Origin of the sequence: Acidovorax sp. 59, from assembly GCF_002754175.1 — a bacterium.
Classification (GTDB): domain Bacteria; phylum Pseudomonadota; class Gammaproteobacteria; order Burkholderiales; family Burkholderiaceae_C; genus Acidovorax; species Acidovorax delafieldii.
The window spans coordinates 424365-481087 of the sequence record NZ_PEET01000001.1; the positions used below are offsets into that span (position 1 = coordinate 424365).

Here is a 56723-nt window from a genome sequence, read left to right on the forward strand (position 1 = left end):
TGCAGGCGCTGGATGCGAACGGTCATGCGCCACCCGCCGGTGGCGGGGTTGACGTAGGCAATGTTTTCCAGCACCTTGCCGTTGGCATCGCTGGTCACTACAGCCTTCACAGTGGCTTCGGCAGGCAGGGCCTTGAGGGCAGGGCCCTCGAAATCGACCACGTACTGCACCTGCTGGCGCAGTTCCTGGGCCGACAACTTGGTGTAGCCCATGCCGCGGCGCGATTGGGTGGCCCAGGCGCTGGGTGGGCGCTGCTGCTCATCGCCCTGCCAGCTCAGTTCATAGGCAAATTCCAGCGGCTGGCCGGGGGCGGGCATCTGGGCGGGCACCCAATACGCCACGACGTTGTCGTGGGTCTCGTCCGGGGTGTTCAGCTGCACCAGCTCCACGCGGCCGGCGCCCCAGTCATGCAGCGGGCGCACCCAGGCGCTCGGGCGGCGTTCGTAGCGGGCTTCCACATCCTCGTAGCTGCTCCACTGGCGATCGCGCTGCATCAGGCCAAAGCCCTTGGGGTTTTTGGTGGCGAACGAGGTGACCAGCGTCTGCCGGGGGTTCTGCAGCGGGCGCCACAGCCATTCGCCTTCGCCGGTGGCCACCATGAGTCCGTCGGAGTCATGCACTTCGGGGCGGAAGTCTTCCTTGCGTGGCTGGTTCTCGCCGAAGAAGAACATGCTGGTCAGCGGCGCAACGCCCAGCGTGGCGATGGATGGGTTGCCGGAGGCGGCACGCACAAAAATGCGGCTGCGCACCGTGGTGGTGGTCTGCGGGCCCGGCTGGATGTCAAAGCGGTAGGCGCCCGTGGCGCGTGGCGAGTCGAGCAGTGCGTACACCGTGACCTGGGTGGACAGCGGGTCGGGCCGCACCAGCCAGAACTCGGTGAAGCGGGGGAACTCCTCGCCCCGGCCGCCCACGGTGTCGATGGCCAGCCCGCGCGCCGACAGGCCGTACTGCTGGCCTTTGCCCAGAGCGCGGAAGTAGCTGGCGCCCTGAAAGACCACCAGCTCGTCCTTGTAGGCACTGGAGTTCAGGTGGTTGTGCAGACGAAAGCCTGCAAAGCCCAGGTCGCCCCAGGCCTCGGGCCGCAGCTGGTTCTTGCCGTAGTCAAAGTCCGCGCGGCTGTAGGGGATGTGGCGCACGCCCTGGGGCGTCACCTCGTTGATCAGCACAGGCTCCTTCTGGTAGAGCCCCAGATGGAAGAACATGGCCTCGTAAGGCAGCTTCTCGGCGCGCCACAGGGCGCGATCAGGGCGCCAGCGGATGTCGCGCACCTGGTCGTAGTTGAGCTTTGCGAGGTCGGCCGGGAGCCTGTCGCTCACGGGCCGGTAGGGTTGGCTGGCGCGTTCGCGGGCGAGGCGGGTCACGCTCTCGAAGTCAAAGCCCTGTGCGTGCGCGCCGCCGGCCAGCAGGGCGGTGGCCAGGGCTATTGCGGGCCCTGCGTGCCGTCCTATGTGGCGGAAAAAGGAGGGAAAAACTGCGTGCATGCCAGGCATAGGGCAAACCCTGTGCCAGCTGCAAAAAATGCTTTGAAATCAACGGGTTGGAGGGGACTCTGTGTGTAAGCGGTTGTGCGATTGCCCGTGGGAGCCGATCAGCCCCCGCTTTTTGTCGCTGGATGGCGACAAGGGGTGGGTGGTTGGATCAAAACACCCAGTAAATCAATGACTTATTCGTGTCGCTCATCCACGACATCGTCCGCATCGCCTGCATCCTGCTTGAACTGCCCCGGCGTCAGCGCGTGCTTTTGCAGCAGGCGGTAGAACTCGGTGCGGTTGCGTTGCGCCAGCCGCGCCGCATCGGCCACATTGCCATCGGTCATCTTGAGCAGGCCCACCAGGTACTCGCGCTCGAAACGCTGGCGGGCCTCCGCAAAGCTCAGCACCTGGGTGGACGGGGTGCGGAGTGCGCGCTGCACCAGCGTCAGGGGCACCAGGGGAGTGGTGGACAGGGCGCACACCTGCTCGACTACGTTGTAGAGCTGGCGCACGTTGCCCGGCCAGGCGGCGGTGGTCAGTGCCTTGAGCGCCTCTGGCGCAAAGCCAGACAGGCGCTTGTCGTATTTGCGGGACAGGCGGTCCAGAAAGTGATTGGCCAGCAGCGCGATGTCTTCGCGCCGCTCGGCCAGGGTGGGCAGCACCAGCGACACCACATTCAGCCGGTAATACAGGTCCTCGCGGAACTGCGCGCTGGCCATGGCGGCCTCCAGGTCCCGGTGCGTGGCCGAGATGATGCGCACGTCGATGGGCGTGGCCTGGCTGGCACCCACGGGGCGCACGGCGCGCTCCTGCAGCACCCGCAGCAGCTTGACCTGCAGGGCCGGGGGCATGTCGCCAATCTCATCCAGCAGCAGGGTGCCGCCGTCCGCAGCCTGGAACAGCCCCTTGTGGTTGCTCACCGCATCGGTGAAGGCGCCTTTGACGTGGCCGAACAGCTCGGACTCCAGCAGCGCCTCGGGGATGGCGCCGCAGTTGACGGCCACAAACGGGCGGGCTGCGCGCGGGCTCGCCCGGTGGATGGCGCGTGCCAGCAGCTCCTTGCCCGAGCCGCTGTCGCCGCGCAGCAGCACGCTGGCGTCGGACTGGGCGACCATGTACGCCTCGGACAACAGGTCCGTCATGCGGTGCGACCGGCTCACGATCTCGGCCCGCCAGTCCTCGTTAGCATGCGGCTGCGCCACGGCAGGGGCGCTGAGCGCCAGCGCCTGTGCGATCTTATCCAGCAGCTCCTTGCCGTCGTAGGGCTTGGTCAGGTAGGTGAACACCCCGCGCGACGTGGCCTCCACCGCATCGGGAATGGTGCCGTGTGCGGTCAGCAGGATCACGGGCAGAGAGGGGTGGCGGGCACGCACTTCGTCAAACAGGGCCAGGCCGTCGCGCCCTGGCAGGCGCACATCGCTGAGCACCAACTGCGGGCGCGCAATGTCCAGCTGCGCCAGCGCCGCTTCGGCAGAGCCCACGGCCACCACGTCGTGCCCGGCGGCTTTCAGGCGCAATGACAGCAGCCGCAGCATGTCGGCGTCGTCGTCCACCACCAGGATGCGGGCGGGTGGGGCGGCGCGGGTGGGGGCGGAAGAGGGCATGGCGGGTAGGTCGGTCAGGGGGCGGGCCGTGGCGCCGCGCCATTACTCGCTGCAGGCGCGGCGGGGGCGGAGGGTGGCGGTGCTGGGCGCGTGCTCAGGCTGCGCTCGATGGCGCGCACGGCCTCCAGGCGTTCGCTGAGCTGGTCATTGCGGCGTTGGCTGTCGCGCAGCTGCTGGGCCTGGCGGTCGAGCTGATCCTCCAGCCGGCGTTGTTGCAGCAGCCGTGCCTCCAGCAGCCGGGCCAGCGGGTGCAAGGGTTGCGCTGCGGCGCCGGTGTTGCCCAGCACGCGCTGCACCAGGCCCAGCGCACGGGCGGTGTCCACGGCCTGGCGCGTTTGTGCCAGGGCCGTGGCCAATAGCAACGGCGTGTCGGCCGTGGCGTCCTCCGCTTCGCTCAGTCGGGCAATTTCCCTGGCGAGTTCGGCCGGGGGCAGCTTGAGTACACGGTCTGTCTGGGTCAGGAGCAGGGCAATGGGGGCTTTGCTATCGGTCTCCGTATCGCGTGCTTCGGTGGCGCCGACTTCGATCGCCGGGGCTACAGGCACGGCAATGATCATGGCTACCGGAGGTGGCTTGGAGGGGGCAGGTGGGGGCGCGGTGGTGGCGCAGCCTGCCAGCACGGCGCCCAGGGCAAGCAGCGGCCATCGCAGCGCGTGGGAGGACAGAGGGGGAGTGCTAGGCGGCATGGGGAAGTTCGATGCGAAAGAAGGAGTGTGCGCCTTCGTCCACCAGGCGCACGCTGCCGCCATGGGCCTGCACATATTCCTGCACGATGGACAACCCGATGCCGGTGCCGCGCACGGCATCGTCCGGTTGGCGAACACCCCGGTAAAAGGGTTCAAACACGCGGTCGCGGTCCACCCGGTCCACGCCGGGCCCCTGGTCGAAGACGTCCAGGCGCACCTGGCCGGGAGGTTGCGAGAGCACCAGCCGCACCGTGCCCTGGGGAGGTGAAAAGCGGATGGCGTTAGACAGCAGATTGCTGACGGCGGAGGTGATCTTGTCGGCATCGACCAGCATGCGCACGGGCTGCCCCTCTACCCGCACGGTCAGGCCCTTGGCTTGCCACTGCAGCCGCTGTGTCTCGACCTGGGCCTCCAGCAGGGCCAGCAGATCGGTGTCGCGCCGCTGCAGTTGCCGTGCCTCGAAGGCGGCGGCGTTGAAGCGCAGCAGGGCCTCGATCTCACCTTGCAGCTGCAGCGTGTTGTGGTGCAGGATTTGCGCGACCTCGCGCTGGCCTGCGGTGAGCTCGCCCGTCACGCCATCCTGCAGCAGTGCCACGCCTTCGCGCAGCGCGGCCAGCGGCGTCTTGAGTTCGTGGGACACGTGGCGCAGGAAGCGTGCCTTGTCGGCATCCAGCTCCAGCAGCCGCAGCCGCAGCCACTCCAGTTGCTGCCCCAGCCGGCGCACGTCGTCCGGGCCGGAGATCTGCACCGGCTCGTCCAGCTGGTTTTCGCCCAGCTGCCGGATGGCGCCTTCGAGACGCTTGAACGGTCGCGCCAGCCAGATGCCCAGCGACAACGCCAGCACCAACGCCAGCACAATGGCGCCCACTACCTGGTGCGTCACGTTGCGGCGGCTGTTCTCCACCTGGTCCTGCAGCGCCTGGTTGCGCTGGGTGTTGATGTCCTGCACCGACTGCACCATGGTGCCGTGCAGGGTTTCCAGGGCCATGAATTCCTCGGCGACCAGGCGTTCATTGTCGAGCGCACGGTCTGGCGGTGCGTCCAGCAAGGTTTTGACGGCCTCCAGGTGGGTGCGCCACGCTTGCGTCTGCGCGGACGGCAACCCTGCGGCCTGCAGGTGGTCCACTACGGTGAGCGCATCGACCGCCATGTCGTCGAAGCTGCGGCGCAGCGGCGCATCACGCAGCACCAGGGACTGCCGCGCCGCACGTTCCAGGGCTTGCCCGCGTTGGTTCAGGCCTTGTGCGGCCGTGGCCAGTGCAGTGGCCTCGGCCACGCCATGGCGGCTGAGCACCATGAGCTGCTCCAACGTGTGCAAGGCCCTCAGTGAGCTGACTCCCAGCAAGCCTGCAATCAGCACGAATGCCAGCAGCAACAGTTGCTGGAAAGAGAGGCCATGCAGCAGGCCTTCGGCGGGTGGCGGTGCCGTGGGTGGGGGGCTCTGGGTGGGCATTGCAGCCAGGTGGGTCGGCGTGCGCGGCGTCTGTGCCCGCGCGTCAGCCGGCCAGTGCGGCGGTTTCGTGCGTCAGCACCTCGCCCCGCAGGGTGTAGGCCTTGGCTTCGGTAATGGTCACATCCACCATCTGCCCCACCAGGCGGGGCTGCCCGGCAAAGTTGACCACCCGATTGCATTCGGTGCGGCCCATCAGTTCGCCCGCATCGCGCTTGGAGGCGCCCTCCACCAGAATGCGCTGCACCGTACCCACGCGGCTTTCGCTGATGGACTTGATGTTGGCGTTGATAACGCCCTGCAGGTGCTGCAGGCGGCGCAGCTTCACCTCGTGCGGCGTTTCGTCGTGCAAGCCTGCAGCGGGCGTGCCGGGGCGGGGGCTGAAGATGAAGCTGAAGCTGTTGTCAAAGTGGATATCGTCGATGAGCTTCATCATCTTGTTGAAGTCGTCTTCCGTTTCGCCGGGGAAGCCTACGATGAAGTCGCTGCTCATGGCCAGGTCGGGGCGGATGGCGCGCAGCTTGCGCACCGTGCTCTTGTATTCCATGGCGGTGTAGCCGCGCTTCATGGCCATCAGGATGCGGTCGCTGCCGTGCTGCACGGGCAGGTGCAGGTGGCTGGCCAGCTTGGGCAGCTTGGCATAGGCCTCGATCAGTCGGGGCGTGAATTCGTTGGGGTGGCTGGTGGTGTAGCGGATGCGCTCGATGCCGGGGATGTCCGACACGTATTCGAGCAGCAGCGCAAAGTCGGCAATCTCTGCCGTGCCACCCATCTTGCCCAGGTAGGCATTCACGTTCTGGCCCAGCAGGGTGATTTCCTTCACGCCCTGGTCGGCCAGGCCCGCCACTTCGACCAGCACGTCGTCGAATGGGCGGCTCACCTCTTCGCCACGGGTGTAGGGCACCACGCAGTAGCTGCAATATTTGCTGCAGCCTTCCATGATCGACACAAAGGCCGACGCGCCTTCCACACGCGCGGGCGGCAGGTGGTCGAACTTCTCGATTTCGGGAAAGCTGATGTCCACCTGGGGCTTGTCCAGCCGTTCACGCTGGTTGAGCATCTCGGGCAGGCGGTGCAGGGTCTGGGGGCCGAACACCACGTCCACGTAGGGCGCGCGCTTGATGATCTCGGCGCCCTCCTGGCTGGCCACGCACCCGCCCACACCAATCTTCACGCCGCGTGCCTTCAGGTGCTTGATGCGGCCCAGGTCGCTGAAAACCTTTTCTTGCGCCTTCTCACGCACCGAGCAGGTGTTGAAGAGGATGAGGTCGGCTTCGTCCACGTTCTGCGTGGGCTCGTAGCCTTGGGCGGCGTTCAGCACGTCGGCCATCTTGTCCGAGTCGTACTCGTTCATCTGGCAGCCGAAGGTTTTGATAAAGACTTTTTTGGCCATGGCAATTTCGCAAAAGAGCAAGCAAACACCGCACCCGGCGTGGTGCGGAGACTGTGAATGTCACAACGGCGCGGTGGCTGTGCGGCCGCACCGGAAAGGAGTTACTTCAGAGCGGCGCCCGAGCCGGTCGTGATGTTGGTGACGATGGCGTCGCTGCCCTTGCGGGGCTGTGCGGCCTCGCTTTCGGTCAGGATCCATGCGGAATGCAGCATGCCGGTGCTGTTCTCCAGCACGTAGTTGACCTTGAAGGTCTGGCCCAGCACCGTGTGTGCCATGACCAAGGTGTTCTGGGGGCTGAACAGCCGCATGCCGGGGGCCATGCGGATGGTCTTGCCATTGAGTGTGGCTTCGGATGCGGTGTTGATGCTCAGCGTGCCCCGCAGTGCGGCTTCGGGGAAGGGGCGTGAGAGGCCCAGGCCTGGCTGGACTTGAGCCGAGGCCGGTGCCACGGCGCAGAGGGCCGCACAGGTCACCACGGCCATCCATGCGGCATGGAAAAAGCGGGGCACCCGCTGGGCGGGGTAGCGGCTGGGAGAGGGTGTGGTGCAGCGGTTCATGGTTTACATCCAGGGGCTGAAGGCACAATTTTAGAAGGGGTTGCCAGCGTGGCATATCCCTCTGACAAGTCAAGCGGCTCTGTGCTTCGATGGGCACAGGAACAGGTTCTGAGGCTCGCCTGAAAGAAAAAACCCACAGTGGGTTGCCGCACTGTGGGTTTTTGTATTTGGTGGTCGTAGGTGGACTTGAACCACCGACATCAGCATTATGAATGCTGCGCTCTAACCAACTGAGCTATACGACCGGAAACCAGAATTATAGAACAAAAATTATTGGTGTGTGAAGTTAGCGGCGCGTTTGTTCATGAACGCGTCCATGCCTTCTTTTTGGTCCTGCGTCGCAAACAGCGCGTGGAACAGGCGGCGCTCAAACATCACGCCATCGGCGAGCGTGCCCTCGAAGGCGCGGTTGACCGATTCCTTGGCTGCCATGACGGCGATCTGCGAGAAGCCGGCAATCATGATGGCGGCGCCCAGCGCTTCGTCCATGAGCTTGTCGTAAGCCACCACTCGACTGACCAGTCCGGCGCGCTCGGCTTCGGTCGCGTCCATCATGCGGCCTGTCAGTGCCATGTCCATGGCCTTGGACTTGCCCACGGCGCGGGGCAGGCGCTGCGTGCCACCGGCACCAGGGATCACGCCCAGCTTGATCTCGGGCTGACCGAACTTGGCATTGTCGGCGGCGATGATGAAGTCGCACATCATGGCCAGTTCGCAGCCGCCGCCCAATGCAAAGCCGCTGACGGCGGCGATGACGGGCTTGCGAATGGAGCGGATGGTTTCCCAGTTGCGGGTGATGTAGTCGCCCTTGTAGGTGTCAGCGAAGCTGTATTTGGCCATGGCGCCAATGTCCGCGCCCGCCGCAAAAGCCTTTTCGCTGCCGGTGACGATCATGCAGCCGATTTTCTCGTCAGCGTCGAACGCCTTGAGGGCAGCGCCCAGTTCATTCATGAGTTGGTCGTTCAGCGCGTTAAGCTGTTTGGGCCGATTGAGGGTGATGATGCCGACCTTGTCCGCTTCAATGCGCACCTCGATGGTTTCGTAAGTCATGAAATCTCCTGGGGGTTATGGTTGGTTATGAAAGCTGCAGCAATATACCCAAGGCAGTAGGGCTTTGCTGCCGTCAGGCCAGCCAGCGTCCCACTGCAGCGGTGTCTGTCACCGTCAGGCTGATGGTGTCTGGCGCCATGGCTGTGGCGGTCGCGTTGCGCCGGCCCTTGGCAGGGGCTCCAGTTGCCTGGAGCGGTGGCATCTCCAAGGACAGGGGCAGGAGTCGCCCGTCGCGGGCCACCAGTGCCTGCAGGGTGGTGTGGGTGCCCGCGTAGAAAGTGACGTCGTCGAGCTTGCTGATGCGCCAGCCCTGGCCCTGCACTTCCACGCCCAGCCATTCGTCGCCTGCAGACATTCCTGCCTTCTCTGCGGCTCCGCCACGCAGCACGGTCTTGATCTGCACACTGTGGTTCTCGGCCACACGCAGGCCCAGGCGCTGGGCCAGCTGCGGCCGGTCGGCCTTGAGCGCCACGCCGTGGGCGGCCAGCAGCTCCTCCAGGGGTAGATCGGCTGTGCTGTGCACCCAGTGCGCCAGTTCCTTGTCGAATGGGCGGCCGGCCAGGTCGTGTAGCACGGCGCGCAGATCTGCTTCGGTCATCGGGCCGCCCGCGCAGCGCTCCCACAGTGCGCGCATCACATCGTCCAGCGTGGCTTTGCCCTCGCGCCGCAGGGCCAGGTCAAGGCACAGGGCCACTAGAGAGCCTTTGGTGTAGTAGCTGACGGTGGTGTTGGGTGTGTTCTCGTCCTGTCGGTAGTACTTCACCCACGCGTCAAAACTGGCCTGGGCCACGGTTTGTACCGACCGGCCGGGTGTTTGCAGCACCTGGTTGATGGTTTTGGTGATGAGCTTGAGGTAGGTTGCGTCGTCCAGCAGCCCGGCGCGGCGCAGCAGCAAGTCGTCGTAGTAGCTCGTGAAGCCCTCGAAGAACCACAGCAGCTCGGTGTAGTTCTCTTGCGCATAGTCGTAGCGGGTGAACTCGGCAGGCCGCAGGCGCTTGACGTTCCAGGTGTGAAAGTATTCGTGGCTGATGAGGCCCAGCAGCGTGGTGTAGCCCTCACTGGCTCGCACATCGCCCTGGCGGGGCAGATCACGCCGCCCGCAGATCAGCGCCGTGGAGTTGCGGTGTTCCAGTCCCCCATAACCATCTCCCACGGCGTTGAGCATGAAGACGTAGCTTTTGAACGGCGCCTTGCCTTCGCGGTGCCAGAAACGGATGGCGGTTTCACAAATTTTCTGCGTGTCGGCCAGCAGGCGCTTGCCATCGAACGACGGAGCCGCACCTGCCACCACAAACTGGTGGGCAATGCCGCAGGCCTTGAAGCGCCCCACCCAGAAGTTACCCAATTCCACCGGGCAATCGACCAGTTCATCGTAGTGGGCCGCCGCGTACAGACCAAACCCTTGCTTGTCGGCATCCAGGGGCCGTAGACCGGTGGCAGCAGCCCAGGTCGCCGTGGCCGCCGTGCGTGCCAGTTCCAGTGTGTGGGGCTGTTTCTCCTGGTCATGCACGCGCAGGCACAGACTGGTGCCGTTGAAAAAGCCGCGCGAGGTGTCCAGCCAGGCGGTGCGCACGGAGCTGTCGTAGGCGCACACCTGATAGGTCAGCACCAGGGGCTTGCGCTCCGTGCATTGCACTTGCCAGCGGTGCTTGTCCAGCTGGGCCGGTTGCAAAGCGCGTTGGCCTTGCCGAGCCGTCAGAACCTGCAGATTCTTGGAGAACTCCCGCACCAGGTAGCTGCCTGGAATCCAGACCGGCAGAGACAGCTCTTGCGATGCCGCTGGCCGCTGCACCGTCAGCGTCACGGTGAACAGATGTGCGTGCAGGTCTGTGGGTTCGACGCGGTAGTGAATGTCTGCGGCAGAGGCTTGGCGTGAAAGGGGCATGGCGTGTGCGACGCAAGGGCCGCGCGGGGTCGTCGGTCAGGGGCTTTCAGCGGCTATCAATTGGCGGAGGGCGTTTCGCTGGCGGCTTCGGCCAGACGCTTTTCGACCTCCTGGGCGCCGATCGCACCTGGCACACGCGTGCCGTTGGCAAAAATCAAGGTGGGGGTGCCGGTGATCTTGTACTTCTTGCCAAAGGCCAGGTTGCGCTGCAGCGCGCTGGTGTCACAGCTAGCCGCCGGTGCGGGCTTGTCCCGCACCATCTGGTCTTGCCACGCCGTGGCCTGGTCCTTGGAACACCAGATGTTGCGCGACTTTTCGGCCGAATCCGGGCTCAGGATGGGGTACAGGAACAGGTATACCGTCACGTTGTTGATCTGCTGCAAGTCGCGCTCAAAGCGCTTGCAGTAGCCGCAGTTGGGGTCCTCGAACACGGCCACCTTGCGCTTGCCGTCGCCGCGCACAATGGTTACGGCATCTTTGAGAGGCAGGGCCGAGAAGCTGACGGCTGTCAGCTTGCTGATGCGGTCTTCGGTCAGATTGCGGCGCGCCTTGGAGTCGATGAGTTCACCCTGGATCACATAGTCGCCCTTGGCGTCGGTGTAGAACAGGTCGGTGCCAATGCGCACTTCGTACAAGCCCTTCATGGGTGTGGGGCGCACTTCGTCGATCTTGTCCATTTGAGGAATGCGCCCGGCCAATGCCTTGCGGATGACGTCCTCTTGCGCCGTGGCGCTCAGGCTCAGAGTGGCTGCCGCGACGGTCAGCAAAGCAGTGGTCAATTTCATCATGTTCCCGTTCAATCAAACTCGCGCGTTCAGCGCATCCCCATGGCCTGGCGGGCCACAAAATCCTTCAGCAGGCCGCTGTGTTCAAAGCCCTTCATGCCCCAGTTGCGCAGCGCTTGCCAGGGCGCCTCCGGGCGTGCAAACAGTTGCTGCAACCCGTCGGTGGCCAGGCCCATCGCTATCAGAGCCGCTTTTCGCTGGCGTTCGTAGCGCCGCAGCAGCCGCAGGTCGGCGACGCTGCGCCAGTAGTCGCGGGTGCGCAGCACATCGGCCAAGGCTGCCACATCGGCCAAGCCCAGGTTCAGCCCTTGCCCTGCCAGCGGATGCACGTTGTGCGCCGCGTCGCCTGCCAGTACCCAGCTGCGCGTAGCTGGGCCATTGGTCGCATTGGTCGATGCAGCACCGCACCAGCGGTCTGCCTTGGCCAGCTGCAGCGGCCAAGTGGCACGCTCGGCAATGAGCGCAATGCTGCCGAGCGCCTGCTTGCTCGCCGTCTGCAACTCGTGCGCAAAGGCGTCGGCCGGCAACGCCATCAGCGCGGAAACCCGCTCCTCAGGGACGGACCACACCACGGCCACAGAGTTCCCCTGGGCTCCCTCCAGCGGCAAAAAAGCCAGGATGCCTTGTGGCAAAAACCACTGGCGTGCGACCTGTGCATGCGGATGTTCGCAGCGCACCCGTGTGGCAATGGCGTGCTGGGCATAGGGCGTCACGTCAAAGTGCACGCCAAACTCGGACCGGGTGGTGCTGGCGCGTCCTTCGCACACGACGGTCAGGGGCGCAGCCACTGGGATATCCACCACCTCTACCAATGGCTGAAACCGCACAGCCTGTGCCAGTCGCTCTTCCAGGGCCGGCACATCCACGATCCAGGCGAGGGCTTCTACCCCCTGGGGGGTGGCATCGAAATGCACGCAGCCATCCTGATCGCCCTGCACCTGCATGTGCTTGACGGCGGTAGCGTGTTCGGCGTCGGGCCAGCTGCGCAGCGATTCGAGCAGGCTACGGGACGCTGCATTCAGGGCATAGGCCCGTACATCAGTGGCCGCCGCGCTGCGTGGAGCCGGGGCTGGTACCAGGGCCACCCTCAGTCGTTCCCGTGCCAGCAACAAGGCCAGGGTTCGGCCCACGATGCCGGTGCCACGAATACAGATATCAAAGGTTGGGGCCATGACAGGCATTGTAGGAGGGGTCTTACCCCCTGTAATGACAGGGCAGAATTGCGGTCTGGCCTTTCTGGCACCCTTCTTCAGGAGCACGTGGCGTGAGCTTCCCTTCCGAGTCTGATCTGTCCGGCACCATTGCGCGGCTGTTTGTGTATCCCGTCAAATCCTGTGCGGGCATCGAGGTGCAGCAGGCGCTGCTTACCGAGACCGGGCTGGATCTGGACCGCGCCTGGATGGTGGTGGACGCACAGGGCATGTTCCTCACCCAGCGCAGCCTGCCCCACATGGCGCTGATCCGGCCCCAGCTCAAGAGTGACGAAATGGTGCTGCGGGCTCCGGGCATGCTGGCGCTGCATGTGGCGATCGACGCAGTGGAGGCCCCGGCCACGGTGACTGTCTGGCGCGACACGGTCCCTGCTTGGGACATGGGGCCTGTGGCGGCCCAGTGGTTCAGCGACTTTCTGGGGCAGCCCTGCCGCCTGGTGCGGTTTGACCCGGAACATCGGCGGCTGTCCAGCCTGGAGTGGACGGATGGTGTGGAGGCTCCCAATCAGTTTGCTGACGGGTTTCCGCTGCTGGTGACCAGTGAGGCATCCCTGAACGATCTCAACGCACGGCTCACGGCCGGCGGCCACGGCGCGGTGGGCATGGAGCGGTTCCGGCCCAACGTGGTGTTGGCGGGGGTGGATGCCCACGACGAGGACCGCGTGGATCTGATCCATGTGCAGGGCGATGACACCACCGACATCCACCTGCAACCCGTGAAGCCCTGCGCGCGATGCCCCATCCCCGACATTGACCCGGCCACGGCCGAGAGCAACCCGTCGGTGGGCGACACCCTGCGCACCTACCGCCAGGACAAGCGGCTGGAAGGCGCCATCACGTTCGGCATGAACGCCATTGTGCGCAGCGGCGCAGGACAGTGGCTGCGTGTGGGGCAACGCATTGCTGCCGATTTGCGGTTTGAATGACGGCCTGATTCGGGCTATCTGCAGTGGGCGCTGGGCGGGCCCGTAAAATCGGGGTTTGTCTCCAGAACACCAGAAAGCCCTGCCATGAGCCTCCAATGCGGCATCGTGGGCCTGCCCAATGTCGGCAAGTCCACCCTTTTCAACGCGCTGACCAAGGCTGGTATTGCCGCCGAGAACTATCCCTTCTGCACCATCGAGCCCAACGTGGGCGTGGTGGAAGTGCCGGACCCCCGCCTTCAGCAGCTGGCCGAGATCATCTCGCCCGAGCGCATCGTTCCCGCCATCGTCGAGTTTGTGGACATTGCCGGCCTGGTGGCAGGCGCGAGCCAGGGTGAAGGCCTGGGCAACCAGTTCCTGGCCCACATCCGTGAAACCGACGCCATCGTGAATGTGGTGCGCTGTTTTGAAGACGACAACGTGATCCACGTGGCTGGCCGCGTGGACCCGATCTCCGACATCGAAGTCATCCAGACCGAGCTGTGCCTGGCCGACCTGGGTACTGTCGAGAAGGCGCTCAACCGCTACACCAAGGCTGCCAAGTCGGGCAACGACAAGGATGCCGCCAAACTGGTGGCGCTGCTCACCCGCATCCAGGCCGCACTCAACGAGGGCAAGCCGGCCCGCTCCGTGGAGATCACCAAGGAAGAGCAGCCCCTGCTCAAGTCCCTGTGCCTCATCACGGCCAAGCCCGCCATGTTTGTGGGCAACGTGAGTGAAGACGGCTTCGAGAACAACCCCTTCCTGGATCGTCTCAAGGACTACGCCGCCAGCCAGAACGCGCCCGTGGTGGCCATCTGCGCCAAGATGGAAGCCGAGATGGCCGAGATGAGCGACGAAGACCGCGACATGTTTCTGGCCGAGATGGGGCAGACGGAGCCCGGCCTGGCGCGCCTGATCCGCGGCGCCTTCAAGCTGCTGGGCCTGCAGACCTATTTCACCGCAGGCGTGAAGGAGGTGCGCGCCTGGACCATCCACATCGGCGACACCGCACCCCAGGCAGCCGGCGTGATCCACGGCGATTTCGAGCGCGGCTTCATCCGGGCGCAGACCATTGCCTTCGAGGACTTCATTGCCTACAAGGGCGAGCAGGGTGCCAAGGACGCTGGCAAGATGCGCGCCGAAGGCAAGGAATACGTGGTCAAGGATGGCGACGTTCTGAACTTCCTCTTCAACGTCTGACCTTCCGGCAGGCCCGTACGGGTCTGCTGGTGCGGTGGACATGTCCGCTATCCCTGTTTGCCCTTGGGCTGACAGGGATTTTTTCTGGCGCTGTCGGGGCCTGCGTCGTCGGCTTTTCTCCATTCACCCCTTGTCGGGCTTTTCGCGCATGAATACCGGAATCCTCTACGCCGCGCTGGCTTATGTTGCATGGGGCTTGTTTCCCCTGTACTTCAAGCAAGTGGCTGACGTGCCCTCTCTGGAGGTCGTGATGCACCGCACACTGTGGTCGCTGGTGGTGGTGTTGGCGCTGCTGGCCGTGCGCAGGCAATGGGCGTGGATGGCGTCTGTGGTGCGCCAGCCGCGGGTGCTCGGCGCATTTGCATTGTCGGCCGTGCTGTTGTCGGGCAACTGGCTGACCTACGTGTGGGCGGTGCAGAACCACCATGTGGTCGATGCCAGCCTGGGGTATTTCATCTTGCCACTGGTGAATGTGGCGCTGGGCTTCGTGTTCCTGCGCGAGCGCCCCCGGCCCGGGCAGTGGCTGGCCGTGGCGGTGGCTGCGGCCGGTGTGCTGTGGCTGGCCGTGCAGGCAGGGCGCCTGCCCTGGATCGCGCTGGTGCTGGCACTGACCTTTGGCTTCTATGGCCTGCTGCGCAAGGTAGCAGTGCTGGGCGCGCTGGAGGGGCTTACCTTGGAGACCCTGATGCTGGCGCCGGTGGCGGCAGTGGTGCTGGCCTGGTGGAGCTGGCAAGGACAGGGCGCTCTGGTGCAGGGCGATGCGTCTACTGTGGGTTGGTTGCTGTTGGCCGGGCCCATGACGGCCGTACCTTTGCTGCTGTTTGCCGCTGGCGCGCGGCGCATTCCCATGTCCACGCTGGGCATCCTGCAATACATCTCGCCCAGCCTCCAGTTTGCGCTGGGGGTGTGGGTGTACCACGAGGCCTTTCAGCCCGCGCGGCTGGTGGGTTTTGTTTTGATCTGGGCCGCGCTGCTGGTGTACAGCGTGGAGGGCTGGTGGACGCGTCAGCGGATGGCGGTGGCCTGAATCGCCGGTGGCGGTCCCTGTCGCCTGGGCTACTGGAAAACGCGCAGTTCGATTCTGTCAGCCACGCGTAAGATCCTGCGATTTGTCTGACGGGTGCTGCGCGTGTGTTGCTGCACCGCCCACCCACATATCCAGGCCAGAGCCCGCCACCACATGCTTTTTGGACGCAAAAACCTGTTTTCGGCGACGGATGCCTTCCCGTTGACCGATGCCGTGCTGGAGTTCGACGATTCGTCTTCAGTCGCCGTGCGACCTGGACGGCGCGCGCTGGATGGCTTTGGCCCCCGGGGAGAGCGCAGTGCGCAGTCCAAGTGGTGGGCTGTGGCGGGGCTCATTGGCCTGTACGCCCTGGCCCTGCTGGGGTTCTATGCGTTGGGCGTGGTGGGGGTCCAGGTGCTGTGGGTGCTGGCCGGTCTGACGGCGGCGGGCTTCGCGGTGTTTGGTGCCTTGTTTCGTTTGGGCCTGCACCACAAACTGCGGCTGCGCCATCTCAAGCTGGGCATCGTGGTGGCTTCCATCAGTGGCATGCTGGGGTTGTTCTACCTGGAGCCTGTCACGCAGATTCTGTTGGCCCCCTTCATGTTTGTGGCAGTGGCTTATGGCATCTTTACCGTACCCCGGCGCACGTTGCTGGTGCTGACGGCCGGGGTGTTGTGCGCTTATGCGGCAGTGGCAGCCGCGCACTACGCAGAGCAGGGCAACGATGCCCTGCTGCGGCTGGAGCTGATGCACCTGCTGGCGCTGGCGGTCTCCGTGCCAGCGTTCATCGTGCTCATGGGCCGCGTGCAGCGGCTGTACCGCAGCCTCTACCAGGCCAGCCGCAAGATCAAGAACATCCAGGAAGATGCGCAGCGCGACACTTTGCTGGGCTGTTTCAACCGCCGCTACATCTTGGCGGCGCTTGAAGAGCAAAAGCAGCTGGCCGACGAAAGCGGGATTCCGCTGTGCCTGGCCGTGCTGGACATTGACCATTTCAAACGCATCAATGACGAGCTGGGTCACCTGGGGGGCGACGAGGTGTTGCGCACCTTTGCGCGCATTGCGCAGCAGGGCGTGCGCGGTGGCGACGTGTTTGGGCGCTATGGTGGCGAGGAGTTTCTGCTGATCTTCCCGGCGACCTCTTTGCTGCCCTCGCTCAACACCTGCGAACGCATTCGGGCCCAGGTCGAGTCGCACGCCTGGACGGGCCTGCTCAAAGGCCGCGTGACGGTGTCCATTGGTGTGACCCAGTATGTGCTGGGCGAGTCGGTGCTGGAGTTTTTCTCGCGGGCAGACACTGCCATGTACATGGCCAAGGAGGGCGGGCGCAACCAGGTAGTGGTCGAGGAGCCCATCGCCAAAGGCGACTCTCAGCTGTCGGACCTGTCGATCCCCAGCGGCCACGCTTTCTTGTAGTTTCTGGCCATCGGCTGGCGGTGTGCCGGCTATCGTTTGTGCTGGTCGGGTTGACAAGCGGCTTGCGGTGCCCACACTGAGGGTCTGTTCCCACCTGCGCGTTGGGTGGCATCGCACCGTGCTGCGCCTGCGCGTGGGTGCAGAAGCCCATGCCCCGCGTCCGTTCCATGTCCCCATCCACTGACCTGTCGGCCGAATTCGCCACTGCCCAGCAGCGCGTGCGCATGCTGCAGCAGCAACCACAGGCTTTCGCGCATCCGGTAGACCCGATGGTGCCCGTGGAATGTATAGAAACCCACATCTCGTGGGTGCTGCTGGCCGGTGATTTTGCCTACAAGTTCAAAAAGCCACTGCAGCTGGATTTTCTGGACTTCAGCACGCGGGCGCTGCGGCATGCGGCCTGCGAGGAAGAGCTGCGCATCAACCGCCGGACGGCGCCGGGCCTTTACCTGGGCGTTGTCGGCTTGGTGAGCGATGCGGCAAAAGATGCTCCTGCCACGCTGCGGGTGGTGCCCTGGCAAGGCGCTCCACCAGGCGCCGAGCCCGCCGTGTGGATGCGGCGTTTTGCCCAGGCGGCACTGCTCGCCACCGCACTGGATGAGCAGCGCGTGTCGCCTGCGCAGATCGACCAGCTGGCGCGCCATGTGGCGCAGTTCCACGCCGCAGCCGCCGTCGCCGCAGGTGCAAACAGCTGGGGCTCAGCAGCAGCGGTGCAAGCGCCGGTGGACGATTGCCTGGCTGCTCTGCACACGCCCGTGGCAGGCGCACTGCCTGGTCAGGAGCCATTGCTGGCGCAGGTGACCAGCTGGTGCCAGCATGAGGGGCAAGCCCTGGCCCCCACGTTCGAGGCGCGCCGGGCAGCCGGATGGGTGCGCGAGTGCCATGGCGATTTGCACCTGGCCAACATTGCGCTCATCGATGGCGAGGCCCAGCTGTTCGACGCCTTGGAGTTCAGCCCCGCCTTGCGCTGGATCGACTGCGTGGCTGACATCGCCTTTGCGGTGATGGACCTCGCGGCCCATGGTCGGGCGGATCTGGCCTGGCGGTTCTTGAACCGGTGGCTCGAACACACCGGGGACTACGCAGGCCTGGCGGTGTTGCGTTACTACGGCTGTTACCGTGCCCTGGTGCGGGCGCGGGTGGCAGCCCTGCGGATGGACCCCACCGGTGACGGTAGTGGCAGCGGGCACGCTGCGCAAACCGTGGAGGGGTATCTGGAGCTGGCGGCGGGCTTTGCCGGACAACGGCCTGCACGCTGGTCCACGCCGTGCCCTGCCACCTTGTGGCTGGCCCATGGCTTTTCGGGCGCGGGCAAGAGCACCCATGCGCTGGCCTTGGCGTGCCAGCGTGGCATGGTGCGTATGCGGGCCGATGTGGAGCGCAAGCGCCTGTTTGGCCTGGCGCCGGATGCTGCCAGCGACGGGATACCGGGCGGCATCTACACCGCAGAGGCCACACTGCGCACGCACCAGCGGCTGGCGCAAGTGGCGCGCGAGGTGCTGGCGGCAGGCTACTCCGTGATTGTGGATGCCACCTTGCTGGACCGTGATGCCCGTGCACTTTTCCTGGAGCTGGCCGCTGCCGCGCAAGTGCCCTGCCACATTCTGTCGTTCGAGGCCCCCCTGCCGGTGCTGCGCGAGCGCGTCCGCCAGCGCGCGCTGGCCGGAGGCGGTGCGTCAGAGGCGGACGTGGCGGTGCTGGACGCCCAGTGGGCCCGCGCCCACCCCCTGCAGCCTCACGAAGAGGCCATCACGCTGCACGTGGACACCACGGTGCCCGTGGACTGGGACCGTCTGCTGTCACACTGACCCCGGTGGCACCGGCGGGGCGCTACGGGGCCAGGTGGCCGGGCATGAAGTACAGCAGCACGCTCGTCATCACGAGGTAGCGCAGGAACTTGCCCACGGCCATATAGGCCAGACATTGCCAGAACGGCAGCTTGAGCCAGCCGGCCACCGCGCACAGCGGGTCGCCCACGACCGGCAGCCAGCTCAAGAGGCAGGCCCGCGCGCCAAAGCGCTTGAGCCAGCTCAGCGCCCGCACCTCGGTGGCATTGCCGCGTGCCTTGTCCACCGCCTTGTGCGCACCCAGGCCCATCCACCAGCTCACGCCGCCGCCCAGGGTGTTGCCGAGGGTGGCCACGATGATGGCGGGCCAGAACAGGTCGGGGTTGAGCTTGATCAGACCAAACACGGCGGGCTCGGAGCCCAGCGGCAGCAGCGTGGCCGAGACAAAAGACACCACAAAGACTGTGCTCAGTCCGAATTGCGGCAGGGCCAGCCATTCGAGCAGCTGGTGCATCCAGATTTCCATAGCCGTTGAGTGTAGGGGGCGGGTGGGGCTCCATGTGCCCCAGGGGGATCTGTCCTACAGGGGAGCGCGCCATCGGCGCATGGCTGGGTTGCAGCGTCTTTTGTATCGTGAAAACACATTGGCCCTGAATGACAACCCCAGGAGGTCGCCCATGCCGGTATTGCCCACAACGTCCCAACCACGCCGCTTGAACCCCTCGGTGGCTTTGCCGCCCGCGACCCGCTGGTCTTCGGCCGTCATGGCCCTGTTGCTGGCGGCCTGCGTGCACAGCCCGCAGGCCGCGGTACCTAGCCCTGGCCTGCAAGGGGGGCCAACGCTGTGGGAGCCCACCGCGATAGCGCCTTGCGACAGGGCGCCCACCGCACGGCCGGCGCTGGAGCGCATTGGCCGCGAGCTGCAGTCCCAGGGCATGGCGCTGCAGGCCACCTGCAACACCGCCAGCGGTGGCTGGGTGGTACAGGTACAGGTGGTGGATGGCATCAAGGCCCATAAAGTGGTGCGCGGGCCGCTGGCCGACGGGCAGGCCGTGGACATGGGCACTCCGGCGGGCGCTGCGCGCTCGGAGGCGGCGGCGGGCGTCAGCGGTTTCTCCCCGGACGTGCTGCACAACCGCCAGTGGCTGCGGGAGCTCATGGCGCGCCACCAGTTCGACAACCTGCCGGATGCCTGGTGGCATTTCGCGCAGCGGGGTGTGCCGCCCGCACAGGCTGCAGACACCGATCTCGCCGCACGGTGAACCTGCACTCGGCGCGTTGAGACGCTGCGGAGCTTGCGCCACAGGGCCCGAGTGGGGGGCGAGGGAAGCGTCCCGTGGGCTGAATCAATGGAGCCCGACCGGCAGATAGATACGGTATGTGCTCCATTTCAGTTGCTGAAATTTTGAGCAGGTACAATCCCGCCTCCTTTTTCAGCATCTGTTGCTGCCTCCCCCTCCCTATCCCCGCCCATGCAAATTGGCCACATTCCTTTGGCGAACCGGTTGTTCGTCGCCCCGATGGCGGGCGTCACCGACCGGCCGTTCCGCCAGCTGTGCAAGGCGCTGGGTGCGGGTTATGCGGTGAGCGAGATGGTGACCTCGCGCAGGGATTTGTGGAACAGCCTCAAGACCTCGCGCCGGGCCAACCATGAAGGGGAGCCGGGCCCCATTGCCGTGCAGATTGCCGGCACCGACGCACCGATGATGGCGGAGGCTGCGGTCTACAACGTGGAACGCGGCGCGCAGATCATCGACATCAACATGGGCTGCCCGGCCAAGAAGGTCTGCAACAAATGGGCGGGCTCCGCCCTGATGCAAAACGAGGCGCTGGCGGTGGAGATCGCCGCTGCGGTGGTCGAGGCCTGCGCTCCCTTCAACGTGCCTGTTACGCTGAAGATGCGCACCGGCTGGTGCCAGGAGCACAAGAACGCCGTGGCATTGGCGCGGCAGTTTGAAAGCGTGGGCATCCAGATGCTCACCGTGCACGGCCGCACGCGCGAGCAGGGCTACAAGGGCCATGCGGAGTACGACACCATTGCCGCCGTCAAGGCGGCGGTGAAGGTGCCCGTGGTGGCCAATGGCGACATCACCTCGCCCGAGAAGGCGCGCGACGTGCTCGCCGTCACCGGGGCCGACGCGATCATGATCGGCCGCGCAGCCCAGGGCCGGCCGTGGATCTTCCGCGAGATCGGCCATTTTCTGGCCACGGGCGAACACCTGGCACCGCCGCTGGTGGCCGAGGTGCGGCGCCTGCTGCTGGACCACCTGCAAGACCACTACCGCCTGTATGGCGAGCTGACCGGCGTGCGCAGTGCGCGCAAGCACATTGCCTGGTACCTGCGCGCGCTGCCGGGCGGCGAGGCCTTGCGGGCACATATCAATACGATCGAAGACTGCACCACGCAGTGGCAGGCCGTGGCCGACTACCTGGACGCCCTGGGCCAACAGATGGACCGGCTGCCTGCCGCCACCGACGTGGATGCCGACACAGAAGAACAAGAGGGATTGGTTGCATGAGCAAGAAACATATCGAAGAATGCGTGCGCGAAAGCCTGCAGGGCTACTTTCGCGACCTGGGCGGCGAGACGCCCGATGGCATGTACGACATGCTGGTGCGTGTGGTCGAAAGGCCGCTGCTGGAAGTCGTGATGCAGCAGGCCGACAACAACCAGTCGCGCGCCGCCGAATGGCTGGGCCTGAACCGCAACACCCTGCGCAAGAAGCTGGTCGAGCACAAGCTGCTCTGACCGGGTTTGTCTGATTGCTATTTATTTTGTAGCTGCTTGCGCATGATGCACTAGCGCTACAGCCCGTTTTTATTCAAAACCTCCGCACCACCACCATGAACGCACTTCTCTCCGTCTCTGACAAGACCGGCATCGTCGAATTCGCGCAAGCGCTGCACGCGCTGGGCATCAAGCTGCTGTCCACTGGCGGCACCGCCAAGCTGCTGGCCGATAAGGGCCTGCCCGTGACCGAAGTAGCCGAGGTCACGCAATTCCCCGAAATGCTCGACGGCCGCGTCAAGACGCTGCACCCCAAGGTGCACGGCGGCCTGCTGGCCCGCCGCGAGCTGCCCGAACACATGGCGGCATTGAAGGAACACGGTATCGACACCATCGACCTGCTGGTGGTCAACCTCTACCCCTTTGAGGCCACCGTGGCCAAGGCCGGTTGCACGCTGGCCGACGCCATCGAGAACATCGACATCGGCGGCCCCGCCATGGTGCGCAGCGCCGCCAAGAACTGGAAGGACGTGGGCGTGATCACCTCGGCCGACCAGTACGACGCCGTGTTGGCTGAACTCAAGGCCGGTGGCAAGTTGAGCGACAAGCTGCGCTTTGCGCTGTCGGTGGCCGCGTTCAACCGCATCGCCCAGTATGACGGCGCCATCAGCGACTACCTCTCGTCCGTCACGTTTGAAGAAGAAAAGCTGTCGGAAACCTACGTGCCCACGCGCACCCAGTTCCCCGGCCAGAGCAACGGCATCTTCACCAAGGTGCAGGACCTGCGCTACGGCGAGAACAGCCACCAGCAAGCCGCCCTGTACCGCGACCTGTACCCCGCGCCAGGCTCGCTGGTCACGGGTGTGCAGCTGCAGGGCAAGGAACTCAGTTACAACAACATCGCTGACGCCGACGCGGCGTGGGAATGTGTGAAGAGCTTTGAAGCCGCCGCCTGCGTGATCGTCAAGCACGCCAACCCCTGTGGCGTGGCCGTGGGCCTGGACGCGCTGAGCGCCTACAGCAAGGCCTTCCAGACCGACCCTACCAGCGCCTTCGGCGGCATCATCGCCTTCAACCGCGTGGTGGACGGCCAGGCGGCGGCCCAGGTGAGCAAACAGTTTGTCGAGGTGCTGATGGCCCCCGACTTCACCGCCGAGGCGCTGGAGATCTTCAAGGCCAAAGCCAATGTGCGTCTGCTCAAGATCGCGTTGCCCGCACACGGTGGCAAGACCGACTGGGAACGCGGCCGTAACGCCATGGATGCCAAGCGCATTGGCTCGGGCCTGTTGCTGCAGACCGCTGACAACCACGAGCTGTCGCTCATCGACCTCAAGGTCGTGACGAAGAAGCAGCCCACGCTGGAAGAAATGGAAGACCTGCTGTTCGCCTGGAAGGTCGCCAAGTACGTCAAGAGCAACGCCATCGTCTTCTGCAAGGGCGGCATGACCATGGGCGTGGGTGCGGGCCAGATGAGCCGCCTGGACTCGGCCCGCATCGCCAGCATCAAGGCAGGCCACGCAGGCCTGACCTTGCAAGGCACGGTCGTAGCCAGTGACGCCTTCTTCCCCTTCCGCGACGGCCTGGACGTGGTGGTTGATGCGGGCGCTACCTGCGTGATCCAGCCCGGTGGTTCGATGCGCGACAACGAAGTGATCGACGCCGCCAACGAGCGTGGCGTGGCCATGGTCTTCAGCGGTGTGCGCCACTTCCGCCACTGAGATGATGGGTATCGCGACGGGGCTCGCGGCGGTGCGCGCGCATGCACCGCGACGATGAGACCCCGCCACCCCGGCCCCGCTGGCTGGGGTGGGCCCTGATGGTGTTCATGGCACTGGTGGTGCTGGGCATGCTCAACCTGGGCTGGCGCATGCTGCAGCCGGGGCCGGGCGCTGCGAGTGCCGCTGAGGGCGCGTCGGGTGCAAACGGGCTAGGCAGCGCTGCATCACCGCCCTCCGCACCGGCCGGACTTCGCCTGGTGGAGGCATCCGATTGCCTGCGCTGCCATGGCATGGAGCGCTACTACGTAGGCCCGTCGTTCCAGCAGATAGCAGCGCGGTACCGCGACCGCGCCGACGCAGTCGATTACCTGGCCGGCAAGATCCGCAACGGGAGTGTGGGCGAGTGGGGCCGCACCTTGATGCCGCGCCACCCGCAAGTCACGGAAGCCCAGGCGCGCGAGATGGCGCAGTGGCTGGTGTCGCTGCCGGTGCCGTCCGCCGCGGCACAGGGCGCGTCGGCCGCAGAGCCCGCATCCGCCGCCCGCTGAACGGCGATGGCGATGGCGGCCGGGTCTGGAGGCCCGTTAGGGCTCAGGCCCCAAAGTTCATCGGCAGACCCACATAGTTTTCCGCCAGCGACACCGAGGCCGCACGGGAGTGCACCAGGTAGTCCAGCTCAGCCTCCTGGATCTTCTGGCCGAACTCGCCAGTTTCCGGAAAGCGGTGCATCAGCGAAGTGAACCACCAGGAGAAGCGCTCGGCACGCCACACGCGGCGCAGACAGCGGTCGGAGTAGGTGTCGATGCCAACGGCTGACTTTTCTTTGTAGAACTCGGTCAGCGCGGTCCACAGATAACCCACGTCGCTGGCGGCCAGGTTCAGGCCCTTGGCGCCCGTGGGTGGCACGATGTGGGCAGCATCACCGGCCAGGAACATGCGGCCAAAGCGCATGGGCTCGGCCACAAAGCTGCGCAGCGGGGCGATGCTCATCTCCAGAGCGGGGCCGGTCACCAGGTTGGCGCGGGCCTCGGGGTCCAGGCGGTTGCCCAGCTCGGTCCAGAACTGGTCGATGGTCCAGTTCTCGACCTTGTCAGTCGTAGGCACCTGCACGTAGTAGCGGCTGCGCGTGGCGCTGCGCATGCTGCACAGCGCAAACCCGCGTTCGGTGTTGGCATAGATGAGTTCGTGCGACACCGGTGGCACATCGGCCAGCACACCCAGCCAGCCAAAGGGGTACACGCGCTCATAGGTCTTGAGCAGGTCGGCCGGCGCGCTGGCGCGGCACACGCCGTGGTAGCCGTCGCAGCCCGCGATGAAGTCGCACGCCAGCTCGTGGGTCTGGCCGTCTTTTTCGTACGTCACGCGTGGGTGCTGGCCGTCAAAGTCGTGCACTTGCACGTTATGTGCGTCGTACACGGTGGTGAGGCCGGCCGCTGCGCGCGCATCCATCAGGTCGCGCGTGACTTCGGTCTGGCCGTACACCGTCACGCGGCTGCCGCCGGTCAGCTCGTGCAGATCGATGCGGTGGCGCTGGCCCTTGAACAGCAGCTCGATGCCGTCGTGGGGCAGGCCCTCGGCGTGGGCACGGGCGCTCACGCCCGCCTGGTCCAGCAGGTCCATGCAGACCTTCTCCAGCACCCCGGCGCGGATGCGGCCGAGCACGTAGTCGGGGCTGCGCTGCTCGATGATGACGGCGTCAACGCCGGACTTGTGAAGCAACTGACCGAGCAGCAGGCCGGCGGGGCCGGCACCAACGATGGCAACCTGGGTGCGCATGGGAAACCTCTGGGAATGGGGTGGGGAGATGGGGGATACCGAAAGCCAGTGGCCTTGAGCGTAGGTTGATCCAGATCAAAGCGATATCCGGCGCTGCCGATTGCGTGCGATCAGTCGATGCTTTGTGCGATGATCGCGCAGTCTCCGGGGTGATGCGGGTGGTCAGGCCCGGTGGTGAGTGCACCGAGTCGCTGCAGGGCCCCGGTAGCCCCGGCGTTAGAACCCCGCTCAATTCCCCGGTCCCCAACCCGTCACCCCCATGGCTTCCACTCCCATCGCCAAGGCAGACTTCATCGAAGGCATGGCCAAAGGCATGGCCGTGCTGGAGAGTTTCGACACCGAGCGCCAGCGCCTGAACGCCACGCTGGCGGCGCAGCGCACCGGCCTCACGCGGGCGGCGGCGCGGCGGCACCTGTTGACCCTGGCGCACCTGGGGTACCTGGAGACGGATGGCAGCTACTTCTGGCTGGCGCCCAAGGTGCTTCGGTTTTCGGGCAGCTACCTTGCGTCTGCCCGGCTGCCGCGCGTGCTGCAACCCACGCTGAACCGGCTGGCAGCCCAGACCCAGCAGTCATTCTCGGCGGTGGTGCTGGATGGGGATGAGGTGGTGATCGTGGCGCGCAGCGGCGTGTATGGCGCGCCGTCGCGGGTGCTTGCCTATGGCTTGCACCTGGGCGCGCGGCTGCCGGCCCACCCTACGTCCACCGGCCGCGTGTTGCTGGCGGCGCTGCCCCCGGCGGAGTTGACCGCCTGGCTCAAGAACCGGCCCTTGCACCGCCTCACGCCCCAAACCATTACGCAGGTAGGCCCGCTGCGGCAGGTGATCACCAAGGTGCGGCGGGACGACTATTGCCTGGCCGTGGAGGAGCATGAGCTGGGCGTGCACGCGCTGGCTGTGCCGCTGCGCAACCTGCAGGGCCATACGGTGGCGGCGCTCAACGTGGTGGCGTCGCCCAAGCAGATGGACGAGGGCAGCCTGCAGCGCGACATGCTGCCGCTGCTGCAGGAGGCCGCCCGCGAACTGCGCGGACTCCTGTGACTGTCCGCCACAAGCCTCGCCGCCATGAAAAATGGCCCTTGTGAGGGCCATTCGGTGCCAAATTGGCAGGAAGCGCTAGTGCAATATGCGCTGCTAGCTATTATTTTGAGAGCGTCTTGAACACTTCACGCGCAGCAGCCACGGTGGCTGCCACGTCGTCGGCGGTGTGGGCGGCGCTCACGAAGCCCGCTTCATACAAAGCCGGTGCAATGTAGATGCCCCGGTCCAGCAGACCGTGGAACAGCTGGTTGAAGCGCGCGCTGTCGGTTTGGAGCACCTGGGCATAGTTCTGGGGCAGCTCGGGCAGCAGGAAAAAGCCGAACATGCCGCCCTCGCAGTCACCGCAGAACGGCACGCCTTCCGCCGTGGCAGCGGCTTGCAGGCCATCGACCAGCGAGCGGGTGCGGGCCGACAGCGCATCGAAGAAGCCGGGCTTTTGGATCTCGCGCAGCGTGGCCAGGCCACAGGCCGTGGCCACCGGGTTGCCCGACAGCGTGCCCGCCTGGTACACGCCGCCCAGCGGTGCGAGGTGTTCCATGATGGCGCGCGGGCCACCAAAGGCCGCCAGCGGCATGCCACCGCCGATCACCTTGCCCAGCACGGTGATGTCGGGTTGGAAGCCGGGGATGCTCTTGGCGTACACGCTTTGCGCGCTGCCCAGGGCCACGCGGAAACCGGTCATCACTTCATCCAGCACCAGCAGCGCACCGTATTCGGTGCACAGCTCACGGCAGCGCTGCATGAACGGCACGCTCGCGCGCACCAGGTTCATGTTGCCCGCGATGGGCTCGATCATCACGCAGGCCAGTTCCTTGCCGTGCAGTGCAAAGGCTTCTTCGAGCTGGGCGACGTTGTTGTATTCGAGCACCAGGGTGTGCTGCACCACTTCAGGCGGCACGCCCGCGCTGGTGGCATTGCCAAACGTGGCCAGGCCCGAGCCGGCCTTGACCAGCAGCGAGTCGGCATGGCCGTGGTAGCAGCCTTCGAACTTGATGAACTTGCTGCGGCCCGTGGCGCCACGGGCCAGGCGGATGGCGCTCATGCCCGCTTCGGTGCCCGAGCTGACCAGACGAATCATCTCCATGGACGGCACCAGGCTCAGGATCTCCTCGGCCAGCTCGACTTCGCGCTCGGTGGGGGCGCCAAAGCTGAAGCCTTCGAGCGCCGCCTTCTGCACCGCGTCGAGCACGGCGGGGTGGCCGTGGCCGAGGATCATCGGGCCCCAGGAGCCGATGTAATCAATGAAGCGCTGGTCGTTCGCATCCCAGAAGTAGGCGCCTTGCGCGCGCTTGACGAAGCGGGGTGTGCCTCCGACCGCCTTGAAGGCCCGCACGGGCGAATTCACGCCTCCGGGGATCAGCGCCTTGGCGCGTTCGAACAGGGGAATATTGAGATCAGTGCTTGGTGTCATGGGGTGGCATCACAAAACCCTCCAGGGCCTGTGTTTCATCAATCGTGGTTTCTTCTTCGTCGCCGTCGGTCTCGTCGTCCTCAGGCTGTGCCCAGAACATGCGGTCGGGCACGATGTGCCCCATGCCGGGGCGAAAGCCTGCGTCCAGGCAGCGGTCGAGGTAACCCAGCGCTTCGCTGGTGGCTTCGCCCAAGTCGTTGCCGCTGGCCACCAGGGCAGTGAGTGCGGCCGAGAGCGTATCGCCCGCGCCCGAGAAGGTGGCGTCAAACAGCTCGAACTTGCCACTGCCCAGCACGGTCTGCGGCGAGGCCAGCACGTTCTCGACGAACTGCTCGGGCAAGGGGATGCCAGTGACCAATGTGTAGGGCACGCCCATCTCGGACGCTGCGCGGGCAATGTCCCGGGCGGTGGGGCTGCGCTCGCCCGTCCAGTCCGGCAGCAGCCAGCGCCACAGGGTGCTGTGGTTTCCAACCAACACCGAGGTCTGGGGCAGCAGCAGCTCGCGAAAGGCGTCGAGGTACTCGTCGATCAGCTCGTCACGCCACCAGGACAGGTTGGGCATGTAGGCGATCACGGGGACTTCGTCATAGTCGGTCGTGATCTCGGCAATGGTGCTGATGTTCTCGGGGCTGCCCACAAAGCCGACTTTGATGGCCTGTACGGGCAGGTCTTCCAGCACGGCCCGCGCCTGCTCGGACACAGCCTCGTCGTCGAAGCTGAAGTGGTCAAAAATCTGAGCGGTGTCGCGGGCATAGGCCCCGGTGACCACAGCGATCGGATGCCCGCCGACCGAGGCGATGGTGGTGATGTCGGCGGTCAGTCCGCCGGCTCCGCTGGGGTCGCTGGCATTGAACACCAGCACACAGGCCGGGCTCGCTTCCTCCGCGTCATCGTCGTCAATATCTGGGATTTCTGGGGGGGGAGGGGAGGCTTTGATGGTCATGGACCAGATCCTGCTGGAGGGGTGGCACGGAAGCTGCAGGCCGCGGAGATCACTAGATACAATCGTTGCATTCTATGTGAAGGCCCTTTAAGCTGTGACCGACTTTAAAACTTGGATGTGTTTGATTTGCGGCTGGATTTATGACGAGGCTGAGGGGTCTCCCGAACACGGCATTCCACCCAACACCCCCTGGGATCAGGTCCCGATGAACTGGACCTGCCCAGAATGTGGTGCCCGCAAGGAAGATTTCGAGATGGTCCAGATCTGAGGCGCTCCAGCACCAATCGCTGCTGCGTTGTTTATTTTCTCCATCGGGAGCAGTGACAATTGACTACAACAGGCGCATCTTTCAAAGTGCTCGTGGTGGATGACAGCAACACCATCCGTCGAAGCGCCGAGATTTTTCTCAAGCAGGGGGGGCACGAAGTCTTGTTGGCCGACGACGGCTTTGATGCTTTGGCCAAAGTCAACGATTACCAGCCTCAGCTGATTTTCTGCGACATCCTCATGCCCAAGCTCGACGGGTACCAGACCTGCGCCATCATCAAGCGCAACGCCCGTTTCGCAGATACCCCGGTGGTGATGCTGTCCTCCAAGGACGGCGTGTTCGACAAGGCGCGTGGGCGCATGGTCGGCTGCCAGGAATATCTCACCAAGCCGTTTACCAAAGACCAGCTGTTGCAGGCAGTGCAGCAGTTTGGCAATTCCCAACAAGGAGCCATGTAATGCCCATTCAGAAAGTATTGGTCGTCGACGACTCGAAGACCGAGTTGATGTTTTTGACGGACCTGCTTCAGAAAAAAGGCATGCAAGTCCGTACCGCAGAAAATGCCGAAGAGGCGTTTCGCCGTCTGGCCGAAGAAAAGCCTGACCTCATCCTGATGGATGTGGTGATGCCGGGCCAAAACGGTTTTCAGCTCACGCGTGCCATTACCCGTGACCCCCTTTACGCTGATGTGCCCATCATCATGTGCACTAGCAAGAACCAGGAAACCGACCGTGTCTGGGGCATGCGCCAAGGTGCGCGCGGCTACATCACCAAGCCGGTGGACCCCGCAGAGCTGCAGGCCAAAATCGACGCTCTGAACTGAGGCAGCGGCGCGCTCATGGCAAACCGCGAAGCCCTACGGGAGCTCCAGACCCGACTTGCCAGCCGCTTGCAGGCTGCAAGGTCCGAAGGTACGTCCGTGTCCTCCTGGCTGGCTGTAGAGTCCGCCGGGAATTTCTATTTGCTGCCCCTGGGGCAGTCCGGGGAAATCTTCCCTTGGGTATCGGTGCAGGCTGTGCCTTACACCCAGAGCTGGTTTCTGGGGGTGGCCAACCTGCGCGGCGGCTTGGTGGGGGTGGTGGATCTGGCCGGGTTGCTGGGGTCCACCGCAGCACGCACCGAGCAAGCCCTGTCCGAGGCCAGCCTGCTGGCATTCAATGCGGCGCTCGACGTTAATGCTGCCTTGCTGGTGGACCGCCTCGCCGGTCTGCGCGGCACGGATGCGTTTATGTCGTCCGAGCCGCCCGCCGAGGATTCACCCAGCTTCTTCGGCACCACCTATATCGATTCCAGTGGCACACGCTGGCAGGAGCTGAACTTGCAGATCCTGTCCCAACATCCCGCTTTCCTGAGCATCAGTGCTTGAGTTTTTCTGTAAGGCTGCACCATGTCCGTCGTCAATCAATTTGGAAAACTGTTCAACCGGAAACCCGCCACGCCTGACACCGGCGCAGCCGCCGGCGCGACCGACGATGGGCAGGATCTACTGGCCACGGGGGCGCTGGATGGCTCGCAACTGCGCGACTCCTACCAGGCCGAAGCCATGAACAGCGTCCAGGGCGATCCCGACGGCTACACGCCCGAGTTGACCGCGCCCGAGGCCGAAGAAGACCTCATCAGCCTGCCCCTGCTGGGCCGCTCGACCGCAGCCGGCCATCAGCGCCGACTGCTGGCCTTGCTGGCCGTGGGTGTGGTGGTGCTGGCGCTGATCGCCGGTTGGGTGCTGCAGCAGGCCGACCGTTCCGCACAGCAATTGGCTGCTACCGGCCAGTCGCTGATGCAGTCGCAACGTCTTGCCAAGTCGGTGTCGCAGGCGCTGGTGGGTAGCCCACAGGCCTTCCCGGACGTGGTGGAAAGCTCTGGCGTGCTGGCCCGCAACGTGCGCGCCCTGAATGCCGGTGACAACGAGCTGGGTGTGCAGTCGCTGGGTGAACCCTTCAAGCCCGATCTGGACGCCGTCAACCCCCTGATGGAGCGCGCCGAGCGCAACGCCAGCGTGGTGATGGGGCAGCAAAAGATCCTGACGCAGGTGGGTGACGCTCTGCGCACCATCAACCGCCAGTCGTCCGACCTGCTGGAAATCGCTGAAACGGTCTCCTCGCTCAAGCTGCAACAAAATGCGCCCGCTGCCGAAATCTCCGCCGCAGGCCAGCTGGTGATGTTGACCCAGCGTATCGGCAAGTCTGCCAACGAGTTCCAGACCATGGAAGGCGTGAGCCCTGAGGCAGTGTTCCTGTTGGGCAAGGACTTGAACTCCTTCAAGGAAATCGCGCAGGGCCTGCTGGAAGGCAGCCCTGAGTTGCGCCTGTCGGCCACCAAGGACGCGCAGACCCGCGAACAACTGGAAGCGCTGATCAAACTGTACGAACAGACCCGGACCCAGGCCAGCGCGATTCTGGGCAACCTGCAAGGTCTGGTGTCTGCCCGCGAAGCACAGTCCGCCATCATTGCCGACAGCGAGCCACTGCGCCGCCAGCTGGAAGGTCTGCAGAGCAAGCTGTCCGCCCAGACCGGTCTGGGCGCCGGCCAGTTTGCCGCTCTGGCACTGGCAGGCTTGTTCGTGCTGTTGTGCGGTATCGGCATTTCGCGCGTCCAGCTGCTGGACAGCCGTGGCCGTCAGGCAGCTGCGGAAAACCAGCAACGCGACGCCAAGCGCCAGGAGCAGGAAGCCAAGCGCGTCAACGACGCCAACCAGGCCGCCATTTTGCGTTTGATGAACGAACTGCAGTCGGTCGCTGAAGGTGACCTGACGCAAGAAGCCACCGTGACGGAAGACATTACCGGCGCTATTGCCGACTCGGTGAACTACACGGTGGAAGAGCTGCGCCAGCTGGTGGGCAGCGTGCAGAACACGGCGACCCGCGTGGCGCAGACGACTGCCCAGGTGGACAACACCTCGACCGAACTGCTGGCGGCATCGACCGAGCAGCTGCGTGAAATTCGCGAAACCGGCCGCTCCGTTCTGGACATGGCGACCCGCATTAACGAGGTGTCTACACAAGCGCAAGAGTCCGCCACGGTGGCCCGTCAGTCGCTGCAAGCCGCGGACTCGGGTCTGCAGGCCGTGCAGAACGCCATCGGCGGTATGAACTCCATCCGTGACCAGATCCAGGACACCTCCAAGCGGATCAAGCGCCTGGGTGAATCGTCGCAGGAGATCGGTGAAATCACGGAGCTGATTTCTGACATTACCGAACAGACGAACGTGCTGGCTCTGAACGCTGCCATCCAGGCTGCATCCGCCGGTGAAGCCGGTCGCGGCTTCTCGGTGGTGGCGGAAGAAGTGCAGCGTCTGGCTGAACGTTCGGCCGATGCGACGCGCCAGATTTCTGCCCTGGTGAAAGCCATTCAGACCGATACCCAGGATGCCGTGGCTGCTATGGAGCGCTCCACGCAGGGGGTGGTGGAAGGGGCACGCCTGTCCGACAGCGCTGGTACTGCGCTGACCGAGATTGACCGGGTGTCGCGCCGTTTGGCCGAACTGATTGAGCAGATTTCGTCTTCGACTTCCCGGGAAGCTGTTCTGGCCAACGAAGTGGCCGACAACATCCAGCACATTTTTGCGGTGACCGAGCAGACGGGTGAAGGTACCCGCACCACAGCGCAACAGGTGCGCGAGCTCTCGCACATGGCCGAGGAACTGCGCCAATCGGTGGCACGTTTCAAGATCGCCTGACGCAGCAGTTAGTCATCAACCAGCTGGCTCATTGCAGCCGGGGACGAATCCATGTCATCTATTGATGTCAACAATGCACCGGCCGCCGACGGGACCCAGGGAGATCAGGACCTGGGTCCTTTGGCTTGGGTGCTTGACGAGCTGCGCAAATCGCTGGACGGTGCTGTCAAGGCGATGCGGCGCTTTGTGCGTGATGCCGAGGTAGCACGCGAGTCCGATCTGGCGGCGCTGGACGCTGGCCCCCTGCGCATTGCGCGCCAGCAACTGCACCAAGCCTGTGGTGCGCTGGAAATGGTGGGCATGGGTCCTCCGGCGCTGGTGTTGCGGTCCATGGAATCGGCGGTGCAGAAGTTTGTTCAGCGCCCCGAAACCTGCAGCGATGACGCTGCCGCCGTGATCGAGCGCGCCAGCTTTGCGCTGATCGAATATCTGGAAACCGTGCTGGCGGGCAAAGCCGTATCGCCCGTGGCCCTGTTTCCGCAGTACCGCGATGCTCAGGCATTGGCAGGCGCTGACCGTGTTCATCCCGCTGACTTGTGGCCGGTAGAGCGCCGTTTCCGTGAACCCGAAGGTGCGGTATCGCGCCCACCTCTGCCCTACGGTCCCGAGGCGCGGGCGCGGCTGGATGCAGCTGTGCTGCGCATCGTCAAGTCGGGGGACCTGAAGGCCGCCCTGAGCCTGCGCGACACCTGCCTGGGCTTTGTGGCTGCACAAACAGATCGGCAGGCGCGTGCGTTCTGGAAAATTTGCGCGGGTTTCTTCGATGCGTTTGGCTCGGGCCTTTTGCCGCCAGATGTGTACGTCAAGCGCGTGGCGTCCCGTGTGCTCATGCAGTACGCCACGTTGGCCAAGGGCGATCCGACGATTGCCGACCGGCTGGTGCAGGACCTGCTGTTCTTCTGCTCGCAGGCCAAGGTGGCCGATCTGGCAGAGGACGCAGCGCCCTCATTGCGTGCTGTCCGTCAGGCCTTTGCGCTGGACCGCTTCAAGCCGGTGGACTACGAGACTGCCCGCTTCGGACGTTTTGACCCGGCGGTGTTGACGCAGGCGCGCAAGCGCATTGCCTCGGCCACGGAAACCTGGTCTGCCCTGGCGGGTGGCGACCGCAACAAACTCAAGCCAGCGGCAGACCAGTTCAGCCTGGTGTGCGATTCGCTGCGCAAGCTCCATCCGGGCAGTGAGAACCTGGCGCAGGCGCTGACGCGTGCCCTGGATTCAACCACCCGGTCGGGCGAACCCCCGTCGCCCGCATTGGCGATGGAAGTGGCTACCTCCGTGCTGTACCTGCAGGCAGCTTTTGAAGAGTTGGACACGGCAGACGAACAGATGGAAGCCCGCGCCAGCCGTCTTGCAGAGCGTCTGGACGCGGTCACGGCGGGTGCCGAACCCGAACCCCTTGAACAATGGATGGAAGAGCTGTACCGCCGGGTCAGCGACAACCAGACCATGGGCAGCGTGGTCGATGAGCTCCGGGTGACCCTGGGCGAGGCTGAAAAGGCCATGGACCAGTTTTTCCGCAACCCGAAGGACACTGGTGTGCTGGCGACCGTGCCAGGGCATCTTGCGCAGATGCGCGGCGTGCTGTCGGTGCTGGGGCTGGATCAGGCATCACTGGCGGTGGTCCGCATGCGCGACACGGTGGAGCGCCTGCTGATCAACGAGGTGCCGGAAGAAGAACGCCAAAGCGCGTTTGAGAAACTGGGCAACAGCCTGGGCGCATTGGGTTTCCTGATCGACATGCTGAGCTATCAGCGCACCATGGCGCGCAAGCTCTTTGTGTACGACGAAGAACTGGGCGAATTGCGCATCCTCATGGGTAAAACCCGTGCGCGCGCCTCTGATGCTGTGGAAGAAGCGCCTGCCAAGCTGGAAGAGCGTTCTGCCACCTTGGTGCCAGACGTGATTCCCCGCTTTCCGGTGCAGGAGCCTGTCAGCGAGCCCACGGACTTTGCACCGTTCCCTGATTTTGAGTCGACCCCCGCAGCCGATGCCAGCGTGGCGGCAGAGCCCGCAGGCCTGGCCCCGGATATCTCCTTTGACGTTCCCGCCGTTGCCGCGCCCGTACCGCTGGAAACAGCTTCTCCGGCGGCTGCGGCTGCGCCCGCTCCAGTGCCCGATGTCGAAGATGAACTGCTTGACGTGTTCCTCGAAGAGGCACGCGAAGTGGTGGTCAACGGCCTGGCTGCCATTGAGCAGCTACGGGGTGAACCTGGAGACCTGAGCGAGCAGACCACACTGCGCCGTGCGTTCCATACGCTCAAGGGCAGCTCGCGCATGGTGGGGCTGAACGACTTTGGCGAAGCAGCCTGGTCGATGGAGCAGGTGCTCAACGTCTGGCTGGCGGAACAAAAGCCCATGCAGCCGAGCTTGTTGCAGTTGTCCACCGACGCACTGCATGCTTTCAGCAGCTGGGCAGACGACATCGCCTCAGGCCACGCGACGGGCTGGGACCCTGAGTCCTTCCGCCGGTCGGCAGACGCCATGCGCCTGGATGGCACGCTGGTACCGCTGGCGATGCCATCGGGTGGCGGTATTGCGCCCGAACCTACAGTACCACAGGCCGCGCCGGAGCTTTCCGAGGCTGCGGCAGAGCCGGTGGATGCCCTCTCCGCCGAAGTGCTCAACGAAGAACTGACGGTGCCGGATTTCCAGGCCACCGAGATCTCCGAGCATGTGCCCGAACAGCCCGTCGAGAGCGCCAACGCTGCCCCGGAAGTGGCCGAGGAGATCGACTTCTCGGTGTTCACTGCAGCATTGAACGAGTCTGCCCACGAGCCTGTACCTGTGGTCGATCCGTCCAGCGTGGACTTTGTCCTCGACTTGGAGCTGCCTGACCTGGAACCTGTGTCTGCGGAAGCGCCTGTGCCTGCAGTGGATCACGCAGAAGCTGTCGATGCGCCGCTGCAAGCGCCCGCGGGCGCCCTGGGCGACGAACTATTGCTGCCAGAAGACCTGGTGCTCGATGCCGCCGAACCGCAAAACGTGGTGGATATAGAGGCCCCCATTCGTTCGGATGGGTTGGAAGCCCTGGACGTGGCTGAGCTGGAGAAGCTGCTGGAGGCCGAGTCGGCCGAGGCTGCCGAACTGCTTGCACCTGCCCCCGAGGACGTGGCTGTGGCCGGTTCCGAAGCGTTGCCAGACGACCTGATCGCTGAAGTGGAGCCCGCGCAAGAAGTGGCGCATCTGCTCGATGCCCTGCCGCAGGAAGAAGGCGGTAGCGACGATGCGGTGAAGGTCATCGACACGCTGCGCATCGGTATCCCGCTGTACAACGTGTACCTGAATGAGGCCGATGAATGGTCTCGTCGCTTGGTGACCTGTTTGCAGGAATGGGCGCTGGAGCTGCATGAGCCACTGCCTGACACGGCCGTGGCCCTGTCGCACTCGCTCGCCGGCAGTTCGGCCACGGTGGGCTTCACCGCGCTGTCCGAAATGGCCCGCGTGCTGGAGCACACGCTGCAGCACGTGCAGCTGCAGTCGGGTGGCACCGAAGAGCAAGCGGCAGCGTTCATGGCTGCAGCGGAAGACATCCGTCGCCTGTTGCACCAGTTTGCTGCCGGGTTCCTCAAAGAGCCCAGCCCGGAAGTGCTGGCCCAGCTGCGCCAGATTCTGGAAACCGAGGTGGTCAGCACCCAGTCTCCACCCGAGGAAGATGCGCAGGCCTACCTCGATGCCGCAGAGCAGGAAGCGTCCGAAGTTGCTGCGGCCGAGTTGGCACCTGAGCCGGTGGCGGAGGTACCCGTGGTGGATGCAGAGCCTGAGGCTGTTGCACCGGCTGTGCCTGCCCCCGTGGTGGGCCATGTGGCGCCCGCGCTGTCTGCAGTCATCCACGACCACGATCAGCACATTGACGATGCCATCGCGCACGCCATTGCCTCGATCCCGGACGCGGACGACGACATCGATGCGATCGACGTCATCGACCCTGACCTGTTCCCCATCTTCGAGGAAGAGGCGGCCGAGTTGCTGCCCCAGCTCGGTGGTGCGTTGCGCCAATGGGCGTCGCGCCCCGACAACCTCAGCGCCCGCAGCGAAGTATTGCGAGCCCTGCACACGCTCAAGGGCAGTTCGCGACTGGCCGGGGCGATGCGCCTGGGCGAAATGGCCCACCGGCTGGAATCTGCGATCGAGCAGCTGGACGCAGAAACCGTCACGGCCGACCAGATTGAGCCGTTGCAAGGCAGTTTCGATGGACTGCAAGCCAACTTCGAGGCGCTGCGTGCCATTGGTCAGAGTCCTTCCGACACGGTGGTTACTCTGCCGGTCGAAGCCACGCCCGCCTTGCGTGCCAATGTGGTGGATGCGGCCGCAGCCTCCGTCCCCTCGGCGGCAGCATCTTCTGCCAAGCCGCTGGCGATAACGGCTCCGGCCGTGCGCCTGCCAGGACCATCCCAGCTGGCGCCCCTGCGAGTGGCAGCCAACCAGTCGGTGCGCGTGCGTGCACAGCTGCTGGACCGCCTGGTCAATCAGGCGGGCGAGGTGATGATCAGCCGTTCGCGCCTGGACGCGCGCCTGGGCCAGTTCCGTAGCTCACTCACCGATCTGTCGGGCAATCTGGACCGCTTGCGTCAGCAATTGCGCGACATCGAGGTGCAGGCCGAATCCCAGATGCAGTCGCGTCTGGCGCTGTCCAAGGACTCTGCTGCGGGCTTCGATCCGCTGGAGTTCGACCGCTTCACACGGGTGCAGGAGTTGACCCGCATGATGGCCGAGTCGGTCAACGACGTGGCCACGGTGCAGCGCAATCTGCAACGTGCCATGGAAGGCGCTGAAGACGACTTGATTGCCCAAGGCCGCCAGGCGCGTGAGCTGCAACGGGATCTGCTGCGCACACGTATGGTGGAGTTCGAGGGGATTGCCGAGCGCTTGTACGCGGTGGTGCGTCAGGCCTCCAAGGAAACCGGCAAGCAGATCAAGCTGGACATCACCGGCGGCTCCATCGAAATGGACCGCGGCGTGCTGGACCGCATGACGCCCGCCTTCGAACATTTGTTGCGCAATTGCGTGGCCCACGGCATTGAAGAGCCTGAAGTGCGCACGGCGGCCGGCAAGCCGTCGTCGGGCACCATCACGGTGGATCTGCACCACGAAGGCAATGACGTATCGGTCGAGTTCCGCGATGACGGAGCGGGTCTGAACCTGCCGCGCATTCGCGAAAAGGCCGTGTCTCAGGGCATCGTGGAGCCCGGCGTGGAGCTGAGCGATGCGGATGCGGCCAACCTGATCTTCATGCCAGGCTTCTCGACGGCCTCAGAAGTGACCGGTCTGGCAGGGCGTGGCATCGGCATGGACGTGGTGCGTGCTGAGATCAATGCGCTGGGCGGCCGCATCGAAACCTCCACCGAGGCGGGCAAGGGTGCGGCATTCCGCATGGTGCTGCCGTTGACCACCGCAGTGACGCAGGTGGTGATGCTGCGCTCGGGTGACCTGGCGATCGGCGTTCCGGCCAACGTGGTCGAGATCGTCCGCCGCACCTCGGCCCCTGACTTGGCAGAGGCTTACCGTACCGGCGTGTTTGACGACGGCATGGAGAAAATTCCGTTCTTCTGGTCAGGAGCCCTGCTGCAGTCGTCCACCCGCAGCACCGAGCCGGCGGGCAAGACCCGCCCGGTGGTGATCTTCCGAAGCGCTGCCCAGCGCGTGGCCATGCACGTGGACGAAGTACTGGGCAACCAGGAAGTCGTGGTGAAGAACCTGGGGCCGCAGCTGTCCCGTCTGCCAGGTCTGGCGGGCATGTCCGTGCTGGCATCGGGTGCGGTGGTGCTGATCTACAACCCGGTGGCCTTGGCCACGGTGTATGGCGACCAGGTGCGCGCAGCCAGTGCCGACATGGCGCCAGCACCCGACACCCCCGCTGCCGGCGGTACGGGCAAAGCCGTGGTGTCTCAACAGTTGTCGGGACCGAGCCAGGTGCCGCTGGTGCTGGTGGTGGACGATTCCATCACCGTGCGCCGCGTGACGCAGCGTCTGCTGCAGCGCGAAGGCTACCGTGTGGCCCTGGCGGCCGATGGCCTGCAGGCGCTGGAGCGTCTGCAGGAGGAGCGCCCGACGGTGGTTCTGTCCGACATCGAAATGCCGCGCATGGACGGCTTCGATCTGGCGCGCAACATCCGTGCAGACGGTGCCTTGCGTGATCTGCCCATCATCATGATCACCTCGCGGATTGCTGAAAAGCACCGCGAGCACGCGATGGAGCTGGGTGTGAACCATTACCTGGGCAAGCCATATTCGGACGAAGAACTGCTGAGCCTGATCCAGCACTACGCCCGCATCGCTGCAGCGGCTGAGGCCTGACACCATGCTGGCCCACTCCCGACCCTGCGAGTCAGCCTGGGTCGGGAGTGCTCTCTTGTTGCCTTGCCTTGTGGTGTCCTGTGCATCGATAGGGCGGACCGAGTCACCGTGATGGACCCGCTGGCACCATCCCCTTCCCCTGACCCCCGGCTGCTGGCTTGCCTGGCCCTGGTGGCGCGCGAGCGCGCTTCGGACCTGTTTCTGATGGCAGGTGCTGCGCCCACCATCAAGCGGCAGGGCGCCTTCATCCCCATTGCGCAGCAAGTCCTGTCAGCCGACGACGTGCGGCAAATGGCCTATTCCATCCTGCGGGAGGCCCAGCGCAAGGAGTTCGAGACCACGATGGAGTGCGATCTCTCGCTGCAGACCGCTGACGGGGAGCGCTTTCGCGTGAACGTGCACATGCAGCGGGGGCAGGTCGGCATGGTGATCCGCCATGTGATAGCGCGGATCCCGACGCTGGAAGAGCTGGGGTTGCCGCCCGTCCTCCAGCGGCTGGCGTTTCTCAAAGGGGGGCTGGTCTTGACGGTGGGCTCCGCAGGTTCGGGCAAGACCACCACGCTGGCCGCATTGCTGGACCATCGCAACACGCACACTGGCGGGCACATCCTCACGGTAGAAGACCCCATCGAATACCTGCACAGCCACAAAAAATCCCTGGTAACGCAGCGCGAGGTGGGTCTCGACACCCTGTCGTATGACGAAGCGCTGCGCCGTGCCATGCGCGAGGCGCCCAACGTGATCATGATCGGCGAGATCCGCGACCGGGCCACCATGCAGCACGCACTGCACTACGCTGAGTCCGGCCATCTGTGTGTGTCCACCCTGCACGCCAACAATGCCAACCAGGCGGTGCAGCGCATCGTGAATTTTTTCCCCGAGGACGCGCACCGCCAGCTGCTCATGGACCTGTCCCTCAACCTGCGGGCGGTGGTGGCGCAACGCCTGGTGCCGGGCCTTTCGGGCCACTTGGTGCCTGCCACCGAGATCATGCTGCTCACGCCCTATGTGGCCGAGCTGATCCAGAAGGGGCAGATCGACGAACTCAAGACCGCCATCACCCGCAGCGGCGAGCAGGGCATGTGGAGCTTTGACCAGTCGCTGCTGGGCATGGTGGAGGCCGGTGCGATATCGCCCGAAGAAGCCATTGCTAACGCCGACAACCGCACCGATGTGCGTTTGCGACTGCGGCTGGCCGCCGGTGCCTCGCTGGGCGGTGAGAGCATGCAGATGGCGCCGGAGGAACCCCCGCCGGACGACCCGCCGCCCACCGCGCATCGCTAGCCCTTGGCGACCTGCTTGAGTCTGTGGGTCCGTGTGTTGTCACCCTGCAGCCGTCTTCACCACGGCATACCGCTCCAACGTGCGTTGCCGTGCGGCATCGTGCTCCACCACGGGTAAGGGATAGGTGTCTCCCAGGCGCACGCCCGCTTCCTGCAACTCCAGCGGGCGCGCCAGCCAGGGGGCGTGGAGTGCCTTGGTGGGGAGCGCTGCGAGCTGGGGTAGGTAACGGCGGATGAACTTGCCCTCCGGGTCGAACTTCTCGCTCTGGCTGACCGGGTTGAAGATGCGGAAATAGGGCTGGGCATCACACCCGCTGGAGCTGGCCCACTGCCAGCCACCGTTGTTGGCGGCCAGGTCGAAGTCATTGAGGTGCGTGGCAAAGTAGGCCTCGCCGCGGCGCCAGTCGATGCCCAGGTCTTTCACCAGAAAGCTTGCCACCACCATGCGCAGGCGGTTGTGCATGTAGCCCGTCTGGTTGATCTGCGCCATGGCGGCATCCACCAGCGGGTAGCCGGTGCGGCCCTCGCACCAGGCGGCAAACAGGGCGTCGGCCCCGGGGCCAGTCTCCCAGGCGATGGCATCGTAGGCCGGTTTGAAGCTCTGGCCCACCACATGCGGGTGGTGGTGCAGGATCTGGAAGTAGAAGTCCCGCCAGATCAGTTCGCTGAGCCAGGTCGTGGCGCCCGGGTTGCCCTCCAGCATCAGGCGGTGCGCCGTGCGTGCCAGCAAGCGCGGCGAGATGGTGCCAAAACGCAGGTGCACGCTCAGGTAGCTGGGCCCTTTCACCGCCGGAAAGTTGCGCGTGTCCTCATACCGCTCGATGCGGCCGAGAAAATCGTCGAATAACTGCTGTGCGCCCTGGGCGCCGGTGGGCAGGCGCAGCTGGGACAGCGCTGTGGGCTCAAACCCGAGGTCCTGCAAAGTGGGCACCGGCTGGCAATAGGCTTCCGGTCGTGCGGCCAGATGGTGGGCGTGGCGCTCCACCGGATAGCTCTTGAGCTGGAACACATCGATCTTCTTGAGCCATGCATTCTTGTACGGTGTGAACACGCTGTACGGGTTGCCGGTCTGCGTTAGCACCTCGCTGCGCTCGAGCAGGGTATGGTCCTTGAACGTATGGAAGGCCTTGCCTGCAGCCGCCACGCGCGTGCGCACCAGGCGGTCGCGGTCCAGCGCCTGGGGTTCGTCATCGTGGTTGGCAAAGACCGCCTGCACGTCCAGGGCGTTGGCCAGTGCCGGAATGGCATCGCTGGCCACCGCGTGCCACACGATGAGGCCTCCCCTTTCATGCCCCGAAAGTGCGCGCAGGGTTTCATCTAGCTCCACCAGCGACTCCCGGATGAACTCCACCCGCCGGTCGGCGCGGGGCAGGGCATCGAGGATGTCCTCATCAAAAACAAAAGTGCAGAACACCTGCTCGCAGCGCGTCAGCGCGTGGTACAGGGCCGCCTGGTCGTGGGCACGCAGATCGCGGCGGAACCAGACCAGGCCACGGGAGTAAGTGGGCTCGGGGGAGGGGGGCATGTTCACCGTTAAAATTGCGGGATGTCTTTCGATTCTGCGCCCATCAACCTGACGCATCACTTCCTGATCGCGATGCCCGGCCTGGAAGATGAGTCTTTTGCGCGCAGCGTCGTCTATCTGTGTGAGCACAGCGAACGCGGTGCGCTTGGCCTCATCATCAACAAGCCCACCGATATCACCCTCAAGGGCCTGTTTGACAAGGTGGACCTGTCGCTGCGCCGCGAGGACCTCACCAAAGAGCCCGTTTTTCAGGGCGGCCCGGTGCAGACCGAGCGCGGATTTGTGCTGCACGAACCCATGCTCATGGACAAGGGGGAAACCGACGAGTCGGCCTACGCCTCCACCATGACCATCCCCGGTGGCCTGGAGATGACCACCTCCAAGGACGTGCTCGAAGCCCTTTCCACGGGCGCAGGTCCCCGCCGCGTGCTCATCACGCTGGGGTATTCGTCCTGGGGCGAGGGTCAGTTGGAGTCTGAGCTTGCCGAGAACGCCTGGCTCACGGTGGCCGCCGATCTGTCGGTGATCTTCGACACGCCCGTGCCCGAGCGGTACGACCGGGCCCTGTCGCTTCTGGGCTTGCAGGCCTGGATGCTGTCGCCCGAGGCGGGGCACGCATGACTGGCGCGCCCGCTCAGTCCATCCAGCCGCCAGCCGTTCCTGCGCATTTCCAGACCTTTCTTGCTTTTGACTTTGGGCTCAAGCGCACGGGCGTGGCCTCGGGCAACCGCATGCTCAAGAGCGCCACACCCCAGCGCACCATCCAGGCCGAGGGCGACGCCCGTTTTGCCCATGTGGCCGAGCGCATCAAGGAATGGCAGCCCGATGCGCTGGTGATCGGTGTGCCCTACCACCCCGACGGCGCGGCCCACGAAAACACCGCGCGTGCTCTCAAGTTCGGACGCCAGTTGCGCGGGCGCTTTGGCTTGCAGGTGTTCGAGGTGGACGAGCGCTACAGCACCACCGAAGCCATTGCAGGTGGTGCCAAGGATGCCGACGCGGCCTCGGCCTGCATCATCCTGGAACAGTTTTTGAGGAATCTCCCATGACCACCCCATCCCCCGGAATGTCCGGCAGCCTGGTGCTTGATGCCGAGGCGCTGTACCGCGAACTGCTGCGCGGCGTGCGCAGCATGTTGACTCCCACCACGCGCCTGGCGGGCATCGCCTCCGGCGGCGCCTGGCTGGCCGAGCGCCTGCAAAAAGACCTGGGCCTGGAAGGCCCGGCCGGTGTGTTGTCATCGGTGATGCACCGCGACGACTTCGCCCAGCGTGGCCTGTCGGCCAGTGCGCAGACCGCGCTGCCGTTTGACGTGAACGGTGCCGACGTGCTGGTGCTCGACGACGTGCTCTACACCGGCCGCACCATCCGCGCCGTGCTCAACGAGCTGTTCGACTATGGCCGCCCCGCCAGCGTGCGCCTGGCGGTGCTGGTGGACCGTGGCGGACGCGAGCTGCCCGTGCAGGCCGACTTTGCTGCTGCCCGCGTGGCCCTGCCGGTCGCCCATTCGCTGGCCCTGGCGCGTGGCGACAGCGGCACCTTCCAATTCCAAGTCCAAGACAAAGACTAAAGAGGCCTGACCGTGCTGCACAAGCGCAATCCCCAACTCAACGGCAACGGCGAACTCATCCACCTGCTGTCCATCGAGGGCCTGCCGCGCGACATCGTCACGCACATCCTCGACACGGCCGCCAACTTCGTCAGCGTCAACGACCGCGAAGTCAAGAAGGTGCCCCTCTTGCGCGGCAAGAGCGTGTTCAACCTGTTCTTCGAGAACAGCACGCGTACGCGCACCACGTTCGAGATCGCGGCCAAGCGCCTGTCGGCCGACGTGATCAACCTGGACATCGCGCGCAGCTCGGCCAGCAAGGGCGAGTCGCTGCTCGACACCATCGCCAACCTGAGCGCGATGGCCGCCGACCTGTTCGTGGTGCGGCACAGCGAATCCGGCGCGCCTTACCTGATCGCGCAGCACGTGGCGCCGCATGTGCACGTGATCAACGCCGGCGACGGACGCCATGCCCACCCCACGCAGGGGCTGCTGGACATGTACACCATCCGCCACTACAAGAAGGACTTCAGCAACCTCACCGTGGCCATCGTGGGCGATGTGCTGCACTCGCGCGTGGCGCGCTCCGACATCCACGGCCTGACCACCTTGGGCTGCGCCGAAGTGCGTGTGGTGGGTCCGCGCACCCTGGTGCCGTCGGACATGGCGCAGATGGGCGTGCGGGTGTGCCACACGCTTGAAGAAGGCATCAAGGATGCCGACGTGGTCATCATGCTGCGCCTGCAGAACGAGCGCATGAGCGGTGCGCTGCTGCCTTCCAGCCAGGAGTATTTCAAGAGCTTCGGCCTCACGCAGGAAAAGCTGCAACTGGCCAAGCCCGACGCCATCGTCATGCACCCCGGCCCCATCAACCGTGGCGTGGAGATCGACTCCGCCGTGGTGGATGGCAAGCAGAGCGTGATCCTGCCGCAGGTGACCTTCGGCATCGCGGTGCGCATGGCGGTCATGTCCATCGTCGCGGGGAACGAGGCGTGACCTTGAGGATGAATACTCCTGTTTTCATAGCTGCTCGTGCTTATCAATCAAGCGCTAGCAGCCAATTTGGCTTGAAATCATGAAGATACTGATCCAGAACGGCCGTGTGATCGACCCCGCCTCGGGCCTTGACCAGACCTGCGACATCGCGCTGGCGGCGGGCCGCATCGTGGGGGTCAACCGCGTGCCGCCCGACTTTGCGCCCAACCGCACCATCAACGCTGCCGGCTGCATCGTGTTGCCCGGTCTGGTGGACCTGGCCGCGCGCCTGCGCGAGCCCGGCCACGAGCACGAGGGCATGCTCGAATCCGAAATGGCTGCGGCCGTGGCCGGTGGCGTGACCAGCCTGGTCTGCCCACCCGATACCGACCCCGTGCTCGACGAGCCCGGCCTGGTGGAGATGCTCAAGTTCCGCGCCGAGAAGCTGCACCAGTCGCGCCTGTTCCCGCTGGGCGCGCTCACGCGCAACCTCGCTGGCGAGGTGCTGACCGAGATGGCCGAGCTGACCGAGTCCGGCTGCGTGGGCTTTGGCCAGGCCGAGGTGCCACTGGCCAGCACCCAGGTGCTGCAGCGCGCGCTGCAGTACGCAGCCACCTTTGGCTACACCGTGTGGTTGCGTCCGCAAGAGATGCACCTGGGCAAGGGCGTGGCCGCCAGCGGTGCGCTGGCCACGCGACTGGGCCTGTCGGGCGTGCCCGTGGCGGCCGAGACCATTGCGCTGCACACCATTTTTGAACTGCTCAAGACCACCGGCGCGCGCGTGCACCTGTGCCGCCTGAGCAGCGCTGCGGGCGTGGAGCTGGTACGCCGCGCCAAGGCCGATGGCCTGAAGGTCACGGCCGATGTCAGTATCAACTCGCTGCACCTCACCGAAAACGACATCGGCTTCTTCGACAGCCGCGCGCGCCTGACGCCGCCGCTGCGCCAGCAGCGCGACCGCGACGCCCTGAGCGCGGCGCTGCTCGACGGCACCATCGATGCGCTGGTGTCCGACCACACCCCGGTGGATGAAGACGCCAAGACCCTGCCGTTTGCCGAAGCCGAGCCCGGCGCCACGGGGCTGGAGCTGCTGCTGTCGCTGGCGCTCAAGTGGTCGCAAGACAGTGGTGTGCCTTTGCAGCGCGCGCTGGCAGTGGTCACGGCAGAGCCCGCACGCGTGCTGGGCAATGCGCTGGGCACCTTGCAGGCCAGCGTCGGCCAGATCGTGGAAGGCGGCGTGGGCGACCTCTGCATCTTCGACCCGCAGGCAGCGTGGACGGTGCAGGACGATGCGCTCGCCAGCCAGGGCAAACACACGCCGTTCTCGGGCTACGAACTGCCCGGCCGCGTGCGCATGACCCTGGTCGGCGGACAGGTCGCTTTTGACCGCAGCTGAGACGGCGCGACGCTGCGATAGCAAGGCCCGGCCGTGAAGTTCCTGCGCGCCAGCTGGCGCCTCTTGCGGCTGCTGGGCCACATTGCCAAGGGCCTGTGGATTGTGGCGCTGCGGTTTCCGTCGCTGTCGCCGGACCAGCAACACGCCCGCGTGCAGGTGTGGTCGCTGGAGCTGCTGGCCCATGCGGGCATCAGCCTGCGCATCCTGGGGCAGCCCCCGGTGACTGGCCCGGTGATGCTGGTGGCCAACCACATCTCGTGGCTCGATATTCCGGTGATGCACGCGGCGCGGCACTGCCGCTTTGTCTCCAAGTCCGACGTGCAGGCCTGGCCGCTGATCGGCACCCTGGCCACGGCGGCGGGCACGCTCTACATCGAACGCAGCTCGCGCCGCGATGCGCTGCGCATGGTGCGCTTGATGCAGGAAGCGCTGGAGCGCGGCGAGGTGCTGGCCGTGTTCCCCGAAGGCACCACGGGCGACGGGCGCGAGATGCTGCCCTTCCACGCCAACCTGCTGCAGGCCGCCGTGGCTGCAAAGGCGCCCGTGCAGCCCGTAGGCCTGCGCTTTGCCGACAAGGCCACGGGCGCCACCAGTTTTGCGCCCAGCTACATCGGCGACGAAACCCTGGTGGGCTCGATCTGGCGCACGCTCAGCGCCCCGCCGATCGAGGCCGTCGTGCACTACGGCCTGCCCGAGCTGGCGGGTGATCGCGACCGCCGCACCTGGACGCAGCACCTGCACGACACGGTCGATCAACTGCGCAAGGCCTGAGAACGCACACAGGTTCCCTGGGTTCCCGACGAGCTGTCTTTGTGCGGCAAAAGCGTGCATATTCCACGCTTTGGGCCCTGCAGGTGGCCGTCCAGGTGGTCTGCCCGGTGCAATGTCCCGTATTGTCCGCGCTTTCCATTTGCCTGCGGGTCATCGCAGGCCTTTGCACACTGCCGGGAGGGCACCATGAACCTGATTGAACGCGCCAAAAGCATTCTTCTGCAACCCAAAGAGGCCTGGGCCACCATCGATGCGGAGGCCACCCACACCGCCACCCTGTTCACCCGCTACGCCATGATCCTGGCCGCCATTCCGGCGGTCTGCGGTTTCATCGGCATGTCGCTGATCGGCTTTGGCGGTTTTGGGGTCACCATCCGCGTGCCTTTTGTCTCCGGGCTGGTGAACATGGTCGTGTCATACGGGTTGAGCCTGGTGGGCTTGCTGGTGCTCGGTTTCATCATCGATGCGCTGGCGCCCACCTTCGGCGGGCAAAAGAACGCCATCCAGGCACAGAAGGTGGCGGTGTACGCCAGCACGGCCGCCCTGCTGGGCGGAGTATTCAGCCTGCTGCCATCGCTGGCCATGCTGGGCCTGCTGGCGGCGGTGTACTCCATCTACCTGCTCTACACAGGCCTGCCTGTGCTCATGCGCAGTGCGCCCGAAAAGTCGGTGGGCTACACGGTGGTGGTCATCATTGCTGCCATCGTGATGGGGGTGGTCATCGGTGCTGTCAGTGCGCTGTTCATGCCGCGCAGCGGTGCGCTGTTTGGCGGTGCCGATGCCCCTGCCATCACCATGAACACGCCCGGTGGCAAGGTGTCCATCGACACCGCCGGCCTGGAAGCTGCCGGCAAGAAGATGGAAGAAGCCGCCCGCAAGATGGAAGAGGCCCAGAAGAGCCAGGATCCGGCCGCCATCGCCGCCGCCACGGGCGATGCCGCCAAGGCCGCTGCGGGTGTGCTGGGTGGGGGTCAGGCCATTGCGGCCCAGTCGCTCAAGGCGGCCCTGCCCGAGAAGCTGGCGGGCCTGCCCCGCACGGGTTTTGATGTGCAGGACGGTGCCGCCCTGGGCTTGCCCACCAGCCAGGCCAGCGCGCAATACGGCAACGACGACAAGCAGCTGCGCCTGGAGATCGTGGACGTGGGCGGCCTGGGGCAGATGGCGGTGATGGCCATGGGCATGGCGCAGGGCGAGAAAGAAGACCAGACCAGCGCCGAAAAGACCTGGCAAGAGGGTGGCCGCACCCTGCACCAGCGCTACGACAAGGATGACAGCCACGCAGAGTTCAAGACCATCCTGAAGAACGGCCTTGTGGTCAGCATCGAGGGCGACAAGATCGGCGTGAAAGAGCTGCGGGGCCTGATGTCACAAGTGGACCTGAACGGCCTGGAGGGCCTGCAGCGCAAGGGCAAGTCCTGAGCGGAAGGGTGGTTGCTATTGATTCAATAGCTATTCAGGCATGCTCGACTTGCGCATCCAGCCGATTTTGATTCCATCACCGCCTCAGCCACGCGGAAACGTCACCACATGGTCGACCTGGGCGCGGATGCCGATCCACTCGCCCAGCGCGTGGTCGTGGTGGCTGGGCACATGGGCCAGCACCGTGTGGCCACTGGCCAGGCGCAGGGTGTACAGAAACTCCGACCCCCGGAACGACTTGCGCACGATTTGCGCCTGCACGGGCGCGTGGTCGTCGTGCACGATGTCGTCGGCGCGCAGCAGCACATCACATTCACCCGCAGGGTAGCTGCTGGGCAGGGGGCACTCATCCAGGTCGGTCAGGTCGCCCAAGGGTGTTTGGGCCACCACGTTGTTGCCGCGCTGCACCAGCGTGGCGGGGGCAAACACGCCATGGCCGATGAAGTCGGCCACAAACCGCGTGGCGGGGCGGTGGTACAGGGTGTAGGCATCGTCCCACTGGTGCAGGTGGCCTTCGTTCATCACGCCAATCACATCGCCGATGGCAAACGCCTCGAACTGGTCGTGCGTCACAAACAGCGCCGTGGCGCCTGCGGCCTTGAGAATGCCGCGCACCTCGTGCGCCAGGCGCTCGCGCAGGTCCACGTCGAGGTTGGAAAACGGCTCGTCCAGCAGCATGAGCTGTGGGCGCGGCGCCAGCGCACGCGCTAGCGCCACACGCTGCTGCTGGCCGCCAGAGAGTTCGTGCGGGTAGCGGTGCTCGCTGCCCGTCAGGCCCACCAGCTGCAGCACCTCAGCCACCCGCGCGGCCTGCTCGGCCTTGGGCAACTGGTGGATGCCAAACGCCACATTGCGGCCCACCGACAGGTGCGGGAACAGCGCATAGTCCTGGAACACCATGCCGATACGGCGCAGCTCGGGTGGCACGCTCAGGCGGGCGCTGCTGACCACGCTTTTGGTGAGGCGGATTTCGCCCCCCGTCACGGGCTCCAGCCCGGCCACGGCGCGCAGCAGGGTGGTCTTGCCGCAGCCGGAGGGGCCGATCAGCACGCCGATGTCACCCGCTTTCAGGCTGAGCGTGACGCCTTGCACTGCGGCCTGTGCGCGGCCTGCGTAGTGCACTTCGAGTTGGGAGACCTCAAGAAACATATCTGTGCATTTTAGGCGGGGTGGAGTGAATGCTTAAAATTCGCATTTGCATTCCTGGGTGCTGCGGTGCCCATGCCTTTCGGCAGGTGTGCGCTTTCTTTCCTCTGCCGAGCCCATCGCCTTGCGCCGCACGCCGTCCTCTGTCTTTCGCAGCATCCCGCTGATCCTGTTTGCAGGCTTTCTGGCCTTGCCGGTGCTGGCAGTGCTGGCGTCGTGGCTGCCGTTCTCGCCCACCGGGCAGGGCGATGCGCAGACGGGCGCCATCCTGCGCGAAATGGCAGCCACGGTGCTGCCCGGCTATGTGTGGACCACGCTGTGGCTCAGCGTGCTGGTAGCGCTGGGCGCGGCCGTGGTGGGCACGCTGGCGGCTGCGGCCGTGACGCTGTTCGACTTTCCGGGCCGCCGCACCTTTGAATGGCTGCTGCTGTTGCCGCTGGCGATGCCCGCCTACGTGACGGCCTACGCCTACACCGACTTTCTGCAGTTCAGCGGCCCGCTGCAGGTGGGCCTGCGCAATACCTTCGGCCTGGAAGGCCGCCTGCTGCCCGAGGTGCGCAGCCTGGGCGGCGCGGTCTGGGTGTTCATCTTCTCGCTCTACCCCTACGTGTACCTGCTGGCGCGCACGGCGCTGGGTGAGCGTGCTGCTCACCTCATGGAGGCCGCACGCCTGCTGGGCGCGCCGCTGCCCCGCCGCATCCGCGCCGTGGCCCTGCCGCTGGCGCGCCCGGCTGTGGCGGCGGGCGTGGCGCTGGTGCTGATGGAAACCCTGGCCGACTTCGGCGTGGCCAGCTACTTCGGCATCCAGACCTTCACCACCGGCATCTACAAGGCCTGGCTGTCGATGGACAACCGGCTGGCCGCCGCGCAGCTGGCCACCATGCTGCTGGTGGTGGTGATGGCGCTGCTGCACCTGGAGCACCGCGCGCAAAAGCGCATGCGTTTTGCCACCGGCGGCGGGCGCGCAGGCTCGGCCGAGGCGCAGCCGCTGCGGCTGCGGGGCGCGCGCCGCTGGGCGGCCTGGGCCGTCTGTACCGTCCCTGTGCTCATGGGGTTTGTGGCGCCCGTGGCCTTCATGTTGCGGCCACTGGCGGCCGACTGGTCGGTGCTGCCTTGGGAGCGCTTCATGGAATGGGCGTGGCACAGCGTGCGCCTTGGTGGCATCACTGCGGCATTGGCCGTCGCCATCGCGCTCGCCCTGGCTTTTGCGGTTCGCCGCCAGCCGGATGCCATCACGCGCGGCGTAGTGCAACTGGCCAGCGTGGGGTATGCCGTGCCCGGCGCCGTCATCGTCGTCGGGCTGCTGTTGCCCGTGGGCTGGCTGCAGGCGGCCATGCCGCAGTGGGGTGTGGGCGCGCTGGTCACGGCCACGGCCTTTGGCATTGTGTGGGCCTACCTGGTGCGGTTTTGTGCAGTCGCCCTGCAATCCATGCAGAGCGGCTACGCGCGGATTCCGCCCAGCCTGGACGACTCTGCCCGCATGCTGGGCATGGGCAGCGCAGGCCTGCTGGCGCGCGTGCACTGGCCGCTGCTCAAGCGCTCTACCGCCGCCGCAGCGCTGCTGGTGTTTGTGGACGTGATGAAGGAGCTGCCCGCCACCATGGTGCTGCGCCCCTTCAACAGCGACACCCTGGCCGTGGTGGCCTATCAGCTGGCACGCGACGAGCGCCTGGGCGAGGCGGCATTGCCGTCGCTGGCGTTGGTGGCGGTGGGGCTGGTGCCTGTGATTTTGCTCAGCCGTACGTTGCGCAGCCGGCACTGACTCCGCAACGCCGTAGGTCCCAACTGTACGAACCTGTTTACTGAGGCTCAGTGCCCGGGTTGCGCGGCAGGGTCAGCGTAAAGCGCGCGCCTTGGCCTTCTGCGGATGACAGCGTGAGCGTGCCCCCCATCAGCACCGCCAACGCCCGCGACAGCGCCAGGCCCAATCCGGTGCCACCGTGCTGGTAGCTCACCTGGTCGTCGCCCTGGCGGAATTTTTCGAAGATCGTTTCGTGCAGGTGCGCCGGGATGCCCTGGCCGGTGTCCACCACATGAAAGCGGACGGCGTCGTTGCTGGCGTCCACTTCGATGGTGACCGAGCCTGCGGTCGTGAATTTCATGGCGTTGGACAGCAGGTTGTTGAGCACCTGCTTGAGCCGCAGTCCGTCGCACATCAAAGTGTGGGGGGCGTCGGGGGCAATGCGCACATGGAGCGCCAGGTTCTTGTTGGCGGCCGTTACGGCAAAGAAGTCGGCGGTGGACTGAACAATCTCGGTCACGTTCTGTTCGGTGGGCATGTGGGGCATGGCACCTGCTTCCACCTTGGCCAGGTCCAGGATCTCGGTGAGCAGGGCGTTCAAGTGGTCTGCCGCCTTGCGGATCAGGCTGGCCTGTTCCTTGAAGCGGGGCTGCTCCAGCCGTAGCTCCATCAGTTCTGCGAAGCCGCGGATACTGGTGAGGGGCGTGCGCAACTCGTGCGAGACGGCGGCCAGGAACTCGCTTTTGGCCTGGCTGGCCGAGCGGGCCTCGGCCTCGCTGATGCGCAGTGCGGTGTTGGTGGTCTCCAACTGGCGCACGCTGCGCACAAAGATCAGCGCTGCACCCGCCAGTGCAGCGCTGAACAGGGCCATGGTGAACAGTGCGATGTTGCGGCTGGCGCGCCACTCCTGCAAAGCCTCCTCGGTGCTTGTGGCCACCACCACCATCAGAGGGTAGGTGCCTACACGGCTGTAGGCATAGATGCGTTCGATACCGTCGAGGCCGCTGGAGCGCACGTAGTGGCCGCTGGGGCCGCGTTCTTCTGCATTGTTGTCGGGACTGCGCGGCACTACGCTTCCCATTCCGACGCTTTGTCCTCCCATCACTCTTGCTCGAATGGTGCGGTCGTTTCCAATAAGCGTTACTACACCCGTTTGCCCCAGTTGGACTCCCCGGTATACATCCTCGAAGTAACCTGGGGTCACCGAGGCAACGATCACGCCTGCTATGCCGCCGCCAGCGTCTGGAATCTTCCGCGACAACTGGATGGTGGCCTTGCCGGACACCTTTCCAATCACGGGCTTGCCCACAAACAGCCCGCTGGGAGTCTGCTGCAGGCGGGCCGCCTCTGACGCGTTGGGGTGGATGTGCACCTGCACATGCTCGCGATCCGACAGATCGACATGGCCGGTTTTTTCGCCGGAGGGGTCGATGTTGCTGCCGACAAACCGGCCATCCGGCCCCACCAGCGAGAGCTGGGTCAGGATTTTGGGCGCCAGCCCGGTTTCGTTGGCAAACCGCGTGAAATCCGCATTTTCAAAGTCGTTGGCCTGGACCGCGTCCCGCATGCGGATCGTGGCCTGGTCTACTGCAGCCATCACCCGCACGGTCTGTTCGCCCAGACTCAGTGCCAGGTTGCTGTTCTGCCGGACCTGCGCGTTCATCGCGTCACGCCAGGACACATTCATCAGGATGGCCACCGTAGCCCAGGCCATCACCAGGACCAGGGCCGTGCCCCAAGCCACCATGGTGCGCAGGGGCAGGCTGGACGCCCGCCTGTGCGCCGATGACGGGTCGTCGATGAGCGGACGTCCAGTGGGGCTTGCGGAGGGGGATGCAGGAGCCGTCATGGGCGGGTGTTTCAAAACGCAACTGCAGCCATCATAGGCGCGCGGCCCGCCCTGGTCACGGGCGGACGATGGGCGCGGGAGGTTCACGCAACGGTGCGACAGGCCGTGTCATCCCGCCACCGCGCTGGTCAGGCGCACTGGGCACGTATCAGGCAGTGCCCAACCGCCACAACGTCCCACCCCCGGTGACGCCCCCGGCAGAGGCGCCCAGTCTCCGCCACGCAAGGGAGTCCCCAGGTTTCGCAGGGGGCATTGATGAACTACATATGCTATAAATAATGTAGCAATGCATGCATGATTCACCTGCGCTTGCTGCCATTTTGGCTGAAAATCCATGCCAAACGGCATTGCGGGGCGGGCGCAGGGTTGCGCTGGCGCCCTGTCCAGTCGCCTTGGGACGTCGCGGCTGGTGCGGGCCTGTGTCAGGCCTGCATCAGGCCTGGGTCAGGCTTGTGTGTAGGCCGTCTTTACCGTGGTGTAGAACTCTGCCGCGTAGCGCCCCTGCTCGCGCGGGCCGTAGCTGCTGCTCTTGCGGCCGCCGAACGGCACGTGGTAGTCCACGCCCGCTGTGGGCAGGTTCACCATCACCATGCCGGCCTGGGCGTGGCGCTTGAAGTGTGTGGCGTGCTTGAGGCTGGTGGTGGCGATGCCGCTGGCCAGGCCGAAGGGCGTGTCGTTGGCCAGCGCCAGCGCTTCCTCGTAGTTCTTGGCGCGCAGCACGCTCACTACGGGGCCGAAGATCTCTTCGCGGTTGATGCGCATGCCGGGCGTGGTCTCGGTGAACAGAGCGGGGCGCAGGTAGTAGCCGGGCGCGCCGTCGGCGTTCTTCTCCAGGGCTTCGCCGCCGTAGGCGAGCTTGGCGCCTTCCTGCTGGCCGATGCCGATGTATTCCAGGTCTTGTGCGAGTTGGCGGTCGTCCACCACGGGGCCGATGTCGGTGCCGGCCTTGCGCGCGTCATCCACCTTCAGGGTCTTCATTTTCTCGACCATGGCGGCCACGAAGCGGTCGTGGATGCCTTCGGTCACGATCACGCGGCTGCTGGCGGTGCAGCGCTGGCCGGTGGAGAAGAAGCCGCTGTTGATGGCCGCGCCCACGGCCACGTTCAGGTCCGCGTCGTCCAGCACCACAAACGGGTTCTTGCCGCCCATCTCCAGCTGCACCTTGGCGCCACGTGGCACGCAGGCCGCTGCCACGCGCTGACCGGTGCCGACCGAGCCGGTAAAGCTCACGCCAGCAATGCGCTCGTCTTCGAGCAGCACGGCGCCCACGTCCGAACCCCGGCCCATCACCAGGTTGAACACACCAGCGGGCAGGCCCGCACGGTGCAGGATGTCAGCCAGCGCCCAGGCAGAGCCGGGCACCACCTCGGCGGGCTTGAACACCACCGTGTTGCCGTAGGCCAATGCGGGCGCGATCTTCCAGGCCGGGATGGCGATGGGGAAGTTCCACGGCGTGATGATGCCGATGGTGCCCAGCGACTCGCGTGTGATCTCAATGCCCACGCCAGGGCGCACGGACGGGATCATCTCGCCGCCGGGGCGGAGTGCCTCGCCCGCAAAGAACTTGAAGATGGCGGCGGCGCGGCCTACTTCGCCAATCGCTTCGGGCAGGGTCTTGCCTTCTTCGCGGGCCAGCAGGTCGCCCAGCTCGGCCTTGCGGGCGATGATCTCGTTGCCCACCGCGTCCAGGATGTCAAAGCGCTGCTGGGGCGTGGACAGGCTCCATGCCGGAAAGGCCGCGTGCGCTGCGGCGACGGCCTCGAGTGCCTGCTCGCGGCTGGCCACGGCGTAGTCGCCGATCACGTCGCGCGTGTCGGAGGGGTTGGTGTTCTGGTACGTGCGGACGCCTTCGGTCCAGTTGCCGGCGATCAGGTTTGCGTGCATGGCGGTGGTGGTGTGAAAGGGTGGGTGGTTGAAGAAATTCGAATCACAGCCCCGGTGCCGTGATCGCGTGGCCAGGAGCGCTGGCCGCCACAGGGGCTGCCCATTCACGCAAAGCCGTACGCCATGGCATCGCCGCTGCGGATTTATTGTTGTATGTCATCGTACAACATAAGTGCATTTTTGGGCACCCCGGGTAACTACTCATGGGATCACCTCCTGCCGCCTGGGCCCGCCGAGTGTCTCGGACCCGCAGGGCGACAGGTCGGCGCACGGGGTGGGGCGCATCGCCACGACCCCTGGCCTTCAGCCAGCCTCGGCCTGTGCGCGCCGGCGGCGTTCACGGCTGTTGGCCAGGTGGGTGCGCATGGCTGCACGGGCTGCGTCGGGGTCCTGGCCCACGATGGCGTCGTAGATGCTCTCGTGCTCGCCATTGACCCGGCGCAGGTACTGTCTGCGTTCGTCGTTGGGGGCTTCGACCGAATCCAGCCGCGCGCGCGGAATGATCATGCTGCCCAGTGTGCCCATCAGCTCGGCGAAGTGGCTGTTCTGCGTGGCGCGGGCGATCTCCAGATGGAACTGGAAGTCCGCCGCCACCGCGTCGCGCCCGGCGTCCACGGCCGCCGCCACGGTGTCCAGAGCCTCGCGCATGGTCTTGAGGTTGGCGGGCGTGCGGCGCTGCGCGGCCAGCGCGGCGGCCTCGGTTTCTACGCCGATGCGCAGTTCCAGCACCGCAATCACGTCACGCAGGGTGCTGAACTGGTCGGGCGTGATCTTGAAGCCCGGGGCCTGCCCAAGGCCCAGCACAAACGTGCCGATGCCATGCCGTGTCTCCACCAGGCCCGACGCCTGCAGCTTGGAAATGGCCTCGCGCACCACCGTGCGGCTGACGTTGAACTCGGCCATGATCGCGGCCTCTGTGGGCAGCTTGTCGCCCAGTGCCAGGCGCCCGTCGCGGATGCGGTCACCCAGGGAGTCCACCAGCTCCAGGGCCAGGGTGCGGGGCTTGCGGCGTGGGGCGATGTCGGTGCTCATGTCTCGGTGTTATCCCTATGTGTTGGACGGGTTGAAAGGAGTACATTGCCTCCTCGTTGTATGACAACTGATGACGTTCAACCGCTTGTAACGCCACTGTACCAAGAACCTCCGCAAAAGCCATGCCCTGTCACCCGACGCCGATCCGTTTTCAACGCTTGTTATTGACCGGGGCCGCCGGGGGGCTGGGGCGTGAATTGCGCACGCGCCTGAAGGCGTACTGCACCACCTTGCGCCTGTCCGACATCGGCGACCTGGGCAGCGAGGCGCCGGGCGAAGAACTGCGCCCCGCGCGGCTGGAAGACGCCAGTGCCATGTTGCCGCTGCTGGAGGGGGTGGACGCCGTGGTGCACCTGGGCGGCGTGTCCACCGAGCAGCCCTGGGACCCCATCCTGCAGGCCAACATCGTGGGGGCATACAACCTCTATGAGGCCGTTCGCAAGCAAGGCGTCAAGCGCGTGGTGTTTGCCAGTTCCAACCATGTGACCGGCTTTTACCGCCAGGACGAAGTGGTGGGGCTGCGCGACCCGGCGCGGCCCGATGGCCTGTATGGCCTGTCCAAGGCGTTTGGCGAGGACCTTTCGCGCTTCTACTTTGACCGCTACGGCATCGAAACCGTGTGCCTGCGCATCGGCTCCTCCTTCCCCGAGCCGCGCAACCGCCGCATGCTGGCCACCTGGATGAGCTACGACGACCTGGAGCGCCTGGTCATGGCCAGCCTCACCGCGCCGGTGGTGGGCCACAGCATCATCTATGGCATGGGCGACAACACCACCACCTGGTGGGACAACACACTCGCCCGCCACATCGGCTACCGCCCGCAGGACAGCTCCGAGCCCTTCCGCGCCAAGGTGGAGGCAGCTGACCCGCAGCCCGATCTGACGGACCCGGCCGTGATCTACCAGGGCGGGCCGTTTGTGCGCACCGGTCCGTTCGAGTGAGTGGGTCCATGGAACTCCTGTTGCCTCACCACCAGGACCAGGTGGGCGAAAGCCCCCTGTGGAGCACTGCCGAGCAGGCGCTGTACTGGGTGGACATAGAAGGCCACGCGCTGCGCCGCCTGCGCTGGGCCGACCGGCAACTGATGAGCTGGACGACGCCGGAGCGGCTGGCCTGCATTGCGCTGCATGCCAGCGGCGGGCTCATCGCTGGCATGGACACGGGCATCTTTCACCTGCAGCCTGCCGATGACGGCACCCTGGCCTGCACCCTCATCTCTGCCGTGCAGCACCCGCAAGCTGGCATGCGCTTCAACGACGGGCGCTGTGACCGCCAGGGGCGCTTCTGGGCCGGCACCATGGTGCGCGACATGTCTCTGGCGCAACCCGCTGGCGGCCTGTACCGGCAGGACGCGCGCGGCCTCTCGGCGCCGCTGATCGAAGGCCTGGTCACCCAGAACGGCCTGGCGTTCAGCCCCGATGGCGCCACCATGTACCTCAGCGACAGCCACCCCAGCGTGCAAAAGATCTGGTCGCTGGACCTGCACGAAGACGGCAGCCTGGGGCCGCGCCGTCTGTTGGTGGATATGCGCGCGCTGCCCGGCCGGCCGGACGGTGCGGCCATCGACACCGATGGCTGCTACTGGACCTGCGCCAACGACGCTGGCATGGTGCATCGCTTCACCCCATCGGGCGTGCTGGACCGCTCGCTGGCCGTGCCAGTCAGCAAGCCCTCGATGTGCAGTTTTGGCGGGCCCGACATGGACCTGCTTTTCATCACCTCCATCCGCCCCGGCCAGCCGCAGGGCAACGATGTAGCCCATGGCGGCGCGGTCTTCGTGACCCGCCCGGGCACCCGAGGGCTCGCAGAGGCCCCATACCCGCCCGCCTGAGCGCGGCACCCCAACCGATTCAACCCCGGAGACAAAGCACCATGAACGTTCCACACCTCTTT

Annotated in this window: 48 protein-coding genes and 1 tRNA gene (2 of these 49 cut by a window edge); 29 read left to right on the forward strand and 20 right to left on the reverse strand. The window is 65.4% G+C overall.

Annotated features, from left to right (window positions below; all coding sequences use genetic code 11):
* From CLU87_RS02005 to CLU87_RS02055, 11 genes are all read right to left on the reverse strand, one after another.
* Window positions 1-1481, reverse strand: the 5' portion of a protein-coding gene (locus tag CLU87_RS02005) for a glucan biosynthesis protein G (RefSeq protein ID WP_233193682.1). 91 nt of this gene lie to the left of the window's left edge; 1481 of the gene's 1572 nt are visible here — the first part of the coding sequence; the start codon lies at window positions 1479-1481; its stop codon lies off the left edge, out of view.
* Window positions 1482-1663: 182 nt separating this feature from the next.
* Complete coding sequence (locus CLU87_RS02010; protein ID WP_099729324.1) at window positions 1664-3076, reverse strand: sigma 54-interacting transcriptional regulator; 1413 nt, start codon at window positions 3074-3076, stop codon at window positions 1664-1666.
* A gap of 14 nt (window positions 3077-3090) precedes the next feature.
* Window positions 3091-3762 (reverse strand): hypothetical protein, encoded by a 672-nt coding sequence (locus tag CLU87_RS02015; RefSeq protein ID WP_233193683.1) that lies wholly within the window; start codon window positions 3760-3762, stop codon window positions 3091-3093.
* On the reverse strand, window positions 3752-5215 hold the full coding sequence (locus CLU87_RS02020) for an ATP-binding protein (RefSeq protein WP_099729325.1): 1464 nt from the start codon (window positions 5213-5215) through the stop codon (window positions 3752-3754). The genes CLU87_RS02015 and CLU87_RS02020 overlap by 11 nt, the downstream gene beginning before the upstream one ends.
* A 43-nt stretch (window positions 5216-5258) precedes the next feature.
* Window positions 5259-6605, reverse strand: coding sequence for a tRNA (N6-isopentenyl adenosine(37)-C2)-methylthiotransferase MiaB (miaB, locus tag CLU87_RS02025; RefSeq protein ID WP_099729327.1), 1347 nt, complete (start codon window positions 6603-6605; stop codon window positions 5259-5261).
* Window positions 6606-6706: 101 nt separating this feature from the next.
* Window positions 6707-7162, reverse strand: a complete 456-nt coding sequence (locus CLU87_RS02030) for a hypothetical protein (RefSeq protein WP_233193684.1) — start codon at window positions 7160-7162, stop codon at window positions 6707-6709.
* 168 nt (window positions 7163-7330) lie between these two features.
* Window positions 7331-7407: transfer RNA gene (locus CLU87_RS02035), tRNA-Met, on the reverse strand.
* A 25-nt stretch (window positions 7408-7432) separates the two neighbouring features.
* Window positions 7433-8212, reverse strand: coding sequence for an enoyl-CoA hydratase (locus CLU87_RS02040; RefSeq protein ID WP_099729328.1), 780 nt, complete (start codon window positions 8210-8212; stop codon window positions 7433-7435).
* Window positions 8213-8285: 73 nt separating this feature from the next.
* Entirely contained in the window at window positions 8286-10097 is a 1812-nt protein-coding gene (locus tag CLU87_RS02045) for a M61 family metallopeptidase (protein ID WP_099729329.1), read from the reverse strand.
* A 56-nt stretch (window positions 10098-10153) separates the two neighbouring features.
* Complete coding sequence (locus tag CLU87_RS02050; RefSeq protein ID WP_099731998.1) at window positions 10154-10882, reverse strand: DsbC family protein; 729 nt, start codon at window positions 10880-10882, stop codon at window positions 10154-10156.
* 29 nt (window positions 10883-10911) lie between these two features.
* A complete protein-coding gene (locus CLU87_RS02055) occupies window positions 10912-12054 on the reverse strand; it encodes an FAD-dependent monooxygenase (RefSeq protein ID WP_099729330.1) in 1143 nt (380 codons plus the stop codon).
* Window positions 12055-12146: 92 nt separating this feature from the next.
* Here CLU87_RS02055 and CLU87_RS02060 point away from each other — a divergent pair, with 92 nt between their 5' ends.
* The 5 genes from CLU87_RS02060 to CLU87_RS02080 all read left to right on the forward strand — a co-directional run bounded on the left by CLU87_RS02060 (window position 12147) and on the right by CLU87_RS02080 (window position 18428).
* Complete coding sequence (locus tag CLU87_RS02060) at window positions 12147-13019, forward strand: MOSC domain-containing protein (RefSeq protein ID WP_099729331.1); 873 nt, start codon at window positions 12147-12149, stop codon at window positions 13017-13019.
* An 84-nt stretch (window positions 13020-13103) separates the two neighbouring features.
* Window positions 13104-14198, forward strand: coding sequence for a redox-regulated ATPase YchF (gene ychF, locus CLU87_RS02065; protein ID WP_056746891.1), 1095 nt, complete (start codon window positions 13104-13106; stop codon window positions 14196-14198).
* 148 nt (window positions 14199-14346) lie between these two features.
* The gene (gene rarD, locus CLU87_RS02070) at window positions 14347-15225 is read left to right on the forward strand and encodes an EamA family transporter RarD (RefSeq protein ID WP_099729332.1); all 879 of its coding nucleotides are present in this window, start codon (window positions 14347-14349) and stop codon (window positions 15223-15225) included.
* A gap of 153 nt (window positions 15226-15378) precedes the next feature.
* On the forward strand, window positions 15379-16620 hold the full coding sequence (locus CLU87_RS02075) for a diguanylate cyclase (protein ID WP_099729333.1): 1242 nt from the start codon (window positions 15379-15381) through the stop codon (window positions 16618-16620).
* A gap of 167 nt (window positions 16621-16787) precedes the next feature.
* A complete protein-coding gene (locus CLU87_RS02080) occupies window positions 16788-18428 on the forward strand; it encodes a bifunctional aminoglycoside phosphotransferase/ATP-binding protein (protein ID WP_099731999.1) in 1641 nt (546 codons plus the stop codon).
* A 22-nt stretch (window positions 18429-18450) separates the two neighbouring features.
* Here CLU87_RS02080 and CLU87_RS02085 read toward each other — a convergent pair whose 3' ends face one another.
* Window positions 18451-18933: a YqaA family protein gene (locus CLU87_RS02085; RefSeq protein WP_056066264.1), complete on the reverse strand. Its 483-nt coding sequence runs from the start codon at window positions 18931-18933 to the stop codon at window positions 18451-18453.
* Window positions 18934-19084: 151 nt separating this feature from the next.
* Here CLU87_RS02085 and CLU87_RS02090 point away from each other — a divergent pair, with 151 nt between their 5' ends.
* From CLU87_RS02090 to CLU87_RS02110, 5 genes are all read left to right on the forward strand, one after another.
* Window positions 19085-19669 (forward strand): M15 family metallopeptidase, encoded by a 585-nt coding sequence (locus CLU87_RS02090; protein WP_099729334.1) that lies wholly within the window; start codon window positions 19085-19087, stop codon window positions 19667-19669.
* A 210-nt stretch (window positions 19670-19879) separates the two neighbouring features.
* Window positions 19880-20926: a tRNA dihydrouridine synthase DusB gene (dusB, locus tag CLU87_RS02095; protein ID WP_099729335.1), complete on the forward strand. Its 1047-nt coding sequence runs from the start codon at window positions 19880-19882 to the stop codon at window positions 20924-20926.
* A complete protein-coding gene (locus tag CLU87_RS02100) occupies window positions 20923-21156 on the forward strand; it encodes a Fis family transcriptional regulator (RefSeq protein WP_015015597.1) in 234 nt (77 codons plus the stop codon). Before dusB ends, CLU87_RS02100 begins: the two co-directional genes overlap by 4 nt.
* 95 nt (window positions 21157-21251) lie before the next feature.
* Window positions 21252-22853, forward strand: a complete 1602-nt coding sequence (gene purH / locus CLU87_RS02105; protein WP_099729336.1) for a bifunctional phosphoribosylaminoimidazolecarboxamide formyltransferase/IMP cyclohydrolase — start codon at window positions 21252-21254, stop codon at window positions 22851-22853.
* Window positions 22854-22894: 41 nt separating this feature from the next.
* On the forward strand, window positions 22895-23401 hold the full coding sequence (locus CLU87_RS02110) for a c-type cytochrome (protein WP_056066249.1): 507 nt from the start codon (window positions 22895-22897) through the stop codon (window positions 23399-23401).
* A 43-nt stretch (window positions 23402-23444) separates the two neighbouring features.
* Here CLU87_RS02110 and pobA read toward each other — a convergent pair whose 3' ends face one another.
* Entirely contained in the window at window positions 23445-24629 is a 1185-nt protein-coding gene (gene pobA / locus CLU87_RS02115; RefSeq protein WP_056066244.1) for a 4-hydroxybenzoate 3-monooxygenase, read from the reverse strand.
* A 259-nt stretch (window positions 24630-24888) separates the two neighbouring features.
* Here pobA and CLU87_RS02120 point away from each other — a divergent pair, with 259 nt between their 5' ends.
* A complete protein-coding gene (locus tag CLU87_RS02120) occupies window positions 24889-25668 on the forward strand; it encodes an IclR family transcriptional regulator C-terminal domain-containing protein (RefSeq protein ID WP_056066242.1) in 780 nt (259 codons plus the stop codon).
* Window positions 25669-25768: 100 nt separating this feature from the next.
* Here the strand turns inward: CLU87_RS02120 and hemL are convergent, their stop codons facing one another.
* Together hemL and CLU87_RS02130 are read right to left on the reverse strand one after the other, a co-directional pair.
* Complete coding sequence (gene hemL, locus CLU87_RS02125; protein ID WP_056066239.1) at window positions 25769-27079, reverse strand: glutamate-1-semialdehyde 2,1-aminomutase; 1311 nt, start codon at window positions 27077-27079, stop codon at window positions 25769-25771.
* Window positions 27063-28022 (reverse strand): bifunctional hydroxymethylpyrimidine kinase/phosphomethylpyrimidine kinase, encoded by a 960-nt coding sequence (locus tag CLU87_RS02130; protein WP_056066236.1) that lies wholly within the window; start codon window positions 28020-28022, stop codon window positions 27063-27065. The genes hemL and CLU87_RS02130 overlap by 17 nt, the downstream gene beginning before the upstream one ends.
* A gap of 115 nt (window positions 28023-28137) precedes the next feature.
* On the opposite strand from CLU87_RS02130, the gene CLU87_RS02135 reads away from it, so the two are divergent.
* From CLU87_RS02135 to CLU87_RS02165, 7 genes are all read left to right on the forward strand, one after another.
* Complete coding sequence (locus CLU87_RS02135; protein WP_165836572.1) at window positions 28138-28290, forward strand: rubredoxin; 153 nt, start codon at window positions 28138-28140, stop codon at window positions 28288-28290.
* A gap of 59 nt (window positions 28291-28349) precedes the next feature.
* A complete protein-coding gene (locus CLU87_RS02140) occupies window positions 28350-28748 on the forward strand; it encodes a PleD family two-component system response regulator (protein ID WP_005796099.1) in 399 nt (132 codons plus the stop codon).
* Window positions 28748-29113: a PleD family two-component system response regulator gene (locus tag CLU87_RS02145; RefSeq protein ID WP_005796104.1), complete on the forward strand. Its 366-nt coding sequence runs from the start codon at window positions 28748-28750 to the stop codon at window positions 29111-29113. Before CLU87_RS02140 ends, CLU87_RS02145 begins: the two co-directional genes overlap by 1 nt.
* 15 nt (window positions 29114-29128) lie before the next feature.
* Entirely contained in the window at window positions 29129-29656 is a 528-nt protein-coding gene (locus CLU87_RS02150; RefSeq protein ID WP_099729337.1) for a chemotaxis protein CheW, read from the forward strand.
* Window positions 29657-29677: 21 nt separating this feature from the next.
* Window positions 29678-31966 carry a methyl-accepting chemotaxis protein gene (locus CLU87_RS02155; RefSeq protein ID WP_056066230.1) on the forward strand — a complete coding sequence of 763 codons (2289 nt, stop codon included), beginning with the start codon at window positions 29678-29680 and terminating at the stop codon, window positions 31964-31966.
* Window positions 31967-32017: 51 nt separating this feature from the next.
* Window positions 32018-38260, forward strand: a complete 6243-nt coding sequence (locus CLU87_RS02160; RefSeq protein ID WP_099729338.1) for an Hpt domain-containing protein — start codon at window positions 32018-32020, stop codon at window positions 38258-38260.
* A 111-nt stretch (window positions 38261-38371) separates the two neighbouring features.
* Entirely contained in the window at window positions 38372-39544 is a 1173-nt protein-coding gene (locus CLU87_RS02165) for a PilT/PilU family type 4a pilus ATPase (RefSeq protein WP_099729339.1), read from the forward strand.
* 39 nt (window positions 39545-39583) lie between these two features.
* On the opposite strand, the gene CLU87_RS02170 is transcribed toward CLU87_RS02165, so the two are convergent.
* On the reverse strand, window positions 39584-41068 hold the full coding sequence (locus CLU87_RS02170) for a deoxyribodipyrimidine photo-lyase (protein WP_199170869.1): 1485 nt from the start codon (window positions 41066-41068) through the stop codon (window positions 39584-39586).
* A 21-nt stretch (window positions 41069-41089) separates the two neighbouring features.
* Here CLU87_RS02170 and CLU87_RS02175 point away from each other — a divergent pair, with 21 nt between their 5' ends.
* From CLU87_RS02175 to CLU87_RS02205, 7 genes are all read left to right on the forward strand, one after another.
* The gene (locus CLU87_RS02175; protein WP_015015583.1) at window positions 41090-41689 is read left to right on the forward strand and encodes a YqgE/AlgH family protein; all 600 of its coding nucleotides are present in this window, start codon (window positions 41090-41092) and stop codon (window positions 41687-41689) included.
* Window positions 41686-42117, forward strand: a complete 432-nt coding sequence (ruvX, locus tag CLU87_RS02180) for a Holliday junction resolvase RuvX (RefSeq protein WP_099729341.1) — start codon at window positions 41686-41688, stop codon at window positions 42115-42117. The genes CLU87_RS02175 and ruvX overlap by 4 nt, the downstream gene beginning before the upstream one ends.
* Entirely contained in the window at window positions 42114-42638 is a 525-nt protein-coding gene (gene pyrR, locus CLU87_RS02185; RefSeq protein ID WP_060987636.1) for a bifunctional pyr operon transcriptional regulator/uracil phosphoribosyltransferase PyrR, read from the forward strand. Before ruvX ends, pyrR begins: the two co-directional genes overlap by 4 nt.
* Window positions 42639-42650: 12 nt before the next feature.
* Window positions 42651-43613 carry an aspartate carbamoyltransferase catalytic subunit gene (locus CLU87_RS02190; RefSeq protein WP_056066217.1) on the forward strand — a complete coding sequence of 321 codons (963 nt, stop codon included), beginning with the start codon at window positions 42651-42653 and terminating at the stop codon, window positions 43611-43613.
* 79 nt (window positions 43614-43692) lie between these two features.
* Window positions 43693-44988: a dihydroorotase gene (locus tag CLU87_RS02195; RefSeq protein WP_099729342.1), complete on the forward strand. Its 1296-nt coding sequence runs from the start codon at window positions 43693-43695 to the stop codon at window positions 44986-44988.
* A gap of 33 nt (window positions 44989-45021) precedes the next feature.
* The gene (locus tag CLU87_RS02200; RefSeq protein WP_099729343.1) at window positions 45022-45759 is read left to right on the forward strand and encodes a 1-acyl-sn-glycerol-3-phosphate acyltransferase; all 738 of its coding nucleotides are present in this window, start codon (window positions 45022-45024) and stop codon (window positions 45757-45759) included.
* Window positions 45760-45945: 186 nt separating this feature from the next.
* On the forward strand, window positions 45946-47178 hold the full coding sequence (locus CLU87_RS02205) for a Yip1 family protein (protein ID WP_099729344.1): 1233 nt from the start codon (window positions 45946-45948) through the stop codon (window positions 47176-47178).
* Between the two features lie 84 nt (window positions 47179-47262).
* On the opposite strand, the gene CLU87_RS02210 is transcribed toward CLU87_RS02205, so the two are convergent.
* Window positions 47263-48327: an ABC transporter ATP-binding protein gene (locus CLU87_RS02210; RefSeq protein WP_056066206.1), complete on the reverse strand. Its 1065-nt coding sequence runs from the start codon at window positions 48325-48327 to the stop codon at window positions 47263-47265.
* Between the two features lie 121 nt (window positions 48328-48448).
* Between CLU87_RS02210 and CLU87_RS02215 the strand changes: the two genes are divergently transcribed.
* Window positions 48449-50086 carry an iron ABC transporter permease gene (locus tag CLU87_RS02215; protein ID WP_099732000.1) on the forward strand — a complete coding sequence of 546 codons (1638 nt, stop codon included), beginning with the start codon at window positions 48449-48451 and terminating at the stop codon, window positions 50084-50086.
* A 37-nt stretch (window positions 50087-50123) separates the two neighbouring features.
* On the opposite strand, the gene CLU87_RS02220 is transcribed toward CLU87_RS02215, so the two are convergent.
* From CLU87_RS02220 to CLU87_RS02230, 3 genes are all read right to left on the reverse strand, one after another.
* Complete coding sequence (locus CLU87_RS02220) at window positions 50124-51914, reverse strand: ATP-binding protein (protein ID WP_233193685.1); 1791 nt, start codon at window positions 51912-51914, stop codon at window positions 50124-50126.
* A gap of 444 nt (window positions 51915-52358) precedes the next feature.
* Complete coding sequence (locus CLU87_RS02225; RefSeq protein ID WP_099729346.1) at window positions 52359-53798, reverse strand: aldehyde dehydrogenase family protein; 1440 nt, start codon at window positions 53796-53798, stop codon at window positions 52359-52361.
* Between the two features lie 303 nt (window positions 53799-54101).
* Window positions 54102-54830, reverse strand: coding sequence for a FadR/GntR family transcriptional regulator (locus CLU87_RS02230; RefSeq protein WP_056746871.1), 729 nt, complete (start codon window positions 54828-54830; stop codon window positions 54102-54104).
* Between the two features lie 122 nt (window positions 54831-54952).
* On the opposite strand from CLU87_RS02230, the gene CLU87_RS02235 reads away from it, so the two are divergent.
* The 3 genes in view from CLU87_RS02235 to CLU87_RS02245 are tightly spaced (at most 41 nt apart) and all read left to right on the forward strand, a layout consistent with a single transcriptional unit that may run on beyond the window.
* A complete protein-coding gene (locus CLU87_RS02235; protein WP_099729347.1) occupies window positions 54953-55771 on the forward strand; it encodes an NAD(P)-dependent oxidoreductase in 819 nt (272 codons plus the stop codon).
* A gap of 8 nt (window positions 55772-55779) precedes the next feature.
* Entirely contained in the window at window positions 55780-56661 is an 882-nt protein-coding gene (locus CLU87_RS02240; protein ID WP_099729348.1) for an SMP-30/gluconolactonase/LRE family protein, read from the forward strand.
* A 41-nt stretch (window positions 56662-56702) separates the two neighbouring features.
* A protein-coding gene (locus CLU87_RS02245; RefSeq protein ID WP_056066174.1) for a TRAP transporter substrate-binding protein crosses the window boundary here: on the forward strand, window positions 56703-56723 show its 5' portion. It continues 957 nt past the right edge of the window; 21 of the gene's 978 nt are visible here — the first part of the coding sequence; the start codon lies at window positions 56703-56705; its stop codon lies beyond the right edge, outside the window.

Excerpts from the sequence above, each read along its gene's own strand:
- CLU87_RS02135 (WP_165836572.1), top strand. The coding sequence starts at position 28,138 with ATGTGTTTGATTTGCGGCTGGATTTATGACGAGGCTGAGGGGTCTCCC.
- CLU87_RS02210 (WP_056066206.1), bottom strand. The coding sequence starts at position 48,327 with ATGTTTCTTGAGGTCTCCCAACTCGAAGTGCACTACGCAGGCCGCGCA.
- CLU87_RS02055 (WP_099729330.1), bottom strand. The coding sequence starts at position 12,054 with ATGGCCCCAACCTTTGATATCTGTATTCGTGGCACCGGCATCGTGGGC.
- CLU87_RS02085 (WP_056066264.1), bottom strand. The coding sequence starts at position 18,933 with ATGGAAATCTGGATGCACCAGCTGCTCGAATGGCTGGCCCTGCCGCAA.
- rarD (WP_099729332.1), top strand. The coding sequence starts at position 14,347 with ATGAATACCGGAATCCTCTACGCCGCGCTGGCTTATGTTGCATGGGGC.
- CLU87_RS02010 (WP_099729324.1), bottom strand. The coding sequence starts at position 3,076 with ATGCCCTCTTCCGCCCCCACCCGCGCCGCCCCACCCGCCCGCATCCTG.
- CLU87_RS02235 (WP_099729347.1), top strand. The coding sequence starts at position 54,953 with ATGCCCTGTCACCCGACGCCGATCCGTTTTCAACGCTTGTTATTGACC.
- CLU87_RS02225 (WP_099729346.1), bottom strand. The coding sequence starts at position 53,798 with ATGCACGCAAACCTGATCGCCGGCAACTGGACCGAAGGCGTCCGCACG.
- CLU87_RS02160 (WP_099729338.1), top strand. The coding sequence starts at position 32,018 with ATGTCATCTATTGATGTCAACAATGCACCGGCCGCCGACGGGACCCAG.
- CLU87_RS02240 (WP_099729348.1), top strand. The coding sequence starts at position 55,780 with ATGGAACTCCTGTTGCCTCACCACCAGGACCAGGTGGGCGAAAGCCCC.
- CLU87_RS02205 (WP_099729344.1), top strand. The coding sequence starts at position 45,946 with ATGAACCTGATTGAACGCGCCAAAAGCATTCTTCTGCAACCCAAAGAG.
- CLU87_RS02050 (WP_099731998.1), bottom strand. The coding sequence starts at position 10,882 with ATGAAATTGACCACTGCTTTGCTGACCGTCGCGGCAGCCACTCTGAGC.
- CLU87_RS02090 (WP_099729334.1), top strand. The coding sequence starts at position 19,085 with ATGCCGGTATTGCCCACAACGTCCCAACCACGCCGCTTGAACCCCTCG.
- CLU87_RS02120 (WP_056066242.1), top strand. The coding sequence starts at position 24,889 with ATGGCTTCCACTCCCATCGCCAAGGCAGACTTCATCGAAGGCATGGCC.
- CLU87_RS02220 (WP_233193685.1), bottom strand. The coding sequence starts at position 51,914 with ATGACGGCTCCTGCATCCCCCTCCGCAAGCCCCACTGGACGTCCGCTC.
- CLU87_RS02230 (WP_056746871.1), bottom strand. The coding sequence starts at position 54,830 with ATGAGCACCGACATCGCCCCACGCCGCAAGCCCCGCACCCTGGCCCTG.
- CLU87_RS02045 (WP_099729329.1), bottom strand. The coding sequence starts at position 10,097 with ATGCCCCTTTCACGCCAAGCCTCTGCCGCAGACATTCACTACCGCGTC.
- pobA (WP_056066244.1), bottom strand. The coding sequence starts at position 24,629 with ATGCGCACCCAGGTTGCCATCGTTGGTGCCGGCCCCGCCGGCCTGCTG.
- dusB (WP_099729335.1), top strand. The coding sequence starts at position 19,880 with ATGCAAATTGGCCACATTCCTTTGGCGAACCGGTTGTTCGTCGCCCCG.
- pyrR (WP_060987636.1), top strand. The coding sequence starts at position 42,114 with ATGACCACCCCATCCCCCGGAATGTCCGGCAGCCTGGTGCTTGATGCC.
- CLU87_RS02100 (WP_015015597.1), top strand. The coding sequence starts at position 20,923 with ATGAGCAAGAAACATATCGAAGAATGCGTGCGCGAAAGCCTGCAGGGC.
- CLU87_RS02165 (WP_099729339.1), top strand. The coding sequence starts at position 38,372 with ATGGACCCGCTGGCACCATCCCCTTCCCCTGACCCCCGGCTGCTGGCT.
- CLU87_RS02145 (WP_005796104.1), top strand. The coding sequence starts at position 28,748 with ATGCCCATTCAGAAAGTATTGGTCGTCGACGACTCGAAGACCGAGTTG.
- ychF (WP_056746891.1), top strand. The coding sequence starts at position 13,104 with ATGAGCCTCCAATGCGGCATCGTGGGCCTGCCCAATGTCGGCAAGTCC.
- CLU87_RS02150 (WP_099729337.1), top strand. The coding sequence starts at position 29,129 with ATGGCAAACCGCGAAGCCCTACGGGAGCTCCAGACCCGACTTGCCAGC.
- miaB (WP_099729327.1), bottom strand. The coding sequence starts at position 6,605 with ATGGCCAAAAAAGTCTTTATCAAAACCTTCGGCTGCCAGATGAACGAG.
- CLU87_RS02130 (WP_056066236.1), bottom strand. The coding sequence starts at position 28,022 with ATGACCATCAAAGCCTCCCCTCCCCCCCCAGAAATCCCAGATATTGAC.
- CLU87_RS02015 (WP_233193683.1), bottom strand. The coding sequence starts at position 3,762 with ATGCCGCCTAGCACTCCCCCTCTGTCCTCCCACGCGCTGCGATGGCCG.
- purH (WP_099729336.1), top strand. The coding sequence starts at position 21,252 with ATGAACGCACTTCTCTCCGTCTCTGACAAGACCGGCATCGTCGAATTC.
- ruvX (WP_099729341.1), top strand. The coding sequence starts at position 41,686 with ATGACTGGCGCGCCCGCTCAGTCCATCCAGCCGCCAGCCGTTCCTGCG.
- CLU87_RS02155 (WP_056066230.1), top strand. The coding sequence starts at position 29,678 with ATGTCCGTCGTCAATCAATTTGGAAAACTGTTCAACCGGAAACCCGCC.
- CLU87_RS02075 (WP_099729333.1), top strand. The coding sequence starts at position 15,379 with ATGCTTTTTGGACGCAAAAACCTGTTTTCGGCGACGGATGCCTTCCCG.
- CLU87_RS02040 (WP_099729328.1), bottom strand. The coding sequence starts at position 8,212 with ATGACTTACGAAACCATCGAGGTGCGCATTGAAGCGGACAAGGTCGGC.
- CLU87_RS02030 (WP_233193684.1), bottom strand. The coding sequence starts at position 7,162 with ATGAACCGCTGCACCACACCCTCTCCCAGCCGCTACCCCGCCCAGCGG.
- CLU87_RS02110 (WP_056066249.1), top strand. The coding sequence starts at position 22,895 with ATGCACCGCGACGATGAGACCCCGCCACCCCGGCCCCGCTGGCTGGGG.
- CLU87_RS02175 (WP_015015583.1), top strand. The coding sequence starts at position 41,090 with ATGTCTTTCGATTCTGCGCCCATCAACCTGACGCATCACTTCCTGATC.
- CLU87_RS02170 (WP_199170869.1), bottom strand. The coding sequence starts at position 41,068 with ATGCCCCCCTCCCCCGAGCCCACTTACTCCCGTGGCCTGGTCTGGTTC.
- CLU87_RS02080 (WP_099731999.1), top strand. The coding sequence starts at position 16,788 with ATGTCCCCATCCACTGACCTGTCGGCCGAATTCGCCACTGCCCAGCAG.
- CLU87_RS02020 (WP_099729325.1), bottom strand. The coding sequence starts at position 5,215 with ATGCCCACCCAGAGCCCCCCACCCACGGCACCGCCACCCGCCGAAGGC.
- CLU87_RS02195 (WP_099729342.1), top strand. The coding sequence starts at position 43,693 with ATGAAGATACTGATCCAGAACGGCCGTGTGATCGACCCCGCCTCGGGC.
- hemL (WP_056066239.1), bottom strand. The coding sequence starts at position 27,079 with ATGACACCAAGCACTGATCTCAATATTCCCCTGTTCGAACGCGCCAAG.